At 72.3% G+C, this 45,278-nt stretch carries 12 protein-coding genes and 2 pseudogenes (1 of these 14 cut by a window edge); 13 read left to right on the plus strand and 1 reads right to left on the minus strand.

Features of this window, described 5'->3' with window-relative positions:
* The 10 genes and pseudogenes from ABD355_RS08075 to ABD355_RS08115 form a co-directional block, all read left to right on the plus strand.
* On the plus strand, positions 1-431 hold the final stretch of the coding sequence (locus ABD355_RS08075) for an aldo/keto reductase (protein ID WP_344399444.1). Its footprint begins 571 nt before the window's first position; 431 of the gene's 1,002 nt are visible here — the last part of the coding sequence; the start codon falls outside the window, past its left edge; it ends in the stop codon at positions 429-431.
* Complete coding sequence (locus ABD355_RS08080) at positions 422-1,132, plus strand: FadR/GntR family transcriptional regulator (RefSeq protein WP_344399421.1); 711 nt, start codon at positions 422-424, stop codon at positions 1,130-1,132. Before ABD355_RS08075 ends, ABD355_RS08080 begins: the two co-directional genes overlap by 10 nt.
* Before the next feature lie 179 nt (positions 1,133-1,311).
* Positions 1,312-2,118 carry a FadR/GntR family transcriptional regulator gene (locus ABD355_RS08085; protein WP_344399422.1) on the plus strand — a complete coding sequence of 269 codons (807 nt, stop codon included), beginning with the start codon at positions 1,312-1,314 and terminating at the stop codon, positions 2,116-2,118.
* 312 nt (positions 2,119-2,430) lie between these two features.
* Positions 2,431-2,526, plus strand: a pseudogene (locus ABD355_RS44590) (cold-shock protein); the annotation flags it as partial.
* A gap of 198 nt (positions 2,527-2,724) precedes the next feature.
* Complete coding sequence (locus ABD355_RS08090) at positions 2,725-4,161, plus strand: acyl-CoA carboxylase subunit beta (protein ID WP_425585711.1); 1,437 nt, start codon at positions 2,725-2,727, stop codon at positions 4,159-4,161.
* 76 nt (positions 4,162-4,237) lie between these two features.
* Positions 4,238-4,462: a DUF5988 family protein gene (locus ABD355_RS08095; protein WP_344399424.1), complete on the plus strand. Its 225-nt coding sequence runs from the start codon at positions 4,238-4,240 to the stop codon at positions 4,460-4,462.
* 604 nt (positions 4,463-5,066) lie between these two features.
* Positions 5,067-5,363 carry an acyl carrier protein gene (locus tag ABD355_RS08100; RefSeq protein WP_344399425.1) on the plus strand — a complete coding sequence of 99 codons (297 nt, stop codon included), beginning with the start codon at positions 5,067-5,069 and terminating at the stop codon, positions 5,361-5,363.
* Positions 5,356-6,468 carry an acyl-CoA dehydrogenase family protein gene (locus ABD355_RS08105; RefSeq protein WP_344399426.1) on the plus strand — a complete coding sequence of 371 codons (1,113 nt, stop codon included), beginning with the start codon at positions 5,356-5,358 and terminating at the stop codon, positions 6,466-6,468. The genes ABD355_RS08100 and ABD355_RS08105 overlap by 8 nt, the downstream gene beginning before the upstream one ends.
* A gap of 44 nt (positions 6,469-6,512) precedes the next feature.
* Positions 6,513-7,598 (plus strand): HAD-IIIC family phosphatase, encoded by a 1,086-nt coding sequence (locus ABD355_RS08110; protein WP_344399427.1) that lies wholly within the window; start codon positions 6,513-6,515, stop codon positions 7,596-7,598.
* 266 nt (positions 7,599-7,864) lie between these two features.
* A pseudogene (locus ABD355_RS08115) lies at positions 7,865-17,380 on the plus strand (type I polyketide synthase); the annotation flags it as partial.
* 74 nt (positions 17,381-17,454) lie between these two features.
* Here ABD355_RS08115 and ABD355_RS08120 read toward each other — a convergent pair.
* Positions 17,455-18,195: a thioesterase II family protein gene (locus tag ABD355_RS08120; RefSeq protein ID WP_344399430.1), complete on the minus strand. Its 741-nt coding sequence runs from the start codon at positions 18,193-18,195 to the stop codon at positions 17,455-17,457.
* A gap of 1,094 nt (positions 18,196-19,289) precedes the next feature.
* On the opposite strand from ABD355_RS08120, the gene ABD355_RS08125 reads away from it, so the two are divergent.
* The 3 genes from ABD355_RS08125 to ABD355_RS08135 all read left to right on the plus strand — a co-directional run.
* The gene (locus ABD355_RS08125) at positions 19,290-33,671 is read left to right on the plus strand and encodes a type I polyketide synthase (RefSeq protein WP_344399431.1); all 14,382 of its coding nucleotides are present in this window, start codon (positions 19,290-19,292) and stop codon (positions 33,669-33,671) included.
* A 39-nt stretch (positions 33,672-33,710) separates the two neighbouring features.
* Positions 33,711-43,364, plus strand: a complete 9,654-nt coding sequence (locus tag ABD355_RS08130; RefSeq protein WP_344399432.1) for a type I polyketide synthase — start codon at positions 33,711-33,713, stop codon at positions 43,362-43,364.
* Between the two features lie 75 nt (positions 43,365-43,439).
* Positions 43,440-45,278 (plus strand): type I polyketide synthase (locus ABD355_RS08135; protein WP_344399433.1); only part of this gene is annotated, 1,839 nt, incomplete at its 3' end.

Here is a 45,278-nt window from a genome sequence, read left to right on the forward strand (position 1 = left end):
GGCGCTACACGCTCCTGGACCAGTCGGCGCTGGACGACGTCCTGCCCGCCGCGCGGGAGTCGGGCAAGAGCGTGGTGGCGGTGGGTGTCTTCAACTCCGGCCTGCTCTCCCAGGACCGGCCCGCCGAGGGCATGAAGTACGACTACCAGGACGCCCCACCCGCGCTGGTCGCCCGCGCCCGGGCGATCGCCGACGTCTGCGAGGCGCACGGGACCACCCTGCCCGCGGCCGCGATCGCCTTCCCGCACACGCATCCCAGTATCATCAACGTCACCCTCGGCATGCGGACTGCGGAACAGGTCGGACGAAACGTGCAACTCCATGATCAGCGCGTCCCGGACGCCCTCTGGGACGAACTCTGCACTCAGGGGCTGATCAGGTCGGACGTGCTCGCGGGGCGCGGTGGCGGGAGGGATGCGCAGTGTCTCTGACGGACAAGGCCATCGAGCAGATCCGGGAACTGATCCGCACCGGCGCGCTGCCGCCGGGCTCGAAGCTCCCGCCGGAGCCGGACCTGGCCGCCCAGTTGGGGCTGTCCCGCAACCTCGCCCGCGAAGCGGTCAAGGCACTGGCCGTCGCCCGCGTCCTGGAGGTCCGGCGCGGCGACGGCACCTATGTGACCAGCCTGCAGCCGAGCCTGCTCCTGGAGGGACTCGGCGGCGCGGTGGAACTGCTGCAGGGCGACTCGGTAGCCCTCCAGGACCTCATGGAGGTACGGCGGCTCCTCGAACCGCTCGCCACGGCCCTGGCCGCCACCCGGATCTCCGACGACCAACTGGCCGAAGTCAAGCGGCACTTGGACGCGATGCGCGAGGCCCGCGACGACGTCGAGCAGCTCAACGCCCACGACGCCGCCTTCCACCGCGCCGTCGTCTCGGCCACGGGCAACGAGACCCTCCTCACCCTCCTGGAAGGGATTTCCGGGCGCACCCTGCGCGCCCGCATCTGGCGCGGCCTGGTCGACGACAAGGCCGCGGGCCGCACCCTCGCCGAGCACGAGGCGATCTTCAACGCCCTGTCCACCCGCGACGCCGCCCTCAGCCAGGCCGCCGCACTGCTGCACGTGAGCAACACCGAGCAGTGGCTGCGGGAGCATCTACGCTCGGGCGAGCCGCTCCGGAAGATCCCCTAGAAAAATAAGTCGCCTAATCGAGTTCATTTTAAGGGTGCGTCTAGCCTCTCCTGTGTTAATCGGTGGCTTGCGCGAGCGCCAGGGTCAAATGAGTACGACTCATATTGATCTGAGGTAGGATGCCGTTGGCTTCGCAGCGATCAGTCGCTGTCTCGGCAGTCACCTTGGAGGCAGAACCGATGAACGACACGCCCGCGACCGAAGCGGCCTTGCCGGAGCAGGCCGCTTCTGCCGCTGCTGCCGCGCCACCGGCGGCGAACGGTGCGGGCGAACAGCGCGACTACCGCCCCGGTTATGAGATCGTGGCGGAGCAGATCCTCGAGTTCATCGCCGAAGCGCGCCTGGAGGCCGGCGACCGGCTCCCCACCGAAATCGACCTGGCCCAGACGCTGAACACCAGCAGGGCGGTGGTGCGGGAGGCCGTGAAGATCCTCTCCGCGCTGGGCCGGGTGCGGGCCCACAAGGGACGCGGGCTGTTCGTCGCGGACGACGAGGGCATGCTCATCACCAGCCGATGGGGAGGGTTCTTCCGTCCCGTCGACCTCGACCACGTCCTCATGCTGTTCGAGTTCCGCAGGGTCCAGGAGATGTCCGCGAGCAGTCTGGCGGCCACCCGTGCCACGCCGGCCGAACTGCGCACCATCGAGATCGCCATGCAGCAGTGCCGCCACGGGTTCGAGCACGATCAGGTGGACGTGTTCAACCAGGCGGACGAGGACTTCCACGGGGCCGTCGCGGCTGCCTCGCACAATACGTTCCTGGTCAGTGCCGTGCGTGACGCGCGGCGTCTGCAGCGGCAGTCCAGCGCCATCGGGATCCACGACAGCTTCGGCACGGGCACCCGTCTCGCGGTCGAGGAGCACGAGGCGATCTACCGGGCCATCCGCGACGGCCGCCCCGACGAGGCGGCCGAGGCCACGGCGGCCCACCTCGACAGAACGCTGGAGGACTACCGGCGGGAGATCCAACGGCGCCTGTTCGGGTGACCGGCCGGGCCGGCGCGGTGGGACCTGCGACTCCCGCAGCCGGACCGGCGCTTCGTAGCGGAGCGATCGCCGCGGGCCCACCTGCGGAGGTGACCCGCGGAGCGGCGCGCCCATGCCCGCCGGGTCGCGCAGACCCCGCTCGGCGGGATTGCGGTGGTATTCCTCCTGGCGTTCGTCCGTGATGTACGCCGGGATCGGCGCGGTGCCGCGATTTCCCGGGCGCGAAACACCTCCCGAGGGAGGCCCGCATGAAATCCCGGTGTTCAACTGTGTCCCTGGCCTCGGTGGTGCGTTGTTACGATCCCACCTGAGATGCTGGACGCGGCGATACCCGGATACGGATTCACGGCGCCGGACCGCGGTGGGGAAGAGGTTTTCCTCCATGTGAACGACCTTCTCATTTCCGAGTCAGAGGACCAGTGAACGTGGCGCCCGGCCTTTCCCTTTCCGATGACCTGTGGAGCCATCGGCGATGTCATGACCGTCCGGGCTGAGGCTCGGCAGGTTCACCGATCTCTCGAATGAGCCAGTCACCCCACGGAGAAGGGGATTGCCATGACGGAGCTGCCCACGTCTGCCCCACCAGGGCCTGCGCTTACCTGGGGAATGCCGGACAGTGGCGAGACCCTCGCCGAGGAGAACCCCCGCGATCCTCTGATCCGACTGGCGAGACTGTTGGACGAGGGGACCGTCAGCGTCGTGCACGACAGCGACGTGATCAGTACGGCGGTGGCACTCGGCCGGGTTCATGGCGTGGAGGTGGTCGCGTTCTGCACGGACGCGCGGGTGATGGGCGGAGCCGTCGGGTTCGACGAGTGCTGCCGCATCGCGGATGCCATCGACTTCGCTCTCCGGGAGAACCGCCCGGTCATCGGCTTGTGGCACTCCGGCGGCGCCAAACTTGCCGACGGCATACAGGCGATGGACGGAATCGGGCGGATCTTCGCGGCGACGGTCCGTGCCTCGGGCCGGATCCCGCAGATCTCCGTGGTCCTCGGCGCGGCCGCCGGTGGCGCCGCGTACGGACCCGCGCTCACTGACGTGGTGATCATGGCGCCGGCCGGCCGTGTCTTCGTGACCGGGCCGAACGTGGTGCGCAGCGTGACCGGTGAACAGATCGACATGGAAGGGCTGGGCGGGCCCCAGACCCATGGCCGGAAATCCGGAGTGGCCCATGTCGTGGCCGAGTCCGAGCAGGACGCCTACGCACGTGCCCGGCGCGTCACCGCACTGCTCGCCGTCCCCGGGAAGGCGGACCCTGACGCAGTGGGGCCGGCCAGAGACCTCCGGGCGCTGTTGCCCGTCTCGTCTCGGCGGGCCTACGACGTGCACCCTTTGGTGACCGCGCTGCTCGACGCCGACCCCGCACATCCCCGCGGCGACAGCGGTGCTTTCGAGGAGTTCCAGGCGGCGTGGTCGCCGAACATGGTGACCGGTCTCGGCCGACTGGCCGGCCAGACGGTGGGCGTCGTGGCCAACAACCCCTTGCGCAAGGGCGGTTGTCTCGATTCACAGAGCGCGGAGAAAGCCGCACGATTCGTGCGGCTGTGCGACTCCATGGGGGTGCCGCTGCTTTCCCTGATCGATGTGCCCGGATATCTTCCGGGCGTCGCTCAGGAGTGGGGCGGCGTCGTCAGGCGTGGGGCAAAACTGCTGTACGCCTTCGCGGAAGCGGTGGTCCCGCGTGTCTCGGTCGTCACTCGCAAGTCCTACGGGGGCGCCTACATCGCCATGAACTCGCGTTCCCTGGGCGCCACCAAGGTCTTCGCGTGGCCCGATGCCGAAGTCGCCGTGATGGGTGCCGAGTCAGCCGTGGGCATCCTGCACAGAAAGGCGCTCGCCGCCGCACCGGAGGCGGAACGCGAAGCGCTTCGCGTACGACTCATCGACGAACAGAAACGACTTGCCGGCGGTGTTGAGCGCGGACTCGCACTCGGGGTGATCGACGAAATCATCGACCCGTCGCGGACCCGGGCGGCGGTGGCGGAGGTCTTCGCCGCCGCGGCCTGCCGACGCGGAGCGCACGGCAACATTCCGCTGTGAGAGCCCGAGCGAGAGCCGGAACCGCAATGTTCGCAGCAAGTGCTGGAAACGCACATTCCAGAGGGTGAGGATACTCATGGCCGAAAAGAGCGCTCCCAACGCGTTTCTCCGTGGCGGCTCGCGCACGCTGCTCCCCGACGAGGAACGTTTGCACTACCTGCCGAATCTCGACGTGGACAGGGTGAAGGTCCTGTGCGGCAATTGCTATGAGCACTTCGAGGCCAGTTCCGAGACGACTCTCATCGATGATCGTGAACTGAAAGTCTTTGTGTGGGCCCGCCGCACATTTCTGGCGGAGTGAGGGGCACGTCGCAAGCGGGCCGGAAGTCCGCCATGGGCACATCATCAGCCCCCAAGTAGCCGGAAAAACCGGCGAGTTGGGCTCCCCCCAGGGCCGGCCGACCGTGTTCAACTGCCTCGTCACCGCCGTTGAGCGCCACTGACGAGTGGGCCTTTCCTGAAGCCGGTCGGGAAGTTCCCCGACCGGCAACATGACCTCCATGCCTGCCGTCCGCGTCCGGACCGAGCAGAGCCACAGCCCTCGAAGAAGGCACCCGTCGGCTCTTCTGCCCACCGGGGCGTCCGGCGTTGACACGTGGTCGGACTCGGCGGGCCAGGGGCGGGTGCTCAACCTCTCGGCTTCAGGTCGCAGGCCGACCGTCCTACGATCACCATGTTTCCTCAGCCGGCGGCGCACCGTCCGCCGGCAGGCGTCTCCCGGCAGGGCCCGCGGCGACCGGCCCCCGGCTCGTCAGCACTGTTTCCTGCCCTCGCGGCTCGGCAACGGTGCCCTGCTGTGCGGAGTGTCGCCGTACGCGCGGTCCGGTGCTCCACAGGGTGAAGGTGAAGCACACGCCCGAAGCCGCACGTCCGGCCAGGGCTTTCACGACTACGGAGGGTGTCTGATGACCGTTGAGCAAAACACCGGGACCGGAGCGATCGGCGCGCCAGACATCGAGAAAGCGCTGCTGGCATTCCTGGACGGCCACATCAAGACGTCGGTGGCCCCGGACCAGGACCTGTTCGGCTCCGGCCTGGTCACCTCGATGTTCGCGATGCAGCTGGTGGTCCACCTCGAGGAGACCTACGACATCGCGATCGTCGGGCCCGAACTGAAGCTCGACAACTTCCGCACCGTGCAGCGGATGACGGAGCTGGTGCTCAGGCTGCGTGAGCAAGAGGGCGTGACCCAGGGTGCCTGACACTCTGTCGGAGCAGTTCGCCCTGGTCGACGGGCTGGTCGGCGACCAACCCGAGGCCTGGGACGTGGCCGGTGCACTGCCGCGTGAACTCCTCGCCAAACTGGGCGCGGCAGGCATCCTGTGCGCGGAGGTACCCGCCGCCTTCGGGGGCCTGGGCCTCAGCTGTGGCGCCAACGGGGCGTTGACCGCGCACGTGGGCAGTCACTGCAGTTCCCTGCGCTCCATCATGACCTCGCAGGGGATCGCGACCGCGACGATCCGGCGCTTCGGCGACAAGGGCCAGCGTTCCCGCTTCCTCGGCGAGCTGACCGGCGGGCAGCTGGCCGCGGTCGCGTTCAGCGAGCCCGGAGCGGGCAGCGACCTCTCGGCCATGGGGACCAGCGTCGTCTCCGAGGGTGATTCGGTCGTGGTGACCGGAGAGAAGAAGTGGACCACCGGCGCCCGGTACGCCGACATGCTGATCGTCTTCGGACTGGACGAGCACGGTCTCGGCGCGGCCGTCGTCGTCCCGGTCGACACACCCGGCGTCCACCTGGAGCCGGTCGCCAACCCGCTCGGCTGTCGGGCCGCCGGTCACGCGAATGTGCGCCTCGACGCGGTGCGGGTGCCCGCCTCGCACCTGCTCGGCGGCGGCGGCCAGGCGCTGGGCATGCTGTTCACCACCGCCCTGTCGTACGGCCGGATGTCGGTCGCATGGGGCTGTGTGGGAATCGTCCGAGCCTGTCTCGACGCAGCGACCCGGCACGCCGCGACCCGTACCCAGGGCGGGGTGCCGCTCGCCGACCGGCAGCTGATCTCCCGTCATCTGGCCGATCTGCTGGTCGCCGAACAGGTCTCGACGCAGGTCTGCGAGCACGCCGCCCGCAGCTGGACGGCCGGCTCCCCGGACCAGGCCGTGGCCGCCGTGCTGGCGAAGCACGTCAGCGCCGGCCATGCCGCGCGCAGTGCCGCGACGGCAGTGCAGGTACTCGCCTCGGCCGGCTCGCAGGACGGCCACGTGGTCGCCCGCGCCTACCGGGACGCGAAGCTGATGGAGATCATCGAGGGCAGCAACGAGATCTGCCAGCTCATCCTGGCCGAGCACGCGCTGTCCCTGGCCCGGTAACCGTCACCGCAGGACAAAACCCACGCAAGCCGCAGGAGGATCCTGTGTCCGACAAGCCGACTCTGGTGAAGTGCCTGGTCTGGGACCTGGACAACACCCTTTGGCAAGGCACGCTGCTGGAGGACCCCGAGGTGGAACTGTTCGAGCAGACCCGCGATGTGATCGCGGCGCTCGACTCCCGCGGGATCCTGCAGTCGATATCCAGCAAGAACGACCACGATCTGGCCTGGGAGCGGCTGGAAAAGCTCGGCCTGACCGAATACTTCCTGCATCCCCAGATCAACTGGGGCCGCAAGTCCGACTCCGTGGTCGAAATCGCCAAGCAGCTGAACTTCGCGCTCGGGGCCGTCGCCTTCATCGACGACCAGCCCGCCGAGCGCGCCGAGGTCCAGTTCCGCGCACCCGAGGTGCGCTGCTACACCGCCGAGCAGCTGACCGAACTGCTGGAACTGCCCGAGTTCAGCCCGGCGGTGGTGACCGAGGACGCCCGACGGCGCCGGGAGATGTACCAGGCCGGCTTCCGCCGCGACGCCGAGAAGGAGTCGTTCAACGGTCCTGACGAGGAGTTCCTGCGCTCGCTCGACCTGGTCATGACGGTCAAGCGGGCGGACGGCGAGGACCTGTCCCGGGTCGAGGAACTCACCCTGCGCACCAGCCAGATGAACGCCACCGGGGTGCACTACTCCGACGAGACCCTGCGCGGTCTGCTGACGGACCCGCAGCACGAGGTGCTGACGGTCAGCCTGACCGACCGCTTCGGTCCGCACGGTGCGGTCGGCGTGATCCTGCTCGAATACGGGGAGGCGGTCTGGCGGCTCAAGCTGCTGGCCACCTCCTGCCGGGTGGTGACCTTCGGCGCCGGGGCGGTGCTGCTCAACTGGCTGGTGGACCAGGCGGCGCGCAACGGCGTGCACCTGGCGGCGGACTTCCGCCGTACCCCTCGCAACCGGATGATGGACATCGCCTACCGGTTCGCCGGGTTCACCGAGGAGCCCTGCGCGTGCCTGCCGGGGCAGGCGGGCCCGGCCGAGACCGGAGCCGACGGCATCCAGGTGCTGCACCTGGCCGCCGACCGCCGCGCGGACCCGACGACCATGACCGTGACCGCGCCCGAGCTCGGCGCGGTCTGACGACCGGCCCCGCGCCGCCGAAGCACTTCGGGGACCCGGCTGCGCGGACGCCGGGCCGGCCGTACGTATCCGTGAACCAACTCAGCATCGTGCTCTGCTGCGCTCTCGCACACGCGCGCCGATCGGCGGCGTGTGCTGATTGTCGTGCCGTGCACTGAGCCCAGATTCGTGTGCAGGGAAATCCAGGGGAGCGCCAGATGAGCGAGTCCGAGAACGCGGCCGTGTCGGAGCCGCTGAGCGAGGCCGCCAGGGCCGACGCGCGGCCGGCCGCCGAGCCGCTGGCCGTCGTCGGCATGGCGTGCCGCTACCCCGGCGGGGTCGGGTCCCCCGAGGACCTGTGGCGGATCGTCACCGACGAGCGGGACGTGATCTCGCCCTTTCCGGAGGACCGCGGCTGGGACGTCGCAGCGCTTCACGACCCGGACCCGGACGCGCCCGGCCGCAGCTATGTGAACCGCGGCGGGTTCCTCGATGACGCCGCGGATTTCGACGCCGCGTTCTTCAGCATCTCCCCGCGCGAGGCCGTCTCCATGGACCCGCAGCAGCGCCTGCTGCTCGAGGTCTCCTGGGAGGCGCTGGAGCGCGCCGGCATCGACCCGGCCGCGTTGCAGGGCAGCCGCACCGGCGTGTTCATCGGCGCGGAGGCGCGGGAGTACGGCCCGCGGCTGTCCGACGCGCCCGACGGCATCGAGGGCTACCTGCTCACCGGTACGTCGAGCAGCGTCGCCTCCGGGCGCATCGCATACACGTTGGGTCTGCGCGGCCCGGCGGTCACGATCGACACCTCGGCGTCGAGCTCGCTGGTCGCCCTGCATCTGGCGGCGCAGGCACTGCGCCGGGACGAGTGTTCGATGGCCGTGGTCGGCGGCGCCTCGGTGATGTCGACTCCCGGCAACTTCATCGCCTTCAGCCGTCTCAAGGGCCTGGCCCCGGACGGCCGTTGCAAGGCCTTCTCCGCGGACGCCGACGGCACCGTCTGGTCCGAGGGCGTCGGCGTGCTGCTGATCGAGCGCCTGCCGGACGCCCAGCGCAACGGTCATCGGATCCTCGCCCTCATCCGCGGTACGGCGGCCAACTCGGACGGCGCCAGCAACGGCCTTACCGCGCCCGACGAGCGGGCCCAGCAGGCCGTGATCCACGCGGCACTGGCCGACGCGGGACTCGAACCCGGCCAGATCGACGTGGTGGAGGCGCACGGCACCGGCACCCCGCTCGGCGACCAGGCCGAGGCCCGGGCACTGATCGCCGGATACGGCGGCACACGACCCGCCGGGCGCCCGCTGCACGTCGGCTCGGTCAAGTCGAACATCGGCCACACCCAGGCCGCGGCCGGCGTGGCCGGAGTCATCAAGACCGTCATGGCCCTGCGCCACGGCGTCATGCCCAGGACGCTGCACATCGACCGGCCCACGGCCGCAGTCGACTGGACAGGCGCCGCGGTGCACCCACTGACCGAGGCCCGGCCCTGGCCGGATCTGGACCGCCCCCGGCGCGCCGGAGTCTCCTCCTTCGGCATCAGCGGCACCAACGTGCACGCCATCCTCGAGCAGGTTCCCGACCCGGCCGGGCCGCACGACGGGGACCCGGCCGCGGCACCGACCGATGAGCCGACCGCGTGGCTGCTCTCGGGCCGCACCGCCGCCGGCCTGGCCGACCAGGCGGATCGGCTCGCCGCACACCTCGACCGGCACCCCGGACTCGACCCGGCCGCCGTCGCCTGGTCCCTGGCGACCACCCGGTCGACGTTCGAGCACCGTGCCGCGATCACCGGCACCGGCCGGGACGAGTTGCTGGCCGGCCTTGCCGCGCTGGCCGAGGGCGGCCCGGCGGCCGGTCTGGTCACCGCGTCGGCGGATCCCGCCGGCCGGGGCAAGACCGCCTTCGTCTTCCCCGGCCAAGGCGGTCAGTGGCTCGGCATGGGCCGCGAACTGGCCGCCGCGTCACCGGTCTTCGCCGCGCGACTGGCCGAGTGCGCCGCGGCATTGGACCCGTATGTCGACTGGTCGCTCGACGAGGTGCTCGCCGGAGCCCCGGGCGCGCCCGCGCTGGAGTCGGCCGCCGTGGTCCAGCCCGCACTGTGGGCCGTCATGGTCAGCCTGGCCGCGGTCTGGGAAAGCGCCGGAGTGGTCCCCGACTTCGTCGTCGGACACAGCCAGGGCGAGATCGCCGCGGCCGCCGTGGCGGGAATCCTCTCGCTGCCCGACGCCGCCCGCACGGTCGCGCTGCGCAGCCGCGCACTCGGCGCGGTGGCCGGTGCCGGCGGGATGCTCTCCGTCGCCGCCCCCGCCGCCACGGTGCGGGACCTGCTCGCCCGGCACGGCGGCGCGCTCGGCGTCGCCGCGGTCAACGGCCCGAACGCCACGGTCGTGTCCGGTGAACTCGCCGCGCTCGAAGCCTTCGCCGCGGCGTGCGCCGACGAGGGACTGCGCACCCGGAACGTCGCCGTCGACTACGCCTCGCACAGCCCGCAGATGGAGCGCATCCAGAGCACGCTGATGGAGCAGCTGACCGGGATCGTCCCACGCGTCGGCCGGATCCCGATGGTCTCGGCGATGAGCGGGCGGATCCTGACCGGTCCCGAGCTCGACGCCGGGTACTGGTACGCCAGTCTGCGTGCGACGGTCGAGTTCGACGCCGCGGTCCGCGTGCTCGCCGACGCGGGCTGCCAGGTCTTCGTCGAGGCCTCGCCGCACCCGCTGCTGGTCGGCACCATCAGCGAGGTCTTCGAGGATCTCGCACGCTCCCGCGCCGAGGACGAGCCCGCCCCCGCCTCCCCGATCGTGACCGGCACACTGCGGCGCGACGAGGGCGGACCGGCCCGGCTCCTGCAGTCCTTTGCCGAGGCCCACTGCCATGGTGTGGAGCTCTCTTGGTCGACGGTGCTGCCCGCCACTCCGGTCGTCGAACTGCCCACGTACGCGTTCCAGCACACGCGCTACTGGCTCGACGGCAGCGGAACGCTGCTCAACGCCGCCGGGCAGGTCGTCGCGGCGCCCTCGACCCGGACACGGCCGCCGGCCGGCACCGCGGCGCTGCGCGAGCAGCTGTCCGGTCTGTCAGGGCCCGAAGCCACCGGGCTGTTGACACACCTCGTCCGGGCACACGTGGCCACGGCCCTCGGCCATGCCTCCGGCGACGAGATCGATCTCCGCCACACGTTCAAGGAGATCGGTTTCGATTCGCTGACCGCCGTGGACCTGCGCAACCGGCTCGCCGCCGGCACCGGCCTCACCCTGCCGGTCAGCCTGGTCTACGACCACCCGACCCCCGAGGCGCTGGTGCGGTCCCTCAAGGCCCAGCTGCTCGGTGAGGAGGACGAGGCCGGCCGCCCGGGTCCGGGCCGGCCCGCGGGCACGGACGACGACCCGATCGCGATCGTCGCGATGGCCTGCCGTCTGCCCGGCGGTGTCACAGGGCCCGAGGACTTCTGGGACCTGCTGCAGGCCGGCGCCGACGCCACCTCGGAACTGCCCGCCAACCGGGGCTGGGACCTGTCGCAGCTCTACCACCCCGACCCCGAGCACCCCGGCACCCACTACTGCCTGCGGGGCGGGTTCATGCACGACGCGGGCGACTTCGACGCGGCGTTCTTCGGCATCTCGCCCCGTGAAGCCACCGCCATGGACCCGCAGCAGCAGCTCCTGCTCGAACTCGCCTGGGAGACCCTCGAACGGGGAGGCCTCGACCCGGCCGGGCTGCGCGGCTCGGACACCGGGGTGTTCGTCGGCGCCACCCACTCCGGCTACGGCACCGGCCTGCCCAACGCCTATGAGGGGCACCTGCAGACCGGCATCGCCGCCAGCGTCGCCTCGGGCCGGGTGGCCTACACGCTCGGGCTGGAGGGACCGGCCGTCTCGGTCGACACGGCGTGCTCCTCGTCGCTGGTCGCCCTGCACCAGGCGGCGCAGGCGCTGCGCGCGGGGGAGTGCTCGCTCGCGCTGGCCGGCGGCGTGTGGGTGTTCGGCGACCTCGCCTGGGCGGTCTACTTCAGCCGGCAGCGCGGCATCTGCCCCGACGGCCGCTCGAAGGCCTTCTCCGCCCGGGCGAACGGATTCGCCATGGCCGAAGGCGCCGGAATGCTGCTCCTGGAGCGGCTCTCGGACGCCCGGCGCAACGGACACCCGGTGCTCGCGGTGGTGCGCGGCTCCGCGGTGAACCAGGACGGCGCGAGCAACGGTATGACCGCGCCGAACGGCGTGGCGCAGCAGAAGGTGATCCGCGCGGCCCTGGCCAAGGCGGGGCTGTCCCCACGTGACGTGGACGCGGTGGAGGCGCACGGCACCGGCACTCCGCTCGGCGACCCGATCGAGGCGGGGGCGCTGATCGCGACCTATGGGCAGGACCGGCCTGAGGACCGGCCGCTGTGGCTCGGCTCCGTGAAGTCGAACCTTGGGCACACGAACTGGGCCGCGGGCGTCGTCAGCGTGATCAAGATGGTCCTGGCGATGCAGAAGGGCCAGCTGCCGCGAACCCTGCACGCCGAGGAGCCGACACCGCACGTGGACTGGTCCGCCGGGAACGTCCGCCTGCTGCAGGAGCGGATCGCCTGGCCGGAAACGGGTCGGCCGCGCCGGGCCGGGGTCTCGTCCTTCGGCATCAGCGGGACGAACGCGCATGTGTTGTTGGAGCAGGCGCCGGTGTTTTCGGTGCCCGAGGTGAGTACGGCTGTTGAGCTGCCGGTGGTGGCGTGGCCGTTGTCGGGTCGTTCGGTGGCGGGGTTGGCGGGGCAGGCGGGCCGGCTGAGGGATTTCGTGGTGGCGGGGGGCGAGGGTCTGGGCTCGCTGGGTGATGTGGGGTGGTCGTTGGGTTGTTCGCGTGCGGTGCTGGAGGACCGTGCGGTGGTGATCGGCGGAAGTACCGAGGAGTTGGCGGCGGGTCTGGGCCTGGTGGCCGCGGGGGAGTCGGCGGGTTCTGGTGTGGTGGTGGGTCGTGCGGGGTCGTTGGGGAAGGTGGGGTGGGTCTTCACCGGGCAGGGTGCTCAGCGGTTGGGGATGGGGCGGGGTTTGTATGAGGTGTTTCCGGTGTTTGTGGAGGCGTTTGACGAGGTGTGTGGGGTGTTTGACGGTGTGTTGGGTGGTTCGGTGCGGGGGGTGGTGTGGGGGTCGGATGCGGAGTTGGTGAACGAGACGGTGTGGGCTCAGGCGGGTTTGTTTGCGGTGGAGGTGGCTGCGGCCCGGCTGTTGGAGTCGTGGGGTGTGTCGGTGGATGTGGTGGCGGGGCATTCGATCGGGGAGTTGGCGGCGGCGTTTGTGGCGGGGGTGTGGGAGCTGGAGGATGTGTGTCGGGTGGTGGCGGCGCGTGGTCGCCTGATGCAGGCTCTGCCGCGGGGTGGGGCGATGTTGCAGGTGGCGGCGGCGGAGGATGTGGTGGCGGGTTGGTTGGGGGAGGCGGGGGTCGAGGGCGGGGTCGGGGTGGCGGCGGTCAACGGCCCGGCGGCGGTGGTGGTCTCCGGCGATGAGGCGGGTGTGGGGCGGGTTGAGGCGTTGGCGGTGGGTGCGGGGGTGCGGGTGCGGCGGTTGCGTGTGTCGCATGCGTTTCATTCGCCGTTGATGGAGCCGATGTTGGAGGAGTTCGGGCGGGTGGTGGCGTCGACGCGGTTGTGTGAGCCGCGGTTGGGGTTGGTGTCGGGTCTGACGGGTGCTCTGGTCAGCGGTGAGGTGACGGATCCGGGTTATTGGGTGCGGCATGTGCGTGAGGCGGTGCGGTTCGCTGATGCGGTGGTGAGTCTGCGTGGTGTGGGGGTGCGCACGTTCGTGGAGGTGGGTCCGGACGGGGTGTTGTCGGGGCTTGGGCCGCAGGTGGGTGAGTCGGGTGGTGGTGAGGTGTGGTTGCCGGTGATGCGTCGGGGTCGTGATGAGGTGCGTGCGGCGTTGACGGCGTTGGCGGGTGTGGCGGTGCGGGGTGGCGCGGTGCGGTGGGAGGGGGTGTATGGGGAGGGTCGGCGCCGGGTGGAGTTGCCGACGTATGCGTTCCAGCGTGAGCGTTACTGGCTCAGTGGTCGGGGCAGTGCCCGGCCGCAGGATCTGGGGCTGGGCGAGGCCGGGCATGGGCTGTTGGGCGCGGTGGTGGAGTCGCCGGGCTCCGGCGGGATCAGCGCGGTGGGACGCCTGTCCCTCGCCACCCATTCCTGGCTGGGGGATCACGTCGTTTCGGGGCGTGTGGTGGTGCCGGGGGCGGCGCTGGTGGAGATGGCGTCGTTCGTGGGCGGGCTGACCGGCTGCGGCAGGGTTGAGGAGCTGCTGATCGATGCGCCGGTGGTGGTGCCGGACGAGGGCGGCCTGCGGATCCAGGTCAGCGCGACCGGTGCGGACGACCACGGGCGCCGCGAGGTCGGTATCCACACCCGGCCCGACGACGACTCGGGCGACGTCGAAGAAGCCGACGCGTGGACCCGGCATGCGAGCGGTGTGCTGGCGCCGGTAGGCGAGGTCGGTGCGGTGGACGGACAGTGGGCGGTCGTGTGGCCTCCGGCGGGTGCCGAGGCGCTGTCGGTGGAGGAGCTGTACGCGGGGCTCAGCGGAGCGGGGCTCGACTACGGGCCGGTGTTCGCGGGCGTGCGCGGGATCTGGCGTGGCCAGGAACCCGGCGAGGTGTTCGCGGAGATCGCGCTGCCCGAGGACGTCTCGGCGGCCGGGTTCGCTCTCCACCCCGCGCTGCTGGACGCCGCCCTGCACGCCATCGGCCTGGACGGCACCACCGGCCCGATGGACCCGTTCGCCTGGGCCGGCGTGGCGGTGCACGCAGCCGAAGCGACCAGTGCGCGTGTCAGGGTGGCGCCGGTCGCTGACGGCGAGGGCGTGGCGGTGACGATCGCCGACCCGGCCGGAACGGTGCTCGCCTCGGTCGACTCGCTGGTCCTTCGGCCGATGGAAGTCGGTGCCCTGCAGATCAGCTCCCGGCTGATCCGCGAGTCCCTGCTCGCCCTGGACTGGACGGAGCTTCCGAGCGTGCCCCAGACCACCGCGCCGTCGGGCGCCGGCTGGGCGCTCATCGGCCCGGCCGAGATCGCCGGCCTGCCGGACGCCGTTCGGTACGACGGGATTGAGGCACTGCTCAAGGCGCTGGACGCCGGAACTGCCGTACCCGACACCCTCGTTGTACTGGCCTTGCCTGCGCGCGATTGCCCGCTCGAGCGTTCCGCGCCGGATGCCGCGAGTGAGGCGGCCGTCGAGGCCTTGGACCTGATCCAGGGATGGCTGAACGCCGAGGCGCTGGCCGGCACCCGCCTCGTCCTGGTCACCGTCGGCGCGGTCGACGCGGACCATGGGGACGGCGCCCGTACGGCGGCGGCCGTGGCGGCCGCTTCGGTATGGGGTCTGGGGCGGGTGGCACAGGCGGAGTGCGTGGGCCGGGTGGTACTGGTCGACGTGGAGAGTCCGGGTGCGGTCGGTCCCGGGGTCGCGGCCGGGCTCGGTTCGGGCGAGGGCCAGGTGGCGGTGCGCGGCGGCCAGGTCCGCGTGCCGCGGCTGGGCCGGCTCGCTCCGGCACTGCCCGTTCCTGCCGGGACGACCGGTCCGGGCTGGCGGCTGGGCTTTCGTGAGCGCGGCACCTTGGAGGCGTTGTGCCTGCAAGCGAGTGACGACGGGTCGGCGCCCTTGGAGCCGGGGCAGGTGCGGGTGGCGGTGCGTGCCGCGGGTGTCAATTTCCGGGACGTGCTCAACGTACTCGGGATGTACCCGGGTGATGCGGGGGCGCTGGGCCTCGAAGGCGCGGGCTGGGTGGTGGAAACCGGGCCCGGGGTCACGGACCTGGTGCCGGGTCAGGCCGTGATGGGGTTGTTCACCGGCGGTTTCACGCCGCTCGCGGTGACCGACGCGCGGCTGGTGGCCCCCATTCCTGCGCAGTGGTCGATGGCTCAGGCGGCCAGTGCGCCCGTGGCCTTCCTCACCGCGTATCACGCGCTGGTCGAGCTGGCCGGGCTGACCGCGGGCGAGTCGGTGCTCGTCCACGCCGCGGCCGGCGGTGTCGGCATGGCGGCGCTGCAGCTCGCCGGGCACCTCGGCGCGACCGTGTTCGCCACGGCGAGCGAGGGCAAGTGGTCCGCCCTGGAACGGGCCGGGATCGCCCGTGAACGGATCGCCTCGTCCCGCACGCTCGAGTTCGAGGAGGCCTTCCGGGCGGCGAGCGGTGGAAGCGGGATCGACGTGGTCCTGGATTCGCTGGCCGGGGAGTTCGTGGACGCCTCGCTGCGGCTGGCGGCGCCCGGTGGCCGCTTCGTGGAGATCGGCAAGACCGACGTGCGTGACCCGGAAACGGTCGCCCGCGCACACGGCATCACCTATCAGACGGCTGACCTGCTGGCCTTGGACGCCGAACGACTCGGTCCGATGCTGCGCCGGGTCACGGAGCTCTGTGCCCAGGGTGTGCTGCGGCCGTTGCCGGTGACCGGCTGGGACGTGCGTCGGGCTCCCGAGGCCTTCCGGTTCATGGGCCAGGCGCGGCACGTCGGCAAGGTTGCGCTCACCGTGCCCGCACCGGTGCGCGCTGACGCGGCGGTCGTGGTGACCGGCGGTACCGGCGGCCTCGGCCGTCTGGTCGCACAGCACCTGGCGGACACGGGGCAGGCCGGCGAACTGGTGCTGCTCTCCCGCAGCGGACCCACGGCGCCAGGCGCAGCCGCGCTCGCCGCGCGACTCGCGGCTTCCGGTACGGCGGTGCGCATCGAGTCCTGCGACGCGGCCGATCGCGCGGCGCTGGAGGCGGTGTTCGACACGGTCAAGCGCACCCGGCAAGTGGACGGGGTCTTCCATGCCGCCGGAGTTCTCGACGACGGGCTGATCGGGACCCTGACACCGCGTCAGGTCCGTTCCGTGATACGGGCGAAGGCGCTCGGCGCGTGGAACCTGCACGAGCTGACGAGCCGGACGGACATCTCACGCTTCGTTCTGTTCAGCTCCGTGGCCGGTATCTGGGGCAACCCCGGGCAGGGCAACTACGCGGCCGCCAACACCTTCCTCGACGCGCTCGCCGCATACCGGCACGGCCAAGGTCTCGCCGCGACGTCGCTGGCCTGGGGCCCCTGGGAACGCGCCGACGGCATGGCCGGCACGCTGCAGCAGGCGGACCGGGACCGGATGGCGCGCGCCGGGCTGGCGCTGATCTCCGACACCGAGGGGCCGGCACTGCTCGACGCGGCGCCCGGCACCGGCCGCGCGGCGCTGGTCGCCGCACGGTTGCACAGCAGCACTCTCACGCACGACAACCCCCACCTGCCCGCCGTGCTGGGCGCGCTGGCCCGCCGGGTCGGCCCGAGCGCCGCGGCGGTCGGGCCGGGCGGCGACCTGGCCGCGCGACTGGCCGGGCTCGGCCCGGAGCAGCAACTGGAGACCGTCTCGGACCTGATCAGTAAGCAGGCCGCGCTCGTGCTGGGTGTCAGAGGAACGGGCGGCCTCCAGGCCACTCGTTCATTCCGCGAGCTGGGCTTCACCTCGTTGATGGCGTTGGAGCTGCGCAACGCGCTCAGCCGGATCGCCGGGGTGCATCTGTCCGCCGGGCTGGCCTTCGACTACCCGACGCCCCAGGCGCTGGCCGAGTACCTGCTCGAGCGCATGGTAGGCACGGCCAACCCCGACCAGCTGGTGCTCGACGAGCTCGACCGGCTCGAATCGGTGCTCGCCACGGCAGCGGACAGCCGGCGCCGGGCGGCGGTCCTGACCCGCCTCGAAGGCATCGTGCACGATTTCCGCACCGGGCGCTCGGACAACGCGGAGGACCTGCGCGAGATCGGCGAAGCGACCGACGACGAGATCTTCGACCTCATCGACAAGGAACTGGAGATCTGAGCCCCGGACACGAGACCACGGCGGCCGCTTCCGGCGGCCGCCGTGGTCTCGTGTCCGGGGCAGGGCGGGTTCGTCTAGAAGTACTGCTTCAGCAACTCGGTGATCTCCTGCATGCGGGTGCTGACGAAGAAGTGGCCGCCGGAGAAGACCCGCAGGTCGAAGCCGCCGGTGGTGTGCCGGTCCCAGGCCTTGGCCTCATCGACGGTGGTCTTGGGGTCGTCGTCGCCGGTCAGGACCGTGATGGGGCAGGCCACGGTCGCGTCCGGCTCGCAGTGGTAGGTCTCGACCGCCGTGTAGTCGGCGCGAAGGGCGGGAAGCGCGGCGCGCATCACCTCCTCGTCTCCCAGCAGCAGCGAGGCGGTCCCGCTCAGGGCGCGCACATCGGCCATGATGTCCTCGTCGCTGCGGTGGACGCGCTCGTCGCGGTGGGTCGCCGGCCCTCGGCGACCGGACGCGAGCAACCGGACCGGCCCGCGGCCGTCGGCTTCGAGACGGCGGGCGATCTCGAAGCCGAGCAGCGCGCCCATGCTGTGACCGAACACGGTCAGCGGACGCCGCGGCGTCGGGTCGAGCAGTCCGCAGATGCGGTCGGCCAGCGTGACCAGATCGTCGATCGGCCGCTCTGCCCGCCGGTCCTGCCGGCCCGGGTACTGGACTGCGACCACGTCGACCTTCGGAGCGAGGGCGCGGGCGAGGGGCAGGAAGAACGAGGCCGAGCCGCCCGCGTGCGGAAGGCACAGCAGCGTACCCACCGCGTTCTCGGCCGGCTGGTAGCGGCGGAGCCACTTCGCTTCTTCGGAGGGGGATGCGGACATGCTGGCTCCTCTGGTTCATGAGGTGGGTGGCTGTCTCCCGTGGCGGTCCGTCATATGACGGCCTGTCAGGAGTCGAACAAGCACAGCAGGCACGGCCGGTCTCGTCGAGGCGGATCGATGCGCCCTCGCGAAGCTGCGCGGATGCCCGCCTGCCGTGACGATGTGGCGCGGGGCGGCGCCGGTGCGGGTCCGGGTGTGCCCTGTCGGCTCACGCGGTGTCGGCCCGCGGGGCGATCGCTTGGGTGCCGAGCGGGCATCGGACGTGGTCGGCCGTCCGTCATCGTAGAGGAAGAGGGGTGCGGTCAGGACCGACGCGGCAGCCGGTCGAACAGGGCCGGGCCTCGACCGACCGGACGTCATTGAGCTACGGTGCCGTCCGGCGATCCGGGGCCGGTGTAAGAACACTGCTGCGACCCGCCGGGCCTGATTCTCGTCCGTCAAGTGGACGACGACCATGATCGAGCCGTAGCGGCCGGTGGCGCACGGCTGTCCGCCGGAAAGGCCGGCTCGTCGGCACACCAAGGCGTCTGAATACGGATCCGCCCGCCTCGCTCATTTGGCATCGTCCTGCCCGATGAATATGTCCGGAAGTCCGTCGAGTAAATTGAGCGAGAAATCGAGGAAATGCCTCGGCCCTGAATTGGGCGACCTTTCAGGGAGGACACCGCCAAGGCGGAAACTGTCCGGTCGCGTGCCGTCGACGGTGTTCGACTGGCGCTCGGCGGCAGCTGAACACCGGCGGCCTGGGCTGTCTCGCCGCCCTGTCCACCGTCGCCGAGGGCGACGCCGAGGGCGATATGGCTTCCCCGGAAAGGCCGGACTTACTGCCGCCACTGCGACGAACGAGAGCCTCCGTCATGTCGCAGTTCGCTGTTCAAGGTGAATGTTGCGGGTTTCCATGGACGGCGGATACCTTCGCTGCCAGTCGGCTTGATAAGTCAGCTGTCGCTGGCAATGGGTTTTATGAGTACGAATTCAATAAACCACTTGTGGCGGCGGTGAGGCCGACACAAGATTCACGCGCGCCCCGGGGGACCCACACGATCCGCGGATCGACATGGCGATTCCCCGCCGAGCAGGGATGGCGGAAGCAGATGGCGAGCGAAGACAAACTCCGCGACTACCTCAAGCTCGTGACGGCCAACCTGCGTCAGGTTCGCCGCCGGCTGGCTGAGGTCGAGGAACGCAGCCGGGAACCGATCGCGATCGTCGGCATAGGCTGTCGTTTCCCCGGCGGGGCGGACAGCCCGGAGCGCCTCTGGGATCTGCTGGCCGGCGGCACGGACGCGATCGGTGCGTTTCCCCAGGACCGCGGCTGGGATCTGGAGAACCTCTACGACCCCGACCCGGACCACCCCGGCACCTCCTACGCACGGCACGGCGGCTTCGTTCACGACGTCGCAGAGTTCGATGCCGGGTTCTTCGGGATCAGCCCGCGCGAGGCGCTGATGATGGACCCGCAGCAACGTCTGCTGCTGGAGACTTCATGGGAGGCGCTGGAGCAGGCGGGCATCGACGCGGCCACTTTGCGCGGGAGCCGGACCGGCGTCTTCACCGGCGCCTACACCTCGGGCTACGGCACCGGCTCCTCGGTCGAGGCCAAGGGCTCGGAAGGCCATCTGCTCACCGGCATCGCGACCAGCGTGATGTCGGGCCGCATCGCGTTCAGCTTCGGGCTGGAGGGCCCGGCGGTGACCGTGGACACGGCCTGCTCCTCGTCGCTGGTGGCTCTGCACCTCGCCGTGCAGTCGCTGCGCTCGGGCGAGTGCTCGCTGGCGCTCGTCTCCGGTGTCACGGTGGTCGCCACCCCGGCCGTCTTCGTCGGCTTCTCCCGCCAGCGCGGCATGTCGGTCGACGGGCGCTGCCGGTCTTTCAGCGCTGAGGCCGAGGGTTCCGGCTGGGGCGAGGGCGTCGGCGTGCTCGTCGTGGAGCGGCTGTCGGACGCGCGTCGCAACGGTCACCGGGTGCTTGCGGTGGTGCGTGGTTCGGCGGTGAACCAGGACGGTGCGTCGAACGGTCTGACGGCGCCCAACGGTCCGTCGCAGCAGCGGGTGATCCGGGCCGCCCTGGCCGACGCCGCGCTGTCGTCCGCCGATGTGGACGTGGTGGAGGCGCATGGCTCGGCGACCACGCTGGGCGACCCGATCGAGGCCGACGCTCTGATCGCGACCTACGGCCAGGAGCGGCCCGAGGGCCGTCCGCTGTGGCTCGGTTCGGTGAAGTCCGTGATCGGCCACACCCAGGCCGCCGCGGGTGCGGCGGGCATGATCAAGATGGTGCTCGCGCTCCAGCATCAGGAGATGCCGCGGACACTGCATGTCGGCGAGCCGACACCGCATGTGGACTGGTCGGCGGGTGAGGTGCGGCTGCTGACGGAGGGTCGGCCGTGGCCGGCGGGTGAGCGGGTGCGTCGGGCTGGTGTGTCGGCGTTCGGGATGAGCGGCACGAATGTGCACGTGATCTTGGAGGAGGCGCCTGCCGTGGGCGCCGGGGCCGGGGCCGGGAGTGTGCCGGTCGACGGCGTGGAGGAGTCCGGTGAGGCGGTGGGATTTGCCGCCGCCGAGCCAGTGGAGCCCGCTCTTGCCGTTGTGGAGGCGGACGGTCTGAGTGCGTGGCCGGTCTCCGGCCGCTCTCCCGAGGCGTTGGCGGCTCAGGCGGGCCGCCTGCGGGAATGGGCGACCGCCCGCCCGGAGGTGTCGGCCGCTGATGTGGCGTGGTCGTTGGCGACGACGCGGTCGGTGTTCGAGCATCGCGCGGTGGTTGTGGGGGGTGGTCGTGGGGAGCTGACGGCTGGTCTGGAGAGCCTGGCGGTGGGTGAGCGTGCGGGTTCGGTGGTGTCGGGGGTGGCGCGGTCGGGCGGGCGGACGGTGTTTGTGTTCGCGGGTCAGGGTGCGCAGTGGGTGGGGATGGGGCGTGAGCTGGCCGGGTCCAGTCCGGTGTTCGCGGCGCGGTTGGCGGAGTGTGAGCGGGCGTTGGCGCCGTTGGTGGAGTGGAGCCTGAGCGCGGTGTTGGAGGGCGTGGAGGGTGCGCCGGGGCTGGATCGGGCTGATGTGGTGCAGCCGGTGTTGTGGGCGGTGATGGTGTCGCTGGCTGCGGTGTGGGAGGCGGCGGGGGTGGTGCCGGATGCGGTGGTGGGGCATTCGCAGGGTGAGGTCGCTGCGGCGACGGTCGCGGGGATGCTGAGCCTGGAGGATGCGGCGCGGGTGGTGGTGGCGCGTTCCAAGGGGCTGTCGGGGCTGTCGGTCGAGGGGTCGATGGTGTCGGTGGTGATGCCGTCGGCGGCGGTGTCGGGGCTGGTGGATGGGTTTGGTGGCCGGTTGTCGGTGGCGGCGGTGAATGGTCCGGCTGCGGTGGTGGTCTCCGGTGAGCCGGGGGCGCTGTCGGAGTTTGAGCGGGAGTTGGCGGCGCGGCATGTGCTGCGGTGGCGTATTCCGGAGACGGATTTCGTGGCGCACTCTGCCGCGGTGGAGCCGCTGGAGGCGGTGCTGGCGGCGGAACTCGCGCAGATCAGCCCGGTGGCGGGCCGGGTGCCGATGGTGTCGACGGTGACCGGTGAGTGGATCACGGGAGAAGGCCTGGATGCGGCGTACTGGTACGCGAACCTGCGCGGCATGGTCTGTTTCGAGCGGGCTACGCGGGTGCTGCTCGATGGCGGGTTCGACATGTTCGTGGAGGTGTCTCCGCATCCGGTGTTGACGGGGCCGGTGGCGGAGACGGCCGAGGACGCCGGGGTGAGCGGGGTGGTGGCGGTCGGGACGTTGGAGCGGGACAACGGGGGTGCGAGCCGGATCGTCCGCTCCTTCGCGGAGGCGTTCGTGGGCGGGCTGCCGGTCGACTGGCGCAGGGTCCTGCCTCCCGCACAGGCCGTGGAACTGCCGACGTACGCCTTCCAACGCCAGCGCTACTGGCTGGCGTCCGCCGCTCCCGCGGAGGGCGGCGACGGTGTGTACAGCCCCGAGGAAGCCCGGTTCTGGGCCGCCGTCGAGGAAGGAGACCTCGCCTCGATCGCCGACACGCTCGCGATCGAGGACCGGCACCAGCTCGACACGCTCCTGCCCGCGCTCGCGACCTGGCGCCGCGGTGCACAGGTCCGCTCGGCGACGGGCGGCTGGCGCTACCGCGTGGACTGGGCACCCGTCTCCGAGCCCCCTGCGCCGGTGCTGTCCGGGCACTGGCTCGTCGTCGTCCCGGCCGCACCGACGGGCGAGCAACTGGTGGACCGCTGTATCGACGCCCTGACCTCCCGCGGCGCCCGGACCGTCGTGGCGCGCGTTCCCGCCGCGGCCGTTGACCGGGCCGGCGTGGCCTCGGTCCTCGCCGAGGCACTGGGCGAAGCGGAGCCCGCCGGTGTGCTGTCGCTGCTGGCGCTGGACGTGACACCCGTGCCCGAGCACCCTGTCGTGCCCGTCGGTCTGGCCGCCACCGTGGCCCTGGTGCAGGCGCTCGGCGACGCGAGAATCAGTGCTCCGCTCTGGGCGGTCACCTCCGCCGCGGTCGCGGCGACTCCGGGCGAGGCGCCGAGCAGTCCCGCCCAGGCGCAGGTCTGGGGCCTCGGCCGGGTCGTGGCCCTGGAGCACCCCGAGCGCTGGGGCGGCCTGATCGACCTGCCCGAAGCCCTCGACGAGCGCGGCGGTGCACGTCTGGCCGCCGTACTGGCCGGCTGCGGCGAGGACCAGGCCGCCATCCGCCAGACCGGTCTGCTGGGCCGCCGGCTCACCCACGCCCCGCAGCCGTCCGCCGCCGAGGGCGCCTGGCGCCCGACCCGTGGCACGGCGCTGATCACCGGCGGCGACGACGCGATCGGCGAACACCTGGCCCGCTGGCTGGCCGAGCGGGGCGCACCGCGCGTCGTGCTCATCGGCTCCTCCGGTCCGGGCGCGCCCGGATCCGTGGCGCTGGCCGCCGAACTGGCCGCCCTCGGCACGCAGGTGGACGTCCTGGCATGCGACACCCGGCAGCGCGGCGAACTCACCGGCGCCGTCGCCTGGACCTGTGCGCGAGGTCCCGCGCTCACCGCCGTCCTGCACACCGCCGAGGAGATCGACGCCGGACCGATCGACACCCTGGAGCTCGACGACCTCTCCTCGGTGCTCGCCGCCAAGGCCGGCGCCGCCGCCCGGCTCGAGGAACTGACCGCCGGTCAGGACCTGGACGCCTTCGTGCTGTTCTCCTCGGTCGCCGCCGTCTGGGGCGGCGGCCGGCAGCCGGGGTTCTCCGCGGCCAACGCGTTCCTCGACGCGCTCGCGGAGCGTCGTCTGGCCCGCGGCGAGACCGCGACCAGTGTCGCCTGGGGTCCGTGGAGCTGCGGTGCGATGAGTTCCGGAGACGACGGCCTCCGACTCGAACGGCGCGGCCTGCGGCTGATGCCCCCCGAACTGGCCGTCCAAGCGCTGGCGCACATCCTCGACGGCCGCGAGGGGCCGGTCACGGTCGCGGACGTGGACTGGGCGCGGTTCGCGCCGCCGTTCACGCTGCGCCGCCCCAGCCCTCTGATCGCCGACCTGCCCGAGGTCCGCCAGGCCCTCGCCGACGCGGCCGCGGGCGCGGACCGGTCCGACACCGCCGCGGCCGACCCGGAAGCGCGCACCGAACTCAAGCGCCGCCTCGCCGATCTGCCGGCCGCCGACCAGAACCAGGCCCTCGTCACGCTGGTGCGCACCGAGGCCGCCGCGGTGCTCGACTACCTGTCCGCCGACGCCGTGGGAGCCGGCCGCCCCTTCAGCGACCTCGGCTTCGACTCGCTGACCGCGGTGGAACTCCGCAACCGGCTGAGCACCGCCACCGGACTCAAGCTCCCCGCGACGCTGCTGTTCGACTACCCCAACCCCATGCTGCTCGCCGGGTATCTGCGTGCCGAGCTGTTCGGAGACCGGTCCGGCGACGTCCCCGCCGTGGCCGCGGCCGTGGTCGACGACGGCGACCCGATCGCCATCGTCGGAATGGCCTGCCGCTTCCCGGGCGGCGTCACGACTCCTGAGGAACTGTGGCAACTCATCGCCTCGGGCACGGATGCGATCGGCGCGTTCCCCCAGGACCGCGGCTGGGACCTGGACGCCCTCTACGACCCGGACCCGGACCGGATAGGCACCGCATACGTGCGCCAGGGCGGTTTCGTCTACGACGCCGCCGAGTTCGACGCCGGGTTCTTCGGCATCAGCCCCCGCGAGGCGCTGGCCATGGATCCGCAGCAGCGGCTGCTGCTGGAAACCTCGTGGGAGGCGCTGGAGCGGGCCGGCATCCCCCAGGCAGGGCTGCGCGGCAGCCGGACCGGGGTGTTCGTCGGCGCCAGCTTCGCCGGTTACGGCGTACGCGCGGCCACCGACAGCGTCGAGGCCCACCTGCTGACCGGCACCACCACCAGTGTCATCTCCGGCCGTGTGTCCTACACGCTCGGCCTCGAGGGCCCGGCGCTGACCGTCGACACCGCCTGCTCCTCCGCCCTGGTCGCGGTCACCATGGCCTGCCAGTCCCTGCGCACGGGTGAGAGCTCGCTGGCCCTGGCCGGCGGCGCGTTCGTCGCCGCCAGTCCCGACCTGTTCGTCTGGGTGAGCCGGCAGAAGGGCCTGGCACCCGACGGACGTTCGAAGTCCTTCTCCGCTGCGGCCGACGGCATGGGCATCTCCGAGGGCGCCGGCATGGTCGTACTGGAGCGCCTGTCGGATGCGCGGCGCAACGGACATCCGGTGCTTGCCGTGGTGCGCGGCGCCGCGGTGAACCAGGACGGCGCGTCCAACGGCCTGACCGCGCCCAACGGGCCCTCCCAGCAACGCGTCATCCGCGCCGCGCTGGCGAACGCGGGGCTCACACCTTCCGATGTGGACGTCGTCGAAGCGCACGGCTCCGGCACGGTGCTCGGCGACCCGATCGAGGCGCAGGCGGTGATCGCCGCCTACGGCCAGGACCGGCCGGAGGGACGGCCGATCTGGCTCGGCTCGGTGAAGTCCAACATCGGCCACGCGCAGGCCGCGGCCGGTATCGGCGGCCTGATCAAGATGGTGCTCGCGCTGAAGAACAGGACGCTGCCCAAGTCCCTGCACCTGGGGGAGGCGTCGCCGCACGTGGACTGGACGGCCGGCGACGTGCGGCTGCTGGCCGAGTCCCACCCGTGGGACACCGACGGCCGTCCGCGCCGCGCGGGTGTGTCCTCGTTCGGCGTCAGCGGCACGAACGTGCACGTCATCGTCGAGGAGGAACCCGCCGAGCAGCCCACCGACCCCGCCGCGGCCGACGGCGACGGTGCGGGTGGCGACCGCGAGACCGCGGTGCTGGACGCGCCCGACGCCCTCGCCTGGACCGTGTCCGGGAGGACCGCGGAGAGCATGCGGCATCAGGCGGCCCGCCTCGCGGCGCATGTCGCGGCGCGCCCGGAACAGCACCCGGCGGATCTCGCCTGGTCGCTCGCGGCCACCCGATCGGTGTTCGAGTACCGGACCGTCATCACCGGCTCCGGCCGCGAGGACCTCGTCGCCGGGCTGGCCGCGGTGGCCGCCGGGGAAGGCGCGCCCGGTGTCGTCACCGGCACGACCGCGGCTGCCGAAGTCGACCGGCCGGTCTTCGTCTTCCCCGGCCAGGGCGCTCAGTGGGCCGGTATGGGCCGCGAACTGGCCGCCTCCTCACCGGTGTTCGCGGCCCGGCTCGCGCAGTGCGAACAGGCGCTGGCTCCCTACGTCGACTGGTCACTGACCCAGGTGATCGCCGGTGCCGACGACGCACCGCCGCTGGAGCGCGCCGACGTGGCGCAGCCCGCACTGTGGGCGGTCATGGTCTCGCTGGCCGCGGTGTGGGAGGCCGCCGGGGTGACACCGGGCGCCGTCATCGGCCACTCCCAGGGCGAGATCGCGGCGGCCGTCGTCGCCGGGATGCTGTCCCTGGAAGACGCCGCCAAGGTGGTCGCCGTACGCAGCCAGGCGCTGTCCGGCCTCGGCACCGGCGGCGGAATGCTCTCGGTGGTGATGCCGGCGGCGGCCGTACGCGAACTGCTGGCGCCCTGGGGCGACCGGCTCTCGGTGGCCGCCGTCAACGGCCCCGCGGCCACCGTCGTCTCCGGCGAGAGCGCCGCCCTGGCCGAGTTCGAGGCCGAGCTCTCCCGGCGGCGGGTGCTGCGCTGGTCGATCCCGGTGACCGACTTCGTGGCGCACTCCGCCGGCATCGACGACGTGGCCGGCCTGCTCACCGAGCGGCTGGCCGGAATCCGGCCGGACACCGGCCGGCTCCCGCTGTTCTCCACCGTGGAGTGCCGCTGGATGCAGGGTGCCGAACTCGACCCCGGGTACTGGTTCGCCAACGTCCGCCGCACGGTCCGCTTCGACGAGGCGATCCGGGCGCTGGCCGGGGCCGGCCACCAGATGTTCATCGAGGTCTCCCCGCAGCCGGTGCTCACCACCGGCATCGTCGAGACGGTCGAGGACATGGGCACCGCGGTCGTGCCCGTGGTGACCGGGACACTGGATCGCGAGCACAGCGGCCCGCGACGGTTCCTCACCGCCCTCGCCCAGGTCCACATCGGCGGCTGCGACATCGACTGGCAGCGGGTACTGCCCGCCGGCCGCCACACCGACCTGCCCACCTACGCCTTCCAGCACCAGCGCTACTGGCTGCCCGCCGCCGACCAGGCCGGACATCCGGCCCCCGACGGCGGAGCGAAGGCCGAGGCGCGATTCTGGGCGGCCGTCGAGGACGGCGACCTGCAGCAGCTCGCCGACACCCTGGCGGTGGACGGGCGGCAGGCGTTCGGCGAGGTGCTGCCGCGGCTGGCCGCCTGGCGACGGGGCGAGCAGGAGCGGGAGGTCACCGAGAACTGGCGCTACCGCGTCACCTGGGCCCCGGTGCCCGACCGAGCGCCGGCCACGCTCACCGGCACCTGGCTCGTGGCCGTACCCACCGAGCGGACCGACGGCACCGCGGACCTGGTCGACGCCTGTGTGCGCGCGCTGGCCGCACACGGCGCCCACGCCGAGGTCGTCGAGGTCGCCGCCGGCACCGCACGGCGCGAGCCGCTCGCCGCCGAACTCGCCCGGCTCGTGGAAACGGCCCGTGCCGAGGGCGCACCGGGTCGGATCGCCGGCGTGGTGTCCCTGGTGGCCCTGGACGAGCGGCCGGTCCCCGGCTCGCCCGTGGTGCCCCGCGGCCTCGACGCCACGGTGACCGTCCTTCAGGCGATGACCGACGCCGAGATCACCGTGCCGTTGTGGATGCTCACCGCCGGCGCGGTCTCCACCGGACCGGGCGACATGCTCACCGGCCCCGTCCAGGCACAGGTGTGGGGCCTCGGCCGGGTCGTGGCCCTGGAACAGCCCGACCGCTGGGGCGGCCTGATCGACCTGCCCGCCGCACTCGACGACCGGGCCGCCGCGCGCCTGGTCGCCGTCCTGGCCGGCTGTGACGAGGACCAGGTGGCGATACGGCCGTCCGGGATCATGGGCCGGCGGCTCACCCGTCGCCCACCCAGGCGCACCGGCCGGGCGTTCACGCCGCGCGGGACCGTGCTGATCACCGGCGGTACCGGCGCGATCGGCAAGCACACGGCCCGCTGGCTGGCCGACCGCGGCGCCGAGCGCCTGGTGCTGAGCAGCCGGTCGGGACCGGCCGCCACCGGCGCCGCGCACCTCGCCGCGAGCCTGTCCACGGCGGGCTCCGACGTGCAGATCATCGCCTGCGACAGCGCCGAACGCGCTCAGCTGGCCGGAGTGATCGACCGCATCGCGAGCGGCGGACCGGCACTGCGGACGGTCCTGCACACCGCGGGCGTCCTCGACGACGGCGTACTCGACGGACTGGACACCGACCGGCTCGCCGGCGCGCTCTCTGCCAAGGCCGGCGGCGCAGCCCACCTCGACGAACTCACCGCCGGCCTCGACCTCGACGCGTTCGTGCTGTTCTCCTCGGGGGCCTCCACCTTCGGCGGCGCCGGCCAGTCCAACTACTCGGCAGCGAACGCCTACCTCGACGGCCTCGCGGAGAACCGCAGGGCGCGCGGGCTGCCCGCGCTGTCCGTGGCCTGGGGCCCGTGGGCCGGCGAGGGCGTGTCGCAGGCCAGCGAGGCCGCCCGGCAACGGCTGCGCCGCAACCGCTGGGAAGTCCTGATGGACCCCGCCCTGGCCGTCCAGGCACTGGGCGAGGCGATGTCCGGCAGCGACACCGTGCTCACCGTGATGGACCTCGACTGGCCCGCACTCGCCGACGCTCCCGGCGCCGCGGAGGTGCTCGCCGTACCGTTCCTGCGCGACCTGCCCGACGTCCAGGAACTCGGCGCCTCCCTCCGGGCCGGCGGCACCGGGCCCCGCGACGAGGGCGAACTGGCCCGCAGCCTGGCCGGCCTGTCCCGCGCCGAGCAGGACCGAGCGCTGGAGGACCTGGTCCTGACCGAGGCCGCCGCCGTGCTCGGCTACGCGGGCCCCGCGGAAGTGGAACCCAGCCGCGCCTTCAGCGAGTTGGGCTTCGACTCGCTGACCGCCGTCGAGCTGCGCAACCGCATCTCCAGGGTGACCGGTCTACGACTGCCCGCCACGCTGCTGTTCGACCATCCCTCGCCGGTGGCGCTCGTCGACTCGCTGCGGGCTTCGCTGCTCGGTGCGTCGGCTGCGACGGCGGCAGCACCGGCAGCCGTGCAGTCCGCATCCTCCGCGGACACCGACGACCCCGTGGTCATCGTGGCCATGAGCTGCCGCTACCCGGGCGGGATCGGGAGCCCCGACGAACTGTGGCACCTTTTGGCCGGCGGCGGCGACGCGGTGTCGGGCTTCCCGCAGGACCGGGGCTGGGACATCGACTCCCTCTACGATCCGGACCCCGCCCACAGCGGAACGGTGTACGTGCGCGAGGGCGGATTCCTCCACCAGGCCGCCCACTTCGACGCCGGCTTCTTCGGGATCAGCCCGCGCGAGGCGCTGGCGATGGACCCACAGCAGCGCCTGCTGCTCGAACTGTCCTGGGAGGCACTGGAGTCCGCCGGGCTCGACCCGGCCTCCCTGAGGGGCTCGCGCACCGGAGTGTTCGTCGGCGGCTACTCGTCGAACTACGCGTCGGTCAGCATGCAGCTCGCCGGACCGGACGGCTCCGCCCAGACGGAAGGCCATCTGGTCACCGGCAACGCGACCAGCATCCTGTCCGGCCGGGTCTCCTACGTGCTCGGCCTTGAAGGCCCGGCGGTCACCGTGGACACCGCCTGTTCCTCCTCGCTGGTGGCCCTGCACATGGCGGCCCAGGCGCTGCGCTCGGGCGAGTGCTCGCTGGCCCTGGTCGGCGGCGTCTCGGTGATGGCGACTCCCTGGGAGATGGTCGGCTTCGCCCGGCAACGCGGACTGGCCTCCGACGGACGGTCGAAGGCGTTCTCCGCCGACGCGGACGGCATGGGCATGGGCGAGGGTGCCGGCATGCTCGTCGTCGAGCGGCTGTCCGACGCGCTGCGCGGCGGCCACGACGTCCTCGCCGTGGTCCGGGGCAGCGCGATCAACCAGGACGGCGCGTCCAACGGCCTGACGGCGCCCAACGGTCCCTCCCAGCAGCGGGTGATCCGGGCCGCACTCGCGAGTGCCGGGCTGCGCGCGGACGAGATCGACGCGGTGGAGGCGCACGGCACCGGCACCCCCCTGGGCGACCCCATCGAGGCACAGGCCCTGCTGGCCACCTACGGCCAGGAACGCGCCGACCGGGAGCCGCTGTGGCTCGGCTCGGTCAAGTCGAACCTCGGCCACACCCAGGCCGCCGCCGGAGTGGCGGGCGTGATCAAGATGGTGCTGGCGCTGCGCCACGGTGAGCTGCCGCGCACCCTGCACGCCGAGGAGCCCTCGCCGCACGTCGACTGGGCCTCCGGCGCGGTGGAACTGCTCCAGCGGCCCCGGCCGTGGCAGGCGGGCGACCGGGTGCGCCGGGCCGGCGTATCGGCTTTCGGCATCAGCGGCACCAACGCCCACGTCCTGCTGGAGGAGGCACCCGAACGCGCACAGGCCCCCGCGGGCGGCGAGCAGCCCACGGCCCCCGCGGTGCTGTCCGCCGACGCCGCCGACGCCTGGGTCGTGTCGAGCCGCTCGCCCGAAGGGCTGACCGCGCAGGCGCAGCGCCTCCGTGCCTGGACCGAAGCCCGGCCGCAACTCGAACCGGCGGACGTGGCCTGGTCGTTGGCCACGACCCGGTCCGTCTTCGAACACCGCGCCGTCGTCGTCGGCGGCGACCGGGAGGAACTGACCGCCGGCCTGGAGAGGCTGGCGGACGGCGCGCCCGGTGCCGGCGTGGTCTCGGGCGGGGCCGGCTCCGGCCGCCGAGTCGGACTGGTCTTCGCCGGCCAGGGGTCACAGTGGCTCGGAATGGGCCGCGGACTGCACGAGAGCAGCCCGCTGTTCGCGCAGACCTTCGACCAGGTGTCGGGGCTGTTGGAGTTGGAACTCGGCGTCAGCGTCCGGGACGTGGTCCTCGGTGCGGAGGGCACCGACGAGAGCCTGGTGGACCAGACGCTCTACGCCCAGGCGGGACTGTTCGCCTTCGAAGTCGCCCTCGCCGCACTGCTGACGGCGAGCGGACTGACCGCCGACGCGGTGGTCGGCCACTCGGTCGGCGAGATCGCGGCCGCGTATGTCGCAGGCGTCCTGTCGCTGCCGGACGCCTGCCGCCTGGTCGCCGCACGCGCCCGGCTGATGCAGGCGCTGCCCGGCGGCGGAGCGATGACGGCGATCAACGCGCCAGAGGCGGACGTCGTCTCCTCGATGGCGGACATCGAAGGCGTCTCCCTGGCGGCCGTCAACGGCCCGGACTCGGTGGTCGTCTCGGGAGACCCGGACGCGGTCGCCCGGGTCGCGGAGCACTGGCGCGAACAGGGCCGCCGGACACGGCAGCTGCGCGTCTCGCACGCCTTCCACTCCCCGGCGATGGACCCGGCGGTCGGAGAACTCGAACGGGTCGCAGGGGAGTTGGAGCACCACCGGCCGCGCCTGCTGTGGGCGGGCGCGCTCACGGGCGAACTGGTCACCGCCTGCGAGCCGGGCTACTGGCCCGCGCAGACCCGCCGGACCGTCCGCTTCGCCGACGCGCTGGCCACACTCGCCGCGCAGGGCATCACCTTGTTCGTCGAGGTCGGCCCGGACGGCTCGCTCTCGGCACTCGGCCGGGACGCCGTGGCCTCGGCCGGCGCCGAAGAGGCCGTGTTCGTGCCGCTCCAGCGGCGCACGGACCAGGGCGTGACCGGATTCATGACCGGCCTGGCACGGGCCTTCGTGCACGGCGCCGTCGTCGACTGGACGGCAGTTCTGCCGCCGGCTCAGCGCGTCGCACTGCCGACCTACGCCTTCCAGCACCGGCACTTCTGGCCCGAGGGGACCCTCCTCCCACCGTCGGAGGCCGGCAACCCGACAGCCGGCGCCGACAGCGCGGCCGAGGCGCAGTTCTGGGCCGTCGTCGAGGGCCGCGACCTGGCCGGCCTCGCCGACACCCTCGCCCTGGAGCAGGAGCACCTCTCCGAGGTGCTGCCCGCACTGGCGGCCTGGCGGCACCGCGAACAGGACCGCGCGACGACCGCGAACTGGCGTTACCGGGTGACCTGGACACCCGTCGCCGAGCCCGGCCCCGGCGCACTGTCCGGCACCTGGCTGCTCGTGGTGCCGGACGGCGCGGCCGAGGACGAGCTGACCTCCGGCTGCGCCGCGGCGGTGGCCGCGGCCGGAGCCGAGGTCCTCGTCATGGAAACCGCGGAGACCGCCGACCACCGGCGGATGGCCGAGCAGATCCGCTCACTCACCCCGGAGAGCGGGCTGTCCGGAGTGGTCTCGCTGCTCGCCCTGGACGAGACGCCGCAGCCCGAACACCCGGCGGTGGCCAACGGCCTGGCCGGCACACAGACCCTCATACAGGCGCTGATCGCCCTCGCAGTGCACGCGCCCCTGTGGATCCTCACCCGCGGCGCGGTCGCCGCCGAACCCGGCGAGGCGCTGGCCAACCCGGCGCAGGCGGCGGCCTGGGGCCTGGCCCGGGTGTCCGCACTGGAGCACCCGGACCAGGGCGGCGGCCTCATCGACCTGCCGGCCGACTTCGACCAGCGGGCCCAGGACCTCCTGTGCTCCGTGCTGGCCGGCTGCGGCGAGGACCAGGCGGCGATCCGCCCGTCCGGGATCTTCGGCCGCCGGCTCACGCGCGCCGCCGAACCCGGCGCGGCCAAGCCCTGGACACCGCGCGGCACCACACTGATCACCGGCGGCACCGGCGCGATCGCCGGGCACGTCGCCCGCTGGCTCGCCGACCGCGGAGCGCCGCGTCTGGTGCTGACCAGCCGCTCCGGGCCCGGTGCCTACGGCGCGGCGGCCCTGGCGGCGGAACTGGCCGCCGCCGGCTCGACCGTGGAGGTCATGACCTCCGACGCGGGCGACGGCGCCGAGCTGACGGGCGTGGTCGAGCGGATCGGCCTCGACGGCCCGCCGCTGACCGCCGTCATGCACGCGGCCGGCGTGCCACAGGCCACCGCCCTGGACGAGACCTCGGTGGACGAACTGGCCTCCCTCATGACGGCCAAGGCCGTCGGCGCGACCCTGCTGGACGAGCTGACCGCAGACCTGGACCTGGAGGCGTTCGTGCTCTTCTCGTCCATCTCCGCCACCTGGGGCAGCGGCCTGCAGGCCGGCTACGCCGCGGCCAACACGTACCTGGACGCACTGGCGGAGAACCGGCTCTCCCGGGGCCTGCCCGCGACCTCGGTGGCCTGGGGCCCGTGGGACGGCGGCGGTATGACGGACCAGGAGGACGCCGCCCAGATGGAGCGCAGAGGCCTGTGCCTGCTCGAACCCGCCCAGGCCGTACGGGCCCTGGCCCAGACGCTTGACTCCCGCGACAGCCTGGTGACCGTGGCCGACGTCGACTGGGACCGGTTCGCGCCTCCGTTCACCGTGCGTCGGCCCAGCCCGCTGATCGAGAGCCTGCCCGAGGTCGCGGCAGCCCTGGCCGCCCTCGACGGGAGCGACTCCGCCGACTCCACTGCAGGCGACGCCCTGGCCGCGCGACTGGCCGGCCTCTCGCGCGCCGAGCAGGACCGGCTGCTCACCGATCTCGTACGGGCCGAGGCCGCCGCCGTTCTCGGACACACGAGCATCGAGGCGGTGCAGGCCGACCGGTCCTTCAGCGACCTCGGAGCCGACTCCCTCACCGCGGTGGAACTGCGCGATCGGCTGAACTCGGCCACCGGCCTGCGGCTGCCGAGCACGCTGCTGTTCGACTACCCGACCCCGGCCGCGCTGGCCGCCTACATCTGGTCCTGCCAGGCGAACGAGGCGAGCCCCGCGCGGCCGGTGCTCGCCGCACTCGACGACCTGGAAGGCCTGCTCGGCGGGATCACCGCCGACGGGGACGCCGCTCAGATCACGGCCCGGCTCGAAGTCGTGCTGTCGAAATGGAAGGAAAGCCGTGACACGAGCGCGGGACAACAGGTCGCGGAGAAGCTCGAGTCGTCCACCGACGACGAGGTCTTCGACTTCATCGGCAAGGAACTCGGCATCTACTGACGGTCCGTCCGTCGACGACTTCGCGGCGAGGTGACGCAAGTGAGCAGCGAGGACAAGCTCCGCTACTTCCTCAAGCGGGTGACAGCCAACCTGCACGAGACCCGCCGGCGCCTCCAGGAGGTGGAGACGGCCGGCAGCGAGCCCATCGCCGTCGTCGGCATGGGCTGCCGGTTCCCCGGCGGGGTACGCAACCCGGCCGAACTGTGGGAACTGCTGGCCGCCGGAACCGACGCGATCGCCGGCCTGCCGCGCAACCGCGCCTGGGAGATCGGCGAGCCGACGGACACGACCGCGGGCGCCGCCAAGGTGCACGCGGGCGGCTTCATCTACGACGCGACCGACTTCGACGCCGGGTTCTTCGGAATCAGCCCGCGCGAGGCACTGTCGATGGACCCGCAGCAACGTCTGCTGCTCGAAGTCGCCTGGGAGGCCCTGGAGCAGGCCGGCATCGACCCGGCCTCGTTGCGCGGCAGCGCCACCGGCGTGTTCGCGGGCGCCTCGGCATCCGGATACGGCTGGATCAACGGCAGACAGGGCGAGCTCGATGGCCACGTCATGACCGGCAACGCCACCAGCATCCTGTCCGGCCGGGTCTCCTACACACTCGGACTCGAAGGCCCGGCCGTGACCGTGGACACGGCCTGCTCCTCGTCGCTGGTGGCTCTGCACATGGCCGTGCGGGCGCTGAGCAAGGGCGAGTGCTCCATGGCGCTGGTCGGCGGTGCCTTCGTGGCCGCCACCCCGGTGCTGTTCACCGACTTCAACCAGTCGCTCGGCCTTTCGCCCGACGGACGCTGCAAGTCCTTCGGTACGGACGCCGACGGCATGGGCGTGGCCGAGGGCGCCGGCGTCGTGGTCGTCGAGCGGCTGTCGGAGGCCCGCCGCAACGGTCACCAGGTGCTGGCGGTGGTGCGCGGCTCCGCAGTGAACCAGGACGGTGCGTCCAACGGCCTGACGGCGCCGAACGGTCCGTCGCAGCAGCGGGTCATCCGCGCCGCCCTGGCCGACGCCCGTCTGTCCCTCGGCGATGTGGACGTGGTGGAGGCGCACGGCACCGGCACCCCCCTGGGCGACCCGATCGAGGCGCAGGCCCTGCTGGCGACCTACGGCCAGGAGCGACCCGAGGGCCGGCCCCTGTGGCTCGGCTCGGTGAAGTCGAACATCGGGCACGCCCAGCAGGCCGCGGGCATGGCCGGCCTCATCAAGATGGTGCTCGCCCTGCAGAACGGCGAGCTGCCGCGCACCCTCCACTCGGAGCACCCTTCCCCGCATGTGGATTGGTCGGCGGGTGAGGTGCGGCTGCTGACGGAGGCTCAGCCGTGGTCGGCCGGTGAGCGGGCGCGTCGGGCCGGTGTGTCGGCGTTCGGGATGAGCGGCACGAACGTGCACGTCATCCTGGAGGAAGCGCCCGCCGTGGACGCCGAAAGCGCGGCCGGGAGCGAACCGGACGAGGACGCGGAGGAGTCCGGCGAGCCGGCGGGACTTGCCGCCGCCGAGCCAGTGGAGCCCGCTCTTGCCGTTGTGGAGGCACACGGTCTGAGCGTGTGGCCGGTCTCCGGCCGCTCCGCTGACGCGTTGGTGGCACAGGCGGGCCGGTTGTGGGAGTGGACGACGGCTCGGCCTGGGCTCGATACGGCTGGTGTGGCGTGGTCGTTGGCGACGACGCGGTCGGTGTTCGAGCATCGCGCGGTGGTTGTGGGGGGTGGCCGTGGGGAGCTGACGGCTGGCCTGGAGAGTCTGGCGCTGGGTGAGCGTGCGGGTTCTTCGGTGGTGTCGGGGGTGGCGCGGTCGGGCGGGCGGACGGTGTTTGTGTTCGCGGGTCAGGGCGCGCAGTGGGTGGGGATGGGCCGGGAGCTGGCCGGGTCCAGTCCGGTGTTCGCGGCGCGGCTGGCGGAGTGTGAGCGGGCGTTGGCGCCGCTCGTGCCGTGGAGCCTGAGCGCTGTTCTGGAGGCCGTGGAGGGTGCGCCGTCGTTGGGGACGGCTGATGTGGTGCAGCCGGTGTTGTGGGCGGTGATGGTGTCGCTGGCTGCGGTGTGGGAGGCGGCGGGGGTGGTGCCGGATGCGGTGGTGGGGCATTCGCAGGGGGAGGTCGCGGCGGCGACGGTGGCGGGGATGTTGAGCCTGGAGGACGCGGCGCGGGTGGTGGTGGCGCGTTCGAGGGGGTTGTCGGGGCTGTCGGCTGTGGGGTCGATGGTGTCGGTGGTGATGCCGTCGGCGGTGGTGTCGGAGCTGGTGGCGGGGTTTGGTGGCCGGTTGTCGGTGGCGGCGGTGAATGGTCCGGCGGCGGTGGTGGTGTCGGGTGAGCCGGGGGCGTTGTCGGAGTTTGAGCGGGAGTTGGCGGCGCGGCATGTGCTGCGGTGGCGGGTTCCGGAGACGGATTTTGTGGCGCATTCGGCGGCGGTGGAGCCGCTGGAGGCGGTGCTTGCCGGGGAGTTGGCGGGGATCAGTCCGGTGGCGGGGCGGGTGCCGATGGTGTCCACGGTGACCGGTGAGTGGGTGTCGGGGGAGGAGCTGGGTGCGGGGTATTGGTATGCGAATCTGCGCGGCATGGTCTGCTTCGAGCGGGCTACGCGGGTGCTGCTCGACGGCGGGTTCGACATGTTCGTGGAGGTGTCTCCGCATCCGGTGTTGACGGGGCCGGTGGCGGAGACGGCCGAGGACGCCGGTGTGAGCGGTGTGGTGACGGTCGGGACGCTGGAGCGGGACAACGGCGGCGCGAGCCGGATCATCCGCTCCCTCGCGGAGGCGTTCGTGGGCGGGCTGCCGGTCGACTGGCGCAGGATCCTGCCTTCCGCGCAGGCCGTGGAACTGCCGACGTACGCCTTCCAACGCCAGCGCTACTGGATGGAGCCGTCAGCGGAGCCGGCTGGGCCCGCGCCCGGCGATGTCGCGGACAGCGCGGCCGAAGCCCGGTTCTGGGCCGCCGTCGAGGGCGGCGACCTGGCGCATCTGGCCGAGGTGCTGGAGATGGAGGACCAGGAACAACTGGGCGAGGTGGTGTCGGCACTGGTGGCATGGCGCCTCCGAGAGCAGGACCGTTCCTCGACGGCGCAATGGCGCTACCGCGTGGCCTGGTCGCCCGTTCCCGAGCCGTCCTCGGGCATGCTGTCCGGGCGCTGGCTCCTCGCCGTACCGGAAGGGCTCCCCGACGACGAACTCACGGAGAGCTGCGCCGCCGCGCTGACCGCTCGGGGTGCGGACGTCGTCGTCGCCCGCGTTCCGGCCGAAGCCGTGGACCGGGCCGGCGTGGCCTCGGTCCTCGCCGAGGCACTGGGCGAAGCCGAGCCCGCCGGTGTGCTGTCGCTGCTGGCGCTGGACGAGACAGCCGTGCCCGAGCACCCCGTCGTGCCCGTCGGCCTGGCCGCCACCCTGGCCCTGGTGCAGGCGCTCGGCGACACCGGAATCGACGCTCCCTTGTGGATCGCCACCCGTGGCGCCGTCGCGGCCGAGCCGGGCGAGCCCCTGGCCGCCCCCGTGCAGACGCAGGTGTGGGGCCTCGGCCGCGGCGTGGGGCTGGAACACCCGGAACGCTGGGGCGGCCTGGTCGACCTGCCCGAGACCGTCGACCAACGCGCGGGTGCCAGGATGACGGCGCTGCTCGCCGCAGGCGGAGAGGATCAGGTCGCGATCCGCGACACCGGAATCCTCGGCCGTCGGCTGATCCGCGCTCAGCGCCCCCGCGGCGACGTCGAGTCGTGGACGCCACGCGGTACGACCCTCGTCACCGGCGGCACCGGCGCGATCGCCGGACACGTGGTCCGCAAGCTGGCCGAGCGCGGCGCACCGCGTCTGGTGCTCACCAGCCGCTCCGGGCCGACCGCGTTCGGCGCCGCGGCACTGGCAGCGGAGCTCGCCATGGCGGGGACCTCGGTAGACGTGGTGGCCTGCGACGCCGGGCGGCGCGACGACCTGGCCGGCGTGGTCGCGTGGGTGGGGACGAGCGGTCCCGCGCTCTCCGCCGTACTGCACACCGCGGGCATCCGGCAGGAGACCGCAGTGCAGGCCACCGATCTGGCCGAAACGGCCGAGGTGCTGGCGGCCAAGGCCGCCGGCGCGCAGTGGCTGCACGAGCTGACCCGGGACCTGGAGCTCGACGCCTTCGTGCTGTTCTCCTCGATCTCCGCCACATGGGGCAGCGGTCTGCAACCCGCGTACGGCGCCGCCAACGCCTTCCTCGACGGCCTCGCCGAGCACCGCCTGGCCCAGGGACTGCCCGCGACCTCGGTGGCCTGGGGCCCGTGGGGCGGCGGGGGTATGACCGATGAGGAGGGCGCCGCCCAGGGTGAGCGGCGCGGCCTGATGGTCATGGAGCCGGGTCGGGCCGCAGCCGCGCTGACCCAGGTCCTCGACCGTGGGGAACCGCTGATGACCGTCGCCGACGTGGACTGGGCGCGGTTCGCGCCGCCGTTCACGCTGCGCCGGTCCAGTCCGCTGATCGAGGACCTGCCCGAAGTACGCCAGGCGCTCGCCGGATCGGACCCCGGCCAGGCCGATGGTGCGGCCGCCGGCTCCCCGCTCAAGAAGCGGCTGACCGGCCTGTCCCGGGGCGAACAGGTCCGGCTGCTGATCGGCATCGTGCAGACCGAGGCCGCCCAGGTGCTCGACTACCCCTCCGCGGAAGCGGTGGAGGCCACTCGCGCCTTCAGCGACCTGGGCTTCGACTCGCTGACCGCGGTCGAACTGCGGAACCGGCTGAGTACGGCCACCGGCGTGCAACTCCCGGCGACCCTGCTGTTCGACGCCCCCAACCCGACGGCCGCCGCCGAGTTCCTGCTCGCCGAACTGGCGGGCGTCCCCGACGACACGGTGGCGGCGCCGATCGCAGCGGCGGCCACCGACGAGCCGCTGGCCATCATCGGCATCGGCTGTCGTTACCCGGGCGGTGTGACCGGAGCCGAGGAACTGTGGAACCTGGTCACGGCCGGCACCAGCGCGATCTCCGCGCTGCCGGAGAACCGCGGCTGGACCTTCCAGGACCGCGACGAGGAGCAAGAGGACTACATCGGCGCGTCCATCCGCGCGGGCGGTTTCGTCTACGACGCGGTCGGCTTCGACGCGGGATTCTTCGGGATCAGCCCGCGCGAGGCACTGATGATGGACCCGCAGCAGCGCATGCTCCTGGAGGTGGCCTGGGAGGCGTTGGAGCAGGCCGGGATCGACCCGAGTATGCTGCGCGGTTCCGCTACGGGGGTGTTCGCGGGGGCGGCCGCCTCCGGCTACGGCTACAACTCGGGCCTCGAGGCCGGCGAGCTCGACGGACACCTCGTCACAGGCATCTCGACCAGCGTCGTGTCGGGCCGCGTCGCCTACGTGCTGGGCCTGGAGGGCCCTGCGGTGACCGTCGACACGGCCTGCTCCTCCTCCCTGGTCGCGCTGCACCTGGCCTGCCAGGCGGTGCGCTCCGGGGAATGCACGCTCGCCCTGGCCGGCGGCGTCATGGTCGCGGCCAACCCGCTGCTGTTCGACCAGTTCAGCCGGCAGATGGGCCTTTCCCCGGACGGGTCCTGCAAGGCGTTCTCCGCGCAGGCGGACGGTATGGGCCTCGGCGAGGGCGCCGGCATGCTCGTGGTCGAGCGGCTGTCGGACGCCCGCCGCAACGGGCACCGGGTGCTCGCGGTGGTGCGCGGCTCCGCGATGAACCAGGACGGTGCGTCGAACGGTCTGACGGCGCCGAACGGTCCGTCGCAGCAGCGGGTGATCCGCGCCGCGCTGGCCAACGCCGGGGTGCGGGCCGACGAGGTCGACGTCGTCGAAGCACACGGCACCGGCACCCCGCTCGGCGACCCGATCGAGGCGCAGGCACTCCTGGCGACCTACGGCCAGGAACGGCCCGAGGACCGGCCGCTGTGGCTCGGCTCGGTGAAGACCAACATCGGCCACACGCAGGCCGCGGCGGGCGTCGCCGGCGTGATCAAGATGGTCATGGCGCTCCAGCACCGCCAACTGCCGCGATCCCTCTACTCCGAGGAGCGGTCGCCGCACGTCGACTGGTCTGCCGGCAGGGTGGAACTGTTGGCCGAGGCCCGGCCCTGGGAAACGGACGACGGCCGTGTGCGCCGCGCGGGCGTGTCCTCGTTCGGCATGAGCGGCACCAATGCCCACGTGATCCTGGAGGAGGACTCGGCTCCCACCACGGACGACACGACCGCGCCGAGCACAGTCGACACCCCGGCGGTGCTGGCCGTCGACAGCCCCGTGGCCTGGCCGGTGTCCGGCCGCACGGCGAAGACGCTGACCGCGCAGGCGGGCCGGTTGTGGGAGTGGGTGACGGCTCGTCCGGAGGTTTCGCCTGTTGATGTGGGGTGGTCGTTGGCGACGACGCGGTCGGTGTTCGAGCATCGCGCGGTGGTGCTGGGCGGTGGTGGCCGTGACGAACTGCTGGCGGGTCTGCGGGACTTGGCGGTCGGGGAGGGCGCGGGTTCGGTTGTTTCCGGGGTGGCGCGGTCGGGCGGGCGGACGGTGTTTGTGTTCGCGGGTCAGGGTGCGCAGTGGGTGGGGATGGGCCGGGAGCTGGCCGGGTCCAGTCCGGTGTTCGCGGCGCGGTTGGCGGAGTGTGAGGGGGCGTTGGCTGCGCTGGTGGAGTGGAGCCTGAGCGAGGTTTTGGAGGGCGTGGAGGGTGCGCCGGGGCTGGAGGCGGCTGATGTGGTGCAGCCGGTGTTGTGGGCGGTGATGGTGTCGCTGGCTGCGGTGTGGGAGGCGGCGGGGGTGGTGCCGGACGCGGTGGTGGGACATTCGCAGGGGGAGGTCGCGGCGGCGACGGTGGCGGGGATGTTGAGCCTGGAGGATGCGGCGCGGGTGGTGGTGGCGCGTTCCAGGGGGTTGTCGGGGCTGTCGGTCGAGGGGTCGATGGTGTCGGTGGTGATGCCGTCGGCGGCGGTGTTGGGGCTGGTGGATGGGTTTGGTGGCCGGTTGTCGGTGGCGGCGGTGAATGGTCCGGCTGCGGTGGTGGTGTCGGGTGAGCCGGGGGCCTTGTCGGAGTTTGAGCGGGAGTTGGCGGCGCGGCATGTGCTGCGGTGGCGTATTCCGGAGACGGATTTTGTGGCGCATTCGGCGGCGGTGGAGCCGCTGGAGGCGGTGCTGGCGGCGGAACTCGGGCAGATCAGTCCGGTGGCGGGGCGGGTGCCGATGGTGTCGACGGTGACCGGTGAGTGGGTCACGGGAGAAGGCCTGGATGCGGCGTACTGGTACGCGAACCTGCGCAACATGGTCTGTTTCGAGCGGGCTACGCGGGTGCTGCTCGATGGCGGGTTCGACATGTTCGTGGAGGTGTCTCCGCATCCGGTGTTGACGGGGCCGGTGGCGGAGACGGCCGAGGACGCCGGGGTGAGCGGGGTGGTGGCGGTCGGGACGCTGGAGCGGGACAACGGTGGCGCGAGCCGGCTGGTCCGGTCTCTGGCGGAGGCGTTCGTCGGTGGGCTGCCGGTCGACTGGCGCAGGGTCCTGCCCCCCGCACGCAGTGTGGAACTGCCCACCTACGCCTTCCAACACCAGCCGTTCTGGCTGCAACCCAAGTCGTCGGACCTGCCGGTTGCCGACGGCCGGGGAGCGGCGAGCACGGCCGAGGCCGGGTTCTGGGCCGCCGTCGAGGGCGGCGATCTGGTCGGCCTCGCCGACACCCTCGCCATCGAGGACGCGGAGCAGCTCGGCACCGTGCTGCCGGCGCTGGCGTCCTGGCGCCGCCGGGAACAGGACCGTTCCTCGACGGCGCAGTGGCGCTACCACGTCACCTGGGCGCCGGTCCCCGATCCGTCCTCGGTCGTGCTCTCCGGCCGCTGGCTGCTGCTCACCCCGGCGGGTCCCGTCGCCGCGGATCTGACGAGGGGTTGTGTCAGCGCGCTGTCCGAGCGCGGCGCGGACGTGGTGGTCCTGGAGGTCGAGCCGTCGGCCGACCGGAGCGGGATCGCCGACCGACTGCGCAGCGCGGCGGACGGCGGAGCGCTCACCGGCGTGCTCTCGCTCCTCGCCCTGGACGAAACACCCGTGCCCGAGCATCCCGAGGTCCCCGCCGGCCTGGCCGCCACCCTCACGCTGGTGCAGGCTCTCGGTGACGCCGAAGTCGGTGCTCCGCTGTGGGTGGTCACGTCCGGAGCGGTAGCGGCAGGCCCGGGCGAGGTCCTCGCCCGCCCGGCTCAGGCACAGACCTGGGGTCTCGGCCGTGTCGTCGGCCTGGAGACGCCCGAACTGTGGGGCGGACTGATCGACCTCTCCGCCCCCCTCGACCCCAAGGCCGGTGCCCGCCTGGCCGCGGTGCTGGCCGGCTGTGGCGAGGACCAGGCCGCCATCCGCACAGCAGGGATCTTCGGCGCCCGACTCACCCGCGCTCCGCAGCCGAGTGGCGAGGCCGACGCATGGAGCACCGCCGGCACTGCGCTCGTCACCGGCGGCACCGGCGCGCTGGGCGGCCGGCTGGCGCGGTGGCTGGCGGGACGCGGTGTGCCGCGCCTGGTGCTGACCAGCCGCTCCGGCCCGACCGCTGCGGAGGTTGCGGCCACGGCGGCCGCGCTCGCGGGCGGTGGCGCCCGGGTCGATGTGGTGGCCTGCGACGTGAGCGACCGGGCGGACCTCGCGGGGCTGTTGCACTGGGCCAATCGCAGCGGCCCCGCGCTCTCCGCCGTCGTACACACCGCGGGTGTCGGACAGGCCACGCCCACCGCGCAGACCGACGTGGCCGAGACCGCGGACGTACTCGCCGCCAAGGCCACCGGCGCGGCCCTGCTCGACGAACTCACCCGGGAACTGGAGCTGGAACTGGACGCGTTCGTCCTCTTCTCCTCCATCTCGGCCACGTGGGGCAGTGGCCTGCAGCCCTCCTACGCCGCGGCCAACACCTATCTGGACGCGCTGGCCACTCGTCGCCTGTCCGAGGGCCTGCCGGCGACCAGCGTCGCCTGGGGGCCGTGGGGCGGTGGCGGCATGACCGACCCGGCCGGTGCGACGCAGATGGAACGGCGCGGACTGATGGTCATGGATCCCGACCACGCCGTCCGCGCGTTCGCGCAGGTCCTGGACGGCCGCGAGGGACTGGTCACCGTCGCCGATGTGGACTGGGCGCGGTTCGCCCCGCCGTTCACGCTGCGCCGACCCAGCCCCCTGATCGCCGACCTGCCCGAGGTCCGCAAGGCCCTTGCCGATGATGGGAGCGTCGGCGACGCACCGATCGACCCCGACGCGGGCGCGGGGCTGCGCCGGCAGTTGGAGGGCCTGCCGAGGGCCGAGCAGAGCCGGTTGCTGGTCACCCTTGTGCAGACGGCGGCGGCCGCAGTGCTCGACTACGCCTCGCCCGACGACGTGGACGCAACACGTGCCTTCAGCGAACTGGGCTTCGACTCGCTGACGTCAGTTGAACTGCGCAATCGGCTCAACGCGGCCACAGGACTGCGGCTGCCGGCCACGCTGCTGTTCGACTGCCCCACCCCGACAGACCTCGCGGAGTACCTTCGCGGCGAGGTCGTCAAGGACGGCGGCCCGCAACTGACGCTGATTCAGGAGGTCGACCGGCTCGGCTCGTTGCTCACCGGGACCACCGCGCCCGACGAGAACACGTACCAGCTCATCACGGATCGTCTGCAGGGCCTGCTCACTCAGTGGAACAAGGCCGGCGGTCGCACCGACCGCGAGGAGGTCGCCGCGCGGATCGGTTCCGCGTCGGACGACGAGATCTTCGACTTCATTCACAAGGAACTCGGCCGGTAGCGGCCGGCTGGGGGCCACCCCCGGCGCTGTCGTGGGCATGACGCGAGATGACTCAGATGGGGCGAGTGAGATTCAGTGGCTGAGGAAGAAAAGCTTCGGGACTACCTGAGGTGGGCGACGGCCAACCTGCACGAGACGCGCGAGCGTCTGCGGGAGGCCGAGAGCCGCAGCCATGAGCCGGTCGCGATCGTCGGCCTGGGCTGCCGCTATCCCGGCGGGGCCCAGACCCCCGACGACTTCTGGCGGCTGCTGGCCTCCGGCGGCGATGCCGTCTCCGGCTTCCCGGCGGACCGCGGCTGGGACATCGAGGAACTCTACGAGCAGGACCCCGACGGCACCTCGCATGTGCGCGAGGCCGGGTTCGTCCAGGACGGCTCCGGGTTCGACCCCGGTTTCTTCGGGATCAGCCCCCGCGAGGCACTCGCCATGGACCCGCAGCAGCGGCTGCTCCTCGAGGTCTCCTGGGAGGCGTTGGAGCGGTCCGGCATCGACCCGCTGTCGCTGCGCGGCAGCCGTACCGGCGTGTTCGCGGGCGCCTCCCTGTCCGGCTACGGCTTCGGCTCGGGCTCGGACGAGGACATGGACGTCCACCTGATGACCGGCACCTCGACGAGCATCATCTCGGGCCGGGTGTCGTACGTCATGGGACTCGAAGGCCCGGCGGTCACCGTGGACACGGCCTGCTCCTCGTCCCTGGTGGCGCTGCACCTGGCGGTGCAGGCCGTGCGGTCCGGTGAATGCTCGCTGGCCCTGGCGGGCGGGGTGACCGTTATCGCCACCCCGATCATCTTCACCCAGTTCTCCCGACAGCTCGGGCTGGCCCGGGACGGGCGGTGCAAGTCGTTCTCGTCCTCGGCCGACGGCATGGGCATCTCCGAGGGCGCGGGCATGGTGGTCGTCGAGCGTCTGTCGGACGCCCGGCGCAACGGGCATCCGGTGCTGGCGATCGTGCGCGGCAGCGCGATCAACCAGGACGGCGCGTCGAACGGTCTGACCGCGCCGAACGGTCCGTCGCAGCAGCGTGTCATCCGTGCCGCACTGGAGAACGCCCGTTTGTCGGTCGCCGACGTGGACGCGGTCGAGGCGCACGGGACGGGCACCCCGCTGGGTGACCCGATCGAGGCGCAGGCACTGCTGGCGACGTATGGCCAGGAGCGTGCGGACGGCCGGGCGTTGTGGCTGGGTTCGGTGAAGTCGAACATCGGTCATACGCAGGCTGCCGCCGGGGTGGCGGGTGTGATCAAGATGGTGCTGGCGTTGCAGCATGGGCAGTTGCCGCGGACGCTGCACGCCGAGGAGGCCTCCCCGCACATCGACTGGTCGGCGGGTGAGGTGTCGTTGCTGACGGAGTCGGTGGCGTGGCCGGCGGGTAAGCGAGTGCGCCGGGCGGGTGTGTCCTCGTTCGGGATCAGCGGTACGAACGCGCATGTGATCGTCGAGGAGGCCCCGGCGGTGGAGCCCGCCGAGGCGTCCGATGAGTCTGACCCGCAGGTGCCGGTGGTGTCGGGTGCGGGTGTGTGGTTGGTGTCGGGTCGTTCTGCTGAGGCGCTTGTGGCGCAGGCGGGGCGGTTGCGGGAGTGGGTGGTTGACCGGCCGGGGCTGGGGGCTGCTGAAGTCGGCTGGTCGTTGGCAGTGTCGCGGTCGGTGTTTGAGCACCGGGCGGTGGTGCTGGGTGGTGGGCGTGATGAGCTGGTCGCGGGTCTGGAGTGTGTGGCGGCGGGGGTGTCGTCGGGGGCGGTGGTGTCGGGTGTCGCGCGAACGGGTGCCCGGGTGGGTTTGGTGTTTGCGGGTCAGGGGTCGCAGTGGCTGGGGATGGGGCGGGGTCTGTATGAGGGCAGTGCGGTGTTCGCCCGGGTCTTTGACCAGGTGTCGGGGCTGCTGGAGTTGGAACTCGGCGTCAGCGTCCGGGACGTG

The organism is Streptomyces longisporus, assembly GCF_039532765.1.
In the GTDB taxonomy this organism is placed as follows: domain Bacteria; phylum Actinomycetota; class Actinomycetes; order Streptomycetales; family Streptomycetaceae; genus Streptomyces; species Streptomyces longisporus.

Coding starts and splice junctions, on each gene's coding strand:
- ABD355_RS08100 (WP_344399425.1), top strand. CDS start 5,067: ATGACCGTTGAGCAAAACACCGGGACCGGAGCGATCGGCGCGCCAGAC.
- ABD355_RS08125 (WP_344399431.1), top strand. CDS start 19,290: ATGGCGAGCGAAGACAAACTCCGCGACTACCTCAAGCTCGTGACGGCC.
- ABD355_RS08095 (WP_344399424.1), top strand. CDS start 4,238: ATGGCCGAAAAGAGCGCTCCCAACGCGTTTCTCCGTGGCGGCTCGCGC.
- ABD355_RS08090 (WP_425585711.1), top strand. CDS start 2,725: ATGCCGGACAGTGGCGAGACCCTCGCCGAGGAGAACCCCCGCGATCCT.
- ABD355_RS08120 (WP_344399430.1), bottom strand. CDS start 18,195: ATGTCCGCATCCCCCTCCGAAGAAGCGAAGTGGCTCCGCCGCTACCAG.
- ABD355_RS08085 (WP_344399422.1), top strand. CDS start 1,312: ATGAACGACACGCCCGCGACCGAAGCGGCCTTGCCGGAGCAGGCCGCT.